This window comes from Bradyrhizobium sp. CCBAU 11386 (genome assembly GCF_028128955.1).
Taxonomy (GTDB): domain Bacteria; phylum Pseudomonadota; class Alphaproteobacteria; order Rhizobiales; family Xanthobacteraceae; genus Bradyrhizobium.
The window spans coordinates 1-43,111 of sequence record NZ_LBKA01000212.1; the positions used below are offsets into that span (position 1 = coordinate 1).

41 protein-coding genes, 1 tRNA gene and 1 pseudogene are annotated in these 43,111 nt (G+C 65.0%); 20 read left to right on the forward strand and 23 right to left on the reverse strand.

The window, feature by feature from the left end:
- Positions 1 to 75: 75 nt before the first annotated feature.
- Complete coding sequence (locus XI09_RS16885) at positions 76 to 1,206, reverse strand: M20/M25/M40 family metallo-hydrolase (protein ID WP_271567822.1); 1,131 nt, start codon at positions 1,204 to 1,206, stop codon at positions 76 to 78.
- 270 nt (positions 1,207 to 1,476) lie between these two features.
- Between XI09_RS16885 and XI09_RS16890 the strand changes: the two genes are divergently transcribed.
- Positions 1,477 to 3,084: an ABC transporter substrate-binding protein gene (locus XI09_RS16890; protein ID WP_271567823.1), complete on the forward strand. Its 1,608-nt coding sequence runs from the start codon at positions 1,477 to 1,479 to the stop codon at positions 3,082 to 3,084.
- A 230-nt stretch (positions 3,085 to 3,314) separates the two neighbouring features.
- Complete coding sequence (locus XI09_RS16895) at positions 3,315 to 4,910, forward strand: glycosyltransferase family 39 protein (RefSeq protein ID WP_333939102.1); 1,596 nt, start codon at positions 3,315 to 3,317, stop codon at positions 4,908 to 4,910.
- 201 nt (positions 4,911 to 5,111) lie between these two features.
- On the opposite strand, the gene XI09_RS16900 is transcribed toward XI09_RS16895, so the two are convergent.
- On the reverse strand, positions 5,112 to 6,362 hold the full coding sequence (locus XI09_RS16900) for a multidrug effflux MFS transporter (RefSeq protein WP_271567825.1): 1,251 nt from the start codon (positions 6,360 to 6,362) through the stop codon (positions 5,112 to 5,114).
- A 277-nt stretch (positions 6,363 to 6,639) separates the two neighbouring features.
- Here XI09_RS16900 and XI09_RS16905 point away from each other — a divergent pair, with 277 nt between their 5' ends.
- Positions 6,640 to 7,596 (forward strand): hypothetical protein, encoded by a 957-nt coding sequence (locus tag XI09_RS16905; protein WP_271567826.1) that lies wholly within the window; start codon positions 6,640 to 6,642, stop codon positions 7,594 to 7,596.
- A gap of 85 nt (positions 7,597 to 7,681) precedes the next feature.
- On the opposite strand, the gene XI09_RS16910 is transcribed toward XI09_RS16905, so the two are convergent.
- Positions 7,682 to 7,770 (reverse strand) — tRNA-Leu (locus tag XI09_RS16910).
- Positions 7,771 to 7,943: 173 nt separating this feature from the next.
- Between XI09_RS16910 and XI09_RS16915 the strand changes: the two genes are divergently transcribed.
- Positions 7,944 to 8,387: a twin-arginine translocation pathway signal gene (locus XI09_RS16915; RefSeq protein ID WP_271567827.1), complete on the forward strand. Its 444-nt coding sequence runs from the start codon at positions 7,944 to 7,946 to the stop codon at positions 8,385 to 8,387.
- 10 nt (positions 8,388 to 8,397) lie between these two features.
- On the opposite strand, the gene XI09_RS16920 is transcribed toward XI09_RS16915, so the two are convergent.
- Together XI09_RS16920 and XI09_RS16925 are read right to left on the reverse strand one after the other, a co-directional pair.
- Complete coding sequence (locus XI09_RS16920) at positions 8,398 to 9,600, reverse strand: FAD-dependent monooxygenase (RefSeq protein ID WP_271567828.1); 1,203 nt, start codon at positions 9,598 to 9,600, stop codon at positions 8,398 to 8,400.
- A 19-nt stretch (positions 9,601 to 9,619) separates the two neighbouring features.
- Positions 9,620 to 9,865 (reverse strand): zinc-finger domain-containing protein, encoded by a 246-nt coding sequence (locus XI09_RS16925; protein WP_007602543.1) that lies wholly within the window; start codon positions 9,863 to 9,865, stop codon positions 9,620 to 9,622.
- Positions 9,866 to 10,197: 332 nt separating this feature from the next.
- Here XI09_RS16925 and XI09_RS16930 point away from each other — a divergent pair, with 332 nt between their 5' ends.
- Together XI09_RS16930 and XI09_RS16935 are read left to right on the forward strand one after the other, a co-directional pair.
- Complete coding sequence (locus tag XI09_RS16930; RefSeq protein ID WP_271567829.1) at positions 10,198 to 11,334, forward strand: hypothetical protein; 1,137 nt, start codon at positions 10,198 to 10,200, stop codon at positions 11,332 to 11,334.
- A gap of 35 nt (positions 11,335 to 11,369) precedes the next feature.
- Positions 11,370 to 12,125 (forward strand): alpha/beta fold hydrolase, encoded by a 756-nt coding sequence (locus tag XI09_RS16935; protein ID WP_271567830.1) that lies wholly within the window; start codon positions 11,370 to 11,372, stop codon positions 12,123 to 12,125.
- Here XI09_RS16935 and XI09_RS16940 read toward each other — a convergent pair.
- Positions 12,111 to 13,481 (reverse strand): hypothetical protein, encoded by a 1,371-nt coding sequence (locus XI09_RS16940; RefSeq protein WP_271567831.1) that lies wholly within the window; start codon positions 13,479 to 13,481, stop codon positions 12,111 to 12,113. The two genes, XI09_RS16935 and XI09_RS16940, sit on opposite strands and share 15 nt — an antisense overlap.
- Before the next feature lie 273 nt (positions 13,482 to 13,754).
- Here XI09_RS16940 and cysE point away from each other — a divergent pair, with 273 nt between their 5' ends.
- Entirely contained in the window at positions 13,755 to 14,579 is an 825-nt protein-coding gene (gene cysE / locus XI09_RS16945; RefSeq protein ID WP_271567832.1) for a serine O-acetyltransferase, read from the forward strand.
- Positions 14,580 to 14,704: 125 nt separating this feature from the next.
- Positions 14,705 to 14,923 carry a DUF3126 family protein gene (locus tag XI09_RS16950; protein WP_007602550.1) on the forward strand — a complete coding sequence of 73 codons (219 nt, stop codon included), beginning with the start codon at positions 14,705 to 14,707 and terminating at the stop codon, positions 14,921 to 14,923.
- Positions 14,924 to 14,973: 50 nt separating this feature from the next.
- On the opposite strand, the gene XI09_RS16955 is transcribed toward XI09_RS16950, so the two are convergent.
- The 3 genes from XI09_RS16955 to XI09_RS16965 form a co-directional block, all read right to left on the reverse strand.
- Positions 14,974 to 15,372: a PaaI family thioesterase gene (locus XI09_RS16955; RefSeq protein WP_271567833.1), complete on the reverse strand. Its 399-nt coding sequence runs from the start codon at positions 15,370 to 15,372 to the stop codon at positions 14,974 to 14,976.
- Between the two features lie 305 nt (positions 15,373 to 15,677).
- Positions 15,678 to 17,507 carry a caspase family protein gene (locus XI09_RS16960; RefSeq protein WP_271567834.1) on the reverse strand — a complete coding sequence of 610 codons (1,830 nt, stop codon included), beginning with the start codon at positions 17,505 to 17,507 and terminating at the stop codon, positions 15,678 to 15,680.
- A gap of 320 nt (positions 17,508 to 17,827) precedes the next feature.
- A complete protein-coding gene (locus XI09_RS16965; protein WP_271567835.1) occupies positions 17,828 to 18,535 on the reverse strand; it encodes a hypothetical protein in 708 nt (235 codons plus the stop codon).
- 222 nt (positions 18,536 to 18,757) lie between these two features.
- Here XI09_RS16965 and XI09_RS16970 point away from each other — a divergent pair, with 222 nt between their 5' ends.
- From XI09_RS16970 to XI09_RS16980, 3 genes are all read left to right on the forward strand, one after another.
- Positions 18,758 to 19,087 (forward strand): DUF6949 family protein, encoded by a 330-nt coding sequence (locus tag XI09_RS16970; protein ID WP_092191516.1) that lies wholly within the window; start codon positions 18,758 to 18,760, stop codon positions 19,085 to 19,087.
- Positions 19,088 to 19,177: 90 nt separating this feature from the next.
- On the forward strand, positions 19,178 to 19,708 hold the full coding sequence (locus XI09_RS16975; protein ID WP_194467521.1) for a gamma carbonic anhydrase family protein: 531 nt from the start codon (positions 19,178 to 19,180) through the stop codon (positions 19,706 to 19,708).
- Between the two features lie 119 nt (positions 19,709 to 19,827).
- A complete protein-coding gene (locus tag XI09_RS16980; RefSeq protein WP_271567836.1) occupies positions 19,828 to 21,522 on the forward strand; it encodes a PAS-domain containing protein in 1,695 nt (564 codons plus the stop codon).
- A 29-nt stretch (positions 21,523 to 21,551) separates the two neighbouring features.
- Here the strand turns inward: XI09_RS16980 and XI09_RS16985 are convergent, their stop codons facing one another.
- Together XI09_RS16985 and XI09_RS16990 are read right to left on the reverse strand one after the other, a co-directional pair.
- The gene (locus tag XI09_RS16985) at positions 21,552 to 21,716 is read right to left on the reverse strand and encodes a hypothetical protein (RefSeq protein ID WP_271567837.1); all 165 of its coding nucleotides are present in this window, start codon (positions 21,714 to 21,716) and stop codon (positions 21,552 to 21,554) included.
- The gene (locus tag XI09_RS16990) at positions 21,713 to 21,943 is read right to left on the reverse strand and encodes a hypothetical protein (RefSeq protein ID WP_271567838.1); all 231 of its coding nucleotides are present in this window, start codon (positions 21,941 to 21,943) and stop codon (positions 21,713 to 21,715) included. The genes XI09_RS16985 and XI09_RS16990 overlap by 4 nt, the downstream gene beginning before the upstream one ends.
- A gap of 83 nt (positions 21,944 to 22,026) precedes the next feature.
- Here XI09_RS16990 and XI09_RS16995 point away from each other — a divergent pair.
- Together XI09_RS16995 and XI09_RS17000 are read left to right on the forward strand one after the other, a co-directional pair.
- A pseudogene (locus XI09_RS16995) lies at positions 22,027 to 22,313 on the forward strand (hypothetical protein).
- Positions 22,314 to 22,417: 104 nt separating this feature from the next.
- Positions 22,418 to 22,777, forward strand: coding sequence for a hypothetical protein (locus tag XI09_RS17000; RefSeq protein WP_271567839.1), 360 nt, complete (start codon positions 22,418 to 22,420; stop codon positions 22,775 to 22,777).
- Between the two features lie 193 nt (positions 22,778 to 22,970).
- Here the strand turns inward: XI09_RS17000 and XI09_RS17005 are convergent, their stop codons facing one another.
- From XI09_RS17005 to XI09_RS17030, 6 genes are all read right to left on the reverse strand, one after another.
- Positions 22,971 to 23,465, reverse strand: a complete 495-nt coding sequence (locus tag XI09_RS17005) for a hypothetical protein (RefSeq protein ID WP_271567840.1) — start codon at positions 23,463 to 23,465, stop codon at positions 22,971 to 22,973.
- A 176-nt stretch (positions 23,466 to 23,641) separates the two neighbouring features.
- Positions 23,642 to 24,373 carry an aspartate/glutamate racemase family protein gene (locus XI09_RS17010; protein ID WP_271567853.1) on the reverse strand — a complete coding sequence of 244 codons (732 nt, stop codon included), beginning with the start codon at positions 24,371 to 24,373 and terminating at the stop codon, positions 23,642 to 23,644.
- A gap of 20 nt (positions 24,374 to 24,393) precedes the next feature.
- Positions 24,394 to 25,272: an ABC transporter permease gene (locus tag XI09_RS17015; protein WP_271567841.1), complete on the reverse strand. Its 879-nt coding sequence runs from the start codon at positions 25,270 to 25,272 to the stop codon at positions 24,394 to 24,396.
- A gap of 3 nt (positions 25,273 to 25,275) precedes the next feature.
- A complete protein-coding gene (locus tag XI09_RS17020) occupies positions 25,276 to 26,235 on the reverse strand; it encodes an ABC transporter permease (RefSeq protein WP_271567842.1) in 960 nt (319 codons plus the stop codon).
- Positions 26,236 to 26,239: 4 nt separating this feature from the next.
- Positions 26,240 to 27,529 carry an ABC transporter substrate-binding protein gene (locus tag XI09_RS17025; RefSeq protein WP_271567843.1) on the reverse strand — a complete coding sequence of 430 codons (1,290 nt, stop codon included), beginning with the start codon at positions 27,527 to 27,529 and terminating at the stop codon, positions 26,240 to 26,242.
- A 42-nt stretch (positions 27,530 to 27,571) separates the two neighbouring features.
- On the reverse strand, positions 27,572 to 28,558 hold the full coding sequence (locus XI09_RS17030) for an ABC transporter ATP-binding protein (RefSeq protein WP_271567844.1): 987 nt from the start codon (positions 28,556 to 28,558) through the stop codon (positions 27,572 to 27,574).
- Between the two features lie 270 nt (positions 28,559 to 28,828).
- Here XI09_RS17030 and XI09_RS17035 point away from each other — a divergent pair, with 270 nt between their 5' ends.
- The 3 genes from XI09_RS17035 to XI09_RS17045 all read left to right on the forward strand — a co-directional run bounded on the left by XI09_RS17035 (position 28,829) and on the right by XI09_RS17045 (position 33,325).
- On the forward strand, positions 28,829 to 29,536 hold the full coding sequence (locus XI09_RS17035) for a GntR family transcriptional regulator (protein ID WP_271567845.1): 708 nt from the start codon (positions 28,829 to 28,831) through the stop codon (positions 29,534 to 29,536).
- 233 nt (positions 29,537 to 29,769) lie between these two features.
- A complete protein-coding gene (locus tag XI09_RS17040) occupies positions 29,770 to 31,110 on the forward strand; it encodes a metal-dependent hydrolase family protein (protein WP_271567846.1) in 1,341 nt (446 codons plus the stop codon).
- Positions 31,111 to 31,558: 448 nt separating this feature from the next.
- The gene (locus XI09_RS17045) at positions 31,559 to 33,325 is read left to right on the forward strand and encodes a CYTH and CHAD domain-containing protein (protein WP_271567847.1); all 1,767 of its coding nucleotides are present in this window, start codon (positions 31,559 to 31,561) and stop codon (positions 33,323 to 33,325) included.
- A gap of 121 nt (positions 33,326 to 33,446) precedes the next feature.
- On the opposite strand, the gene XI09_RS17050 is transcribed toward XI09_RS17045, so the two are convergent.
- The 3 genes from XI09_RS17050 to XI09_RS17060 form a co-directional block, all read right to left on the reverse strand.
- A complete protein-coding gene (locus XI09_RS17050) occupies positions 33,447 to 34,070 on the reverse strand; it encodes a transglutaminase-like cysteine peptidase (RefSeq protein ID WP_271567848.1) in 624 nt (207 codons plus the stop codon).
- A 330-nt stretch (positions 34,071 to 34,400) separates the two neighbouring features.
- Positions 34,401 to 35,012 (reverse strand): PilZ domain-containing protein, encoded by a 612-nt coding sequence (locus tag XI09_RS17055; protein ID WP_063682600.1) that lies wholly within the window; start codon positions 35,010 to 35,012, stop codon positions 34,401 to 34,403.
- A 176-nt stretch (positions 35,013 to 35,188) separates the two neighbouring features.
- Entirely contained in the window at positions 35,189 to 36,406 is a 1,218-nt protein-coding gene (locus XI09_RS17060) for an MFS transporter (RefSeq protein WP_271567854.1), read from the reverse strand.
- 438 nt (positions 36,407 to 36,844) lie between these two features.
- Between XI09_RS17060 and XI09_RS17065 the strand changes: the two genes are divergently transcribed.
- Positions 36,845 to 37,996 (forward strand): zinc-binding dehydrogenase, encoded by a 1,152-nt coding sequence (locus tag XI09_RS17065; protein WP_271567849.1) that lies wholly within the window; start codon positions 36,845 to 36,847, stop codon positions 37,994 to 37,996.
- Positions 37,997 to 38,233: 237 nt separating this feature from the next.
- Positions 38,234 to 38,662, forward strand: a complete 429-nt coding sequence (locus XI09_RS17070) for a VOC family protein (RefSeq protein ID WP_271567850.1) — start codon at positions 38,234 to 38,236, stop codon at positions 38,660 to 38,662.
- Position 38,663: 1 nt separating this feature from the next.
- Here XI09_RS17070 and XI09_RS17075 read toward each other — a convergent pair whose 3' ends face one another.
- The gene (locus XI09_RS17075; protein WP_092191478.1) at positions 38,664 to 39,017 is read right to left on the reverse strand and encodes a cupin domain-containing protein; all 354 of its coding nucleotides are present in this window, start codon (positions 39,015 to 39,017) and stop codon (positions 38,664 to 38,666) included.
- A 115-nt stretch (positions 39,018 to 39,132) separates the two neighbouring features.
- A complete protein-coding gene (locus XI09_RS17080) occupies positions 39,133 to 39,663 on the reverse strand; it encodes a hypothetical protein (RefSeq protein ID WP_271567851.1) in 531 nt (176 codons plus the stop codon).
- Positions 39,664 to 39,989: 326 nt separating this feature from the next.
- On the opposite strand from XI09_RS17080, the gene XI09_RS17085 reads away from it, so the two are divergent.
- The gene (locus tag XI09_RS17085; RefSeq protein WP_271567855.1) at positions 39,990 to 41,927 is read left to right on the forward strand and encodes a DEAD/DEAH box helicase; all 1,938 of its coding nucleotides are present in this window, start codon (positions 39,990 to 39,992) and stop codon (positions 41,925 to 41,927) included.
- Between the two features lie 11 nt (positions 41,928 to 41,938).
- Here the strand turns inward: XI09_RS17085 and XI09_RS17090 are convergent, their stop codons facing one another.
- Positions 41,939 to 42,445: a GNAT family N-acetyltransferase gene (locus XI09_RS17090; RefSeq protein ID WP_271567856.1), complete on the reverse strand. Its 507-nt coding sequence runs from the start codon at positions 42,443 to 42,445 to the stop codon at positions 41,939 to 41,941.
- Between the two features lie 145 nt (positions 42,446 to 42,590).
- Between XI09_RS17090 and XI09_RS17095 the strand changes: the two genes are divergently transcribed.
- Positions 42,591 to 42,980 carry a COG4315 family predicted lipoprotein gene (locus XI09_RS17095; RefSeq protein WP_271567852.1) on the forward strand — a complete coding sequence of 130 codons (390 nt, stop codon included), beginning with the start codon at positions 42,591 to 42,593 and terminating at the stop codon, positions 42,978 to 42,980.
- The last annotated feature ends 131 nt before the right edge of the window (positions 42,981 to 43,111 follow it).

Genomic DNA, 43,111 nt, shown 5'->3' on the forward strand with positions numbered 1-43,111 from the left:
GTCGAAGACGCGAACCCGGAATCTCGAGATTCCGGGTTCGCGTCTTCGACGCGCCCCGGAATGACGAGCCCAAAATCATTCCAGCGTCGCCAGCAGTCCTGCCATCAGGCGGCCGCGTTCGACCAGGCTCTCGACTTCGATATACTCTTCCAGCGTGTGGCCATTGCCGCCACGCACGCCCAGGCCGTCGAGCGTCGGGATGCCCATCGCGCCGGTAAAGTTGCCGTCTGAGCCGCCGCCCGAACTCGCATGCGGCAGCTCCGCGCCGAGCGACCTGGCGATGTCGCGCGCCTTCTCGTACAGCGCCATGGTGCCGGCATCGGGTTCCCACACGGGCCGGGTGACGCCACGCGTCACCTTGAACGCAACATCATTGGTTGTGCCTGACAGAGCCAGCATCCTCTCGACGCCGCGATCGAGATCGGCCTGGCGCTTGGCCATCGAAAGCGCTTCGCCGGTGGCGGTCGTGGCAACGCAATTGACCCATTGTCCGCCATGCACGACGCCGACCGAGAAGGTGCAGTCCTCCGTCGTCATCGCGTCGATGGCGAGGATCTGCCGCGCCATCTCGCGGATCGCCGAGCGACCCGCCGACAGCGTCGCGCCGGCGTGGCTCGGCCGGCCGGTTGCCTCGAGATTGAAGCGCGCGATGGCGTAACGTCCGGTGGTGACGCCGTTGTCGGCACGGCCGGGCTCGGGCACCAGCACGTATTTGTTGCGCGCAGCCTCTGCCTCGATGATGTCGCGTGTCGAGGGCGTGCCGACCTCCTCGTCCGGCGTGAACAGCACGGTGATCGGCAGCGGCGTGGTGAAGGCGGCGCGCGCCAGCTGCCGGATCGCTTCCAGCGAGAGATAGTTGCCGCCCTTCATGTCGTAGATGCCGGGGCCGTAGCACTTGTTGCCCTCGCGGCGCCATTTCAGCTTCTCGATGGTGCCGACCGGGTGGACGGTATCCATGTGTCCGGCGATCAGGATGCCGGGCTCGCCCTGCTTCGGATGAGGAAAGCGCGCGCGGATCACACCGCCAAAGCCCTGGCGGCCGGCGATGCGTTCGATCGTCGCACCCATGATCGCCATATCCCGCGCTGCGATATCGAGCATGCGGTTCACGGCGCTCGCGTCCCAGGTCGGGCTTTCGCATTCCACCCATCCGCGCAGGCCCTCGAGCATCGCCTCGGAATCGAAGGGAAGATTGGCTGGATTCATCTTGATGTCTCTCAAGCTTCGAAAGATGGAACGCGCATTGCATCGGCGCGGGGCAGGACAAGCGGAGAGCGTTGTAGAGCCAAACCGATCTTTGGGGAGCCCGTGCGCGCGCCGCCTGGGCCTGCAGCGAAACCGGATTGACGCGCTCTGCACTGTCTGCAAGTCTCGAAAAGATAAAGGCATTGCATGAGGTTAGTTCGCCCAAAGAACGAACCGAATGCCCAACCAATAACCTGCCTTTGAACAGTTTCACGTCAGGAGAGACTTTTTATGTTCCACTTCATGCGCCGGGCGCCTCGCGCGTTCGTCTCCAAACTTGCGCTGTCGGTCGTCGCGCTCTCGACCGCGCTGGCCTCGCCAGTGCTTGCAGCCGGCAAGACCCTCACCGCGGTGATGCATTCCGATCTGCGCATCATCGATCCGATCTTCACCACGGCCTACATCACGCGTGACCACGGCTACATGGTCTACGACACGCTGGTGGCCACCGATTCGAACTTCAAGATCCAGCCGCAGATGGCGGACTGGAAGATCTCCGACGACAAGCTCACCTACACCTTCACGCTGCGCGACGGCCTGAAGTGGCATGACGGTGCGCCGGTGACCGCGGAGGACTGCGTTGCCTCGCTGAAGCGCTGGGCCGCGGTCGACGGCATGGGCCAGAAGCTCCTGGATTTCACCGCGAGCATCGAGGCGACCGACGCCAAGACCATCACGTTGAAGCTGAAAGAGCCCTACGGCCTCGTGCTCGACTCCATCGGCAAGCCGTCCTCGCGCGTCGCCTTCATGATGCCGAAGCGCCTCGCCGAGACGCCGCCGGACAAGCAGATCCCCGAGCAGATCGGCTCGGGCCCGTTCAAGTTCGTGCAGTCGGAATTCCAGCCCGGCGTGAAGGCCGTCTACGTCAAGAACACCGATTACGTGCCGCGCAAGGAGCCGGCGAGCTGGACCTCCGGCGGCAAGGTGGTGAAGGTCGACCGCGTCGAGTGGATCACGATGCCGGACTCGCAGACCGCGGTGAACGCGCTGCAGTCGGGCGATATCGACTTCATGGAAAACCTGCCGTACGACATGCTGCCGGTCCTGGAAGCGAACAAGGAGATCACGCTCGAGGTCTCGAACAAGTTCGGCTTTCAGACGCTCGGCCGGATGAACTTCCTTCATCCGCCGTTCGACAACGTGAAAGTGCGCCGTGCTGCCTTTCTGGCGATGAACCAGAAGGACGTTCTCGATGCGCTCGTCGGCAACGCCAAATATCAGAAGATCTGCGGCGCCTTCTTCGTGTGCGATACGCCGCTCGCGACCGATGTCGGCGCCGAGACCCTGGTGAAGGGCAATGGCATGGCGGAAGCCAAGAAGGCGCTCGCCGAGTCCGGCTATGACGGCACCCCGATCGTCGTCATGGCACCCGGCGACGTCACGACGCTCAAGGCGCAGCCGATCGTGGCGGCCCAGTTGCTGCGCGAGGCCGGCTTCAAGGTCGACCTGCAGGCGACCGATTGGCAGACGGTGGTGAGCCGCCGCGCCAGCCAGAAGCCGCCGAAGGAGGGCGGCTGGAACATGTTCTTCACCAACTGGGTTGCGGCCGACGTCTCCAACCCGATCGCCAATCTCTCGATCGGCGGCCAGGGCAAGAAGGGCTGGTTCGGCTGGGCGGAAGACGCCAAGATCGAGCAGCTCAAGGATGCTTTCGTCCGCGCGCCGTCGATCGACGAGCAGAAGAAGATCGCCGCTGACATCCAGAAGGAAGCCTATGAGCAGGTGATCTACATCCCGCTCGGGCAGTATCTGCTGCCGAGCGGCTGGCGCAAATCGCTGACTGGCGTGCTCGATGGCCCCGCAACGCCCCTGTTCTGGAACGTCGACAAGTCGGAGTAGGCGGGCGCGACCTTCCGCCTTTCATCCGGATGATCACGCGGCGCCGCTGTCATCAGCGGCGCCGTTGTCGTTTCAGCTCGGCGTCACCTTGAGGAGACCGTGGAACTTTTAGCGCTTCCAACTCTCAATCATTGCTATTTGTTTCCAACCTGAAATAGATGTGTCGTCCTCGCGCATCACTTTCCTTGTCCCATTTGATTCCTGTGCCGCTCGATTTTGCATTCCAGGCGATGGCCGAACGGTCCGATCGCGCGCCGGCGCGATGGCGCCGGCCTTTCCTGCGCTGGCTCGACGGCGTCGAGGCGGGCTGGGCCGTGCCGCTTCTCATCGCCTGCTTCGTTGCGATCTGGACGCTCTATCTGGCCATCGCCTATGCCGGCAGCGGCCTGCACCCTGATACGCTCGAGGCCTGGACGCTGGGGCGGAATTTCGCCTTCGGCTATCACAAGCATCCGCCGTTGATGGGGTGGGTTACGGCGGCATGGACCTTCGTTTTTCCACTCAGCGACTGGTCGCTGCAACTGATGGCGATGGCCAATGCCGGGCTTGCGCTGGTCTTCGTCGATCTGATCTCGCGGCAGTTCGTGACCGGGCACAAGCGCATCCTGGTGCTGCTGCTATTGATGCTGACGCCGGCCTATCAATTCCACGCCCAGCGCTTCAACGCCAATGCGGTGCTGCTCGCGACCTGGCCGCTGGCGACCTGGTGCTTCCTGCGCGCATTCGAGACGCGCGGCCCGTTGTGGGCGGTCGCGGTGGGATGCACCACGGCGCTCGCGATGGTCGGCAAATATTATTCGATCTTTCTCGTCGCGAGCTTCGCCTTTGCCGCGCTGGCGCATCCGGCGCGGCGCGCCTATTTCACCTCCGCTTCGCCCTGGATCTCGGTCGCCGTCGGGTTCGCGGCGCTGTCGCCGCACCTCTACTGGCTTGCGACGACGGGCGCGTCGACCTTCACCTATGCGCTGGCTCACGCCAACGGCAGCGCTGTGAGCTCGCTCGGCGAGGCGAAGAATTTCCTGCTGGGGCTGGCTGCGGCCATGAGCGTGTCGGCCGTGCTCTGGATGCTCATCGCCGGCACGCGGCTGAAGCAGTTTCCGGCCGACTACGCGGCAATGAGTCCGGGCCTGCGACTTCTCTTTCATGTTGCGATCGGCACGATCGTGCTGCCGGTCCTGACGTCGCTTGTAATGGGGACGGATCTGCCGTCGCTGTGGGCGTTGCAGGGGCTGTTCCTGTTCGTCGTTCTCGTGGTCTGTGGCACGCGCTATCCGATCGAGCGGTTCCACACCGTCAACGTCACGGTGATCGTGGCCGGCGTCGCGCTCGCCGCCGTCCTGGTCGCGGCCCCGATCCATGCCGTCTATCGCAACAATCACGGCTACGAAGAGGGCCGGAACTTCTACGCGCAGGCGGCCGGCGAATTGACGCGCCAGTGGCGCGAACTGACCGGCGAGCCGCTGAGCGCCGTGAGTGGCGATGATGCGCTGGCTTTTGCGACGGCGTTCTACAGCCCCGACCATCCGCGTTATGCACGGCCGTTCGCGTATCAATACACTTGGGGCTTGCCGCGCAAGATGACGCTGGACCGCGGCTGGGCCGCGCTCTGTTTCCGCGGCCAGGACCATTGCAACCGGTGGATGGAGTGGGTGTCCGCCGGCGCCGGGCAGTTCGTCAGGCGTGAGTTCACCGTGCAGGCCATGCTGTGGGGCCGGCCCGGTGTCACGCGGGAGGTTATTGTGCTGATGGTGCCACCGCGCGGAAGCCGCGCCGCGCCCGAGAGCGACGCAGACGATTTCAGCGCCAGCCGGCGTCCGGCGGAATAGGCTGCGCGCTCAGCAATGGCTGTCGCGCACCCGCTCGAGGCCTTCGCTTGCGAAAGGCGCGTTGAACGCAGCCTGCTCGGCGTTTGGCTCGGAACGTCCCGTATCAGGCCGATCTGAGGTGGGCTCTTCGCGGTGTTCCGGTTCCATGGCAGTGGCCTCTCGAATTGCTGCACTACAACATCGAGGCCGCCCGCAAGTTCCTTAGCCGACGGGGCGATGATGCGGCTTGAACAGCCGGCCCTTCTCCACCACCAGCACGATCGCGAGCGCAGCCAGCGTCGACAGGAAGAAGCCGACCGAGAACGGCAGCAGCGTGCCGTCAAAGCTCTGCCCGATCGCCATGCCGACCACGATGCCGATCAGCGTCGTGATCGAGCCGTAGAGCGAGGAGGCGGTGCCGGCGATGTGGCCCTGCGGCTCCATGGCGAGCGCGGTGAAGTTGGCGACCATCATGCCGAACGAGAACATCATGAGCGCCGACAGCGCCATGAACAGAGCAAGCGGCAGCACGTTCAGGATTTCGGTGACCAGCATGACGCTGGCGACCACGGCATAGAGCGTCAGGGCGCCGTGCGAGATCACGCGCATGCCGAGCCGCCCGACCAGCCTCGCATTGAGGAAGCCGGCAATGGCGGTGCCGGCCGCGATCGCAGCGAAGGCGAGCGGGAAGTAGTGGCCGAGGTGATAGACGCCGGTGAAGACCTGCTGGGCCGAGAAGACATAGGCGAACAGTGCGCCGATGACGCTGCCGGCGGCCGTCGCATAGCCGATGGTCTGGCGATTGGTCACGGTCTGCCGGAAGGCCGAGAGCACGTCGGCGGGCGCCAGCGACCTGCGTTCTGACGCAGGGAGGGTTTCGGGCAGCCGCAGCACCGACCATGCGAGCGCGAGCAGTCCATAGAGCATCAGCACGACGAAGATGCCGCGCCATTGGGTGACGAGCAGCACCGCCTGTCCGAACGACGGCGCGATCACTGGCACCGCGATGAACACCATCATGGCAAGCGACATCACGCTCGCCATGCGGCGGCCGACATAGCAGTCTCGCACGATCGCGGTCGCGATCACACGCGTTGCCGAGGTGCCGAGCCCCTGCAGCGCGCGCGCCAGCAGCAGCGTCTCGAACGAGGGCGCGGCAACCGCCAGCACGCTCGCCACCGCATAGACCGCCATGCCACCGAGCAGCACCGGGCGACGGCCGAAGCGGTCCGACAACGGACCCATGATAAACTGGCCCACGCCGAAGCCGATCAGGAAGGTCGACAGCACGAGCTGGAGATGGTTGGCGTTCGGAATCTTGAAGGCGGACCCGATATTGGGCAGCGCCGGCAGCATCATGTCCATCGCAAGCGGATTCAGCGCCATGATGGACGCGATCACGATGACGAATTCGGGAAAACCCATGGGCCGGTGTCCCGAGGACACCCAACTGTCGGCATTGACGTCGGACAAGAAACTCACCTCTGATTGAGAGGCTTTGTCTATCGTCCATGCTGCGATGCACAACCCTTGTTTTGGGATGGCTGTCAGGCGGAGCCGGAGCGGACAAGACTTGGTGAGGTCGCCGTCACTCCGGGACAGGTCAGTTAGGGCGCGAGCGCCGTTGCACCGGCCACGCCGCCTGGAAGGCGCTCGGGCAACAGTCTGTCGAAGCGGCGCGGAGATACCACCCAAGGTGGCAGGATTCTTGCTACTGTAGTCGTCGCCGGAATGGCTGCGGAGAACCGTGATGCTCTCTACGCAACGCTCGCTCGCGACGGCCCAACTCGGCCGCAACAGCTTCGAGGAGATCTTCGAGTCCCGAACGCCGTTGCGCGAGGCCGCCCTGGAGTCATTTCGTCGCAGGAACGCGGTTCTCGACGGTGTCTTCTACGACATCGGCGAGGTGACCCAGGAGGAGGCTCGCGAAACGGCGCCCTGGCTGGCACGCGAGGGCGCAATCCTGATCGTCCCGCCATCCGGCGCCGGATCGCTCAAGCTCTGCAACACCGTGGAAGACTTCGCCAATGCCGGCGGCGCAGACGTCCGTATCCTGGCAGTGGCCGGCGTCGGCAGTTCGGCGCTGGGGGCGGCGGCCTTCGCACGGAATGTCGCTGACGCGTTCGGCGTGTCGGCTGCTGCCGTGGTGTCGGGCTACGGGCTTGCCGATCTCCTGACCGAGGCGCTCGGCGGCTGGTTCTGGTTCGGCACGCTCAATCGCCTGCGCCATCAGTTCGAGGAGCTGGACGACGTCAGCCGGGCGCTGAACCGGCCCGAGACCCTCAGTCCGCCGACATCACCGCTCGAACTCGGCCGCGTCAGCCTGGATACAAGGACGGTCATGGCTTTGCTGGGCGATGATCGCTTCAGCTTTTCGCTGGTGACCGGACACTCCAAGGGCAACCTCGTGATCTCGGAAGCGCTGTACGAGCTCAAGGAGCAGCCGGCGATCGAACAGACCATTCCCGACGACAAGTTCTGGATCGTCACAGTGTCTGCGGCGGTAGCGATGCCGCCCCGATACAAGAAGATCATCGACGTGATGGGCACGATCGATGGCTTCGGCGCGCTCAACTCGACGCCGGGAATCTCGATCGAGAAGACGTGCCCGTTCTGCTGGCACCACACCAACACGGATCTGCCGTTTCACCTGCCGGTCACGAAGGTCTTCAGCGAGCTCAGGGTCGAGCGGACGATCGCCATCTGAGCCACGTCAGGAATCGCAATGACGTCGGTGAACCGGGACGAAAGCGATAAGATTGCAGACGCCGTTCTCGCGCCGTCAGCTCTCGTGGTGCGGGCAGCCGGGGTCGAACCGGCACAGCGCTTGCGCACCGAGGGATTTTAAGTCCCTTGCGTCTACCAATTCCGCCATGCCCGCTTGATCCAACGAGATCAAACACTTAAGTCCACCTCCGGCCGTCTGGAATCGGCGCTTTGCGGGCCGGGTGGGTGGTTCTTCCTTAAGCGAGCCGGCCGCACAAGGCAAAGCCTCAATCCGGACATCTGTTGCTGCTTTAGGCATTCTCAATCCACGGGGACTATTCATCCGGCATGCCTGTCTCGTTCCTCTCCCGCTGCCGCCCCGTGCGCGCGCTGCTTCCGCTGTCCGCGCTCTGCGCGGCGCTCGCCGGCTGTGCGGGCGTCAGCGACACCATCAGCCCGGCCTTCGTCGATCCGGCCCGCTATGACCTCTGGGATTGCAAGCAACTCGCATCCGAGCGCAAGAACGTCGCCAAGCGCATCGAGGACCTCGAGCGGCTGATGGCGAAGGCCGAGACCGGAACGGGCGGCGTCGTGGTCGCAGAGCTCGCCTATCGCAACGACTACCTCGCCGCGCGGGGACAGCAGAAGCTGATTGAAGAGACCTGGCGGAGGAACAGGTGCCGTGAGAGCGACATGGAGGCGGCGGCACCTCCCGCTCAACCGACCGCCGCGCCCGCACCGGCGAGCCCCGCCAGGCCGTCCAGGCCGAAGTCGGGCGGCGCCGTCAACTGACGACCACGCGCTAGGGCCGCCAGCCGTAGATCCAGTCCTGCCGCGCCAGCATGCGTTCCGGGCCGAGCGCCCGGATCGCAAGATCGCGCCCGATCGCGAGCGGTCCGCTGAAATGATAGATGCGGCCCTGCTGCCGTGCGGTCCGCTGCACCCGCCGCACGCGCGCCTGGCGCGCGCGGCCATATTGCTTCAGCGCTGCGATGATGCCGTCGGTGCTCTCGGCAATCTCGGGGCTCAGATGCTGTGCCAGCACGGCGGCATCCTCGATCGCCATGCCGGCGCCTTGCGCGGCGAACGGCAGCATCGCGTGCACGGCATCGCCGAGCAGCGCGACCGGGCCTTTGCTCCAGGGGCAGCCGTCGGGCACGCCGAACAGCGCCCATTTGCGCCAGCTATCGACTGCGGCGAGCATCATCCGCGCCTGCGACGGCCAGCGCGGCGCGGCGAAAGCCTCCATCACCTCGAGCGGATCGCCGGGCGTGCTCCAGCCCGGCCTGTTCCAGGTGCCGGGCAGTACCGCGACCACGTTGATCTGGCGTCCGCCCGCGATCGGATAGGCGACGAGATGGGCGTTCGGGCCCATCCAGAGCTGGACCCGGCGCGCGGTGTAGTCCTTCGGCAGCTGCGTGGCATCGAGTGTACCGCGCCAGGCGATCAGCCCGGAGAAGCGCGGCTGGATCTCGGGAAACAGATGCTGGCGTACCGTCGACCAGATGCCGTCGGCGCCGATCAGCGCGCTGGCGAGATCGCTGCGGCGGATCGTGCCGCTGCGATGGACGATGGTCAGGCCCTTGGCGTGAGGCGCGACGTCTTCGAAGGTCGCACCCAACTTCAGGTCGATGTCGGGATGGTCGGAGACTGCGCCGGCGAGCGCAGATTGCAGGTCGGCACGGTGCACCACCCAATAGGGGGCGCCGGCGCGCACGGATGCCGCTTCGCCCAGCGGCATGCGCAGGAGTTCGCCGCCGGCCCGCGCACTCATGATCGAGACCGCCTCCGGGACGACGGCGCGCAGCTTGAGCCGTTCGGTCAGGCCGAGCTCGACCAGCACGCGGCTCGCATTGGGGGAGAGTTGCAGGCCCGCACCGACTTCCTCGAGCCGCTCGGCTTTTTCCAGCACGACGATACGGAAGCCGCGGGACGCCAGCGCAAGCGCGGCCGTCAGGCCACCGATTCCGGCACCGGCGATGACAATCGTTCGGGAGAGCGCCACCCCTGACCGGTGGAAGCGGTCAGGCCACCTTGTCCTTCAGGACGCATTCCGGCGGACGGGCTTCGCCGGCCTTCAGGTCGGCCGCGAAGCGGTACAGCGTCGAGCAGTAGGGGCAGATGATCTCGTTGTCGTTGCCGAGGTCGAGGAAGACGTGCGGATGATCGAACGGAGGGTTGGCGCCCACGCACATGAACTCTTGCGAGCCGATCTCGATGACGGGAACACCGGCATCGTTATGGAAGTGCGGGACGACATGGTCGGACATCGTAACTCATCCTGGAGTGGCAGTGGCGGCAGATACAATCACAACTGACGCGGCATCTTTGAGGCGCCGCGGACCATACTGGCGGGTGCAGATGATTGCTAGTCCAGCGGAACCGAAAGGTTCGCAACTGCCCCATGCTCATTTGCTCATGCAAATTCGACACAATCTTGCGGCCTGAGAGAAGCCCTTCTTTCGTCGGGGACGTTGTGTCGCAATTTTGGCATACTATGTCTGTGGACGAGTGCAATTGCGGCAAAAGACGAACCATCAGGCGCAAACGACCTAGGCAAACGATCCAGGCAAACGATCTAAGGAACGTCCGGGCTCTTGGCATGAAGTGGCTGCGAATCAGCACAGCGTTGACCGGCATCGCGGCATGCAGCTTCATGCTCGCGCAGGTCGCGCCGCAGGCCCGCGAGGCCGGCGCGATTTTCGCCGCCCAGGACGATCCGGCCGCGCTGTCCGAACTGAAGCTCGACGCCGTGCTGCGGCAGAACGACCGCCTGGTTCAGGACCATATCGAGGCCGCGCTCGCCGCAGGCGATGCCGATCTCGCCGACAGTTTCGTTGCGCTGGCGCGTGACCGCAACATCGCGCTGCCCGACGACCTCCTGAGCCGCGTGAGCGATGCGGTCAAGGCCGAAAACTCCACCTCGCATTTCGCCAAGCGCTTCGCCACCGGGCTCGTCACCGGCAGCGCCGACGATGTCGCGAGCCTGTCCGGAACGGTGGCGGGCGATCTCTTCGTGATCGGCGACGTCAGGGACGTCGTGCGCGAGGGCAAGCATCTCGCCATGGGCGAGGACACCGATCGCCTGGTGCTGGGCCTTGCAGCCGCGGGCCTTGCGGTGACGGCGGCCACCTATGTGTCCATCGGCGGCGCCGCGCCCGTGCGCGCCGGCCTGACGCTGGTGAAGGATGCGCGGAAAGTCGGGCGGCTCGGCGAGGGCCTCGCGGCCTGGGCCGGCCGGTCCGCGCGCGAGGTTGTCGACACGCCGATGCTCCAGAACGCGGTGGCGTCCGGCTCTGTGCTGCGGCCGGGCCAGACCGTGAGCGCGATCAAGGCCGCGTTCCGGGCCGAGAAGGCCGGTGCGCTGGTCCGGCTCGGCAAGGACGTCACGCGCGTTGCCGAGAAGACCGGCACGCGCGGCGCCATGGACAGCTTGCGCATCGCCGAAGGCCCCAAGGACGTCGCCCGCGCGGCGCGGCTTGCGGAAGCGCAGGGCAGCAAGACCCGCGCGATCATGAAGCTCCTCGGCCGCGGCGCGCTGCTGCTCGTCGCCGGCGCGTTCGATCTTGCGCTCTGGCTGTTCGGTGCGGCGCTGACGCTGTTCGGCCTGTTGTCTTCGATCAAGGCCACCACCGAGCGCCTGACGCAAGCCTGGTGCGATCGCAGACGGGCACGGCGGCTTCGCCGGGCGCAGGTCGCCGCCGAAGCCGCTCTGGCAAGCGCGGCCGGTACGGCCTAAAATCAACCCTTCCCCTCAAGACCGCGGAATATCTGATGCCGAGCTTTCACAACGGCGCCGTTGAAATTGCCTATCTCGACGAAGGCGAGGGCGATCCGATCATCCTGGTGCACGGCTTTGCCTCCAGCAAGAACGTGAACTGGGTCTATCCGACCTGGGTTTCGGAGCTGCGCAGGAACGGCCGCCGTGTCATCGCGCTCGACAATCGCGGCCACGGCGAAAGCGCAAAGCTCTACGAGCCCACGCAATACTCGATCCCGACCATGGCCGGCGACGTGCTCGCGCTGATGGACCATCTCGCCATCCCGCAGGCCGACATCATGGGCTATTCGATGGGTGGGCGGATGACGGCGTGGCTCGGGCTCAACGAGCCGCAGCGGCTGCGCTCGGCGATCCTTGGCGGCATCGGCATCGGCGGCCTGATCGAGGGCACCGGGCCCGGCGAGAACGTCGCGAAGGCGCTGGAAGCGCCCGCGCTCGACGACGTCTCCGATCCCGTCGGGCGCACGTTTCGCGCGTTTGCCGATCAGACCCGTTCCGACCGCCGTGCGCTCGCCGCCTGCCTGCGCGGCACGCGCGACCTCATGACCAGGGGCGAAGCTGCACGCATCGACGTGCCCGTGCTGATCGCGGTCGGCTCTACCGACGACGTCGCGGGCTCGGCCAGCGCGCTCGGCGCCATCATTCCGGGCTCGGAAGTGCTCGACATTCCGGGCCGCGATCACATGCGCGCGGTCGGCGACAAGGCCTACAAGACCGGCGTGCTCGATTTTCTCTCACGCCGCGGCTGAGCCTTTAGGTTCCTCGTCGCCGAACGCGCGCGCCAGCGCCATCAGCACCACGAAGGTCGCAACCCACACCATGCGCGCGCCGTAGCGGTCGTGCGGACCGGAGATGACGGCGCAGATGAAGGCGTTGCCGAGCAGCGCGAGCGTCACCGTCGCCGCCAGCAACGTCAGATCGTCGAGCCGGCGGCGCGCCAGCGCATGCGCGAGCAACCCGACCAGCGCCAGCATCGAGGCCAGCGCGACGGGAACATGCAGCCAGTTGACGTAGTCGAAATTGACGTCCCATTGCTGTTGCCGCGCCGCGCGCATCGGCGCGATCTGTGCGGGGATGTAGCGCTCGATGATGCCGTAGGTGTGCGGGATCCAGCCGCTGGTGCCTTCGCCGGTCGCCACGTGCAGCAATTGCTGGCCCACCGCCCGCAGTGCCGCGCCGGCCTGCCAGGCCGGGTAGTCGGCGAGCGAGTGCACGACGATATAGCTCATCTCGTCGTTCATGCCCTCAAACCGGCCGAGCGTGTTGAACATGCTCTTGCCCCACAGGAACTCGTCGGCGGTCGCCGGCAATTCGTTGCGGTAGGGACAGAGCTTGAAGTTCTCGCGCGGGCAGTGGTCATTGAGATAGCGCGCGACGATGCCGTCCTGCATCATGCGGCCGAAGGCGACGCCGAAGCCGCCGGGCGTCCAGGCCCATTTGCCCGACAGCGCATGGTTCGCCGAGACCAGCATCAGGCCGCCCGCGACGATGGTCATGCTCGCCTGCGCCAGTCCTGCGAGCGGAAGCCTGCGCCGCGCGAACGGCCGCGCCATCCAGCCGGCGACGCAGAGGCCGAGCAGCACGCCGAGCGTGGCGCTGTGGGTTGCGGCGGCAAAGGCGGTGAAGACGAACAGCGCGATTTTTTCGAGCGGCGACGTGCGCTGCGCTCCGACGACCAGAAGGAACAGCGACAGCACCGACAATCCCGCGAAGATGTCCGTGAGCAGCATGCTGGCGAGCCAGGGCAGCGCGGTCGACAGGGTCAGGACCAGGCTGATCGCGACGAAGCGGAACGTCTGCATCAGGCCGAGGACGCGCAGGCTGAGCTGCAACAGCCACAGCGTCGCCAGCGACTGGATCGCGAGGTTGATCCAGAAGCCGAAGCTTTCGCCGTAGTGGAGGTAGAGGCCGAACACGGTGGAGCGGCTGGGGACGAGATAGCCCTCGTACCAGCGCGCCAGATAGCCGCCGGTATCCCATTGCAACAGCGGATAGCCGTTCCAGAACGCCGGCGCGATCATCAGGAGGGGCAGGGCCAGGGCGGCGAGCCGCAGCCAGAACGAGCCCGCGGCGCGCGCGCGCAAATGATCGGTGGTGGTGGTCAAATCCGCTCCGTCGTCCGGACCATGCCCGCAATAAGGGTTGGGAGAGAATTCACCAATAGTTTGACGCTGCCCGGCTTGAATTTGGCGAAACCCTGACCACTTTTAACCGACCTTGCCGCCTGGGGGCGTCAGAAGATATCGTTGTGTTTCAACGCGTTGGCAGGCGTTCGCAGGGCAAGGTGCTGTTCACTCTCAGGCAAGCCCGTCAGGACTTTGTCGCCTAGACTGTGCTATAGAGCCAACAAAACGAGCCCATTCGAAAGAGCAGATCCCATGGCAGTGCATCAGGTCAATCCGGGAGGAAAGCTCGCATCCCTCGATCCGATCTGGGAACGGATCCGGAGCGAAGCGGAGGACATCGTCCATCGCGAGCCGGAGCTTGCGACCTTCATCTATTCGACGGTGCTACATCACAGCCGTCTTGAGGATTCGGTGATCCATCGCCTCGCCGACCGGCTCGATCATTCCGCGCTGTCGGGCGATCTCGTGCGCCAGACCTATGACGAGGCGCTGCGCGACGATCCCGATCTCGGCAACGCCTTCCGCGCCGATCTCGTCGCCGTCTACGATCGCGATCCCGCGACCTCGCGCTTCATCGATCCGTTGCTCTACTTCAAGGGCTTCCACGCGATCCAGACCCATCGCCTGGCGCACTGGCTCTGGCTGAAGGGCCGCAAGGACTTCGCGTATTATCTCCAGAGCCGCGCCTCGGCGGTGTTCCAGACCGACATCAATCCCGCCGCGCGCATCGGCCGCGGCATCTTCCTCGACCATGCCACCGGTTTCGTCTGCGGCGAGACGGCGGTCATCGAGGACGACGTCTCGATCCTGCACGGCGTCACGCTCGGCGGCACCGGCAAGGAGAACGAGGACCGTCATCCGAAGATTCGCCATGGCGTGCTGATCGGCGCGGGCGCGAAGATCCTCGGCAACATCGAGATCGGCCATTGCGCGCGCATTGCCGCGGGCTCGGTCGTGGTCAAGCCCGTGCCGCACAACGTCACGGTCGCGGGCGTGCCCGCCAAGATCGTCGGCGAGGCCGGCTGCGCCGAGCCGTCGCGCACCATGGATCAGATGATCAACGCGATGGGGCTTTGAGCTCGAGAAGAAGGGGCGGATTCTCCGGCTCTTCTCGTCCCCAAATTCTTTGGCAATTCATGCTGGCGGTTCGTCGCGTCTCGTCCTAAAACCCCGCCAACTCAGATTTCGATTGGAGACTTGCCGTGGACGTCAAGGAAGTAAGGAAGCTCGACGCGTATCTGAAACGCGTATTCGGCAATCCCAAGATCCGCGTCGTGCCGCGGCCGAAGAAGGACGATTCCGCCGAGGTCTATATCGGCGAGGAATTCATCGGCGTGCTGTTCGTCGACGACGAGGACGACGATCGCTCGTTCCAGTTCCAGATGGCGATCCTCGAGGACGATCTCGTCGATCAGGAATAGCGCGGCGATCGTGTCGCTCAATGGGGCCGCGCGCACCGCGACCCCTCATTCTATGTCTTTGCAAGAATGCGTAGCCGCGCCGTGGCATCAGCGACAGTGATGCCCTCGGCATCGACGAGGTCGGCTTGCACGACCAAGTCGCGCTCCGTCCGCTCGATGACCCGTGCCCGCGCCGTGATCGGTCCGACCGTTGCGGGCTTCAGGAAACGCGTGTCGAGGCTCTTCGTGACCACGGTCTGGTCAGGAGATAGCGCTGCGAGCGCGCAAATCCAGGTGGCGGAGTCCAGCATCGCTGCAAGGAATCCGCCCTGGATGGTCCCATGCCTGTTGGTGAATGCGTTCTGAGCCTGGAAGCGGATCAGCGCTCTTTGCCCGGTCTCGTCAAAGCCGAGCCATTCGCGTCCGAGCAATTGTGCGCCCGGTGGCAGGTTTGCCGTCGCGTCGCACACATCGGTCACCGCACCGGTGTTTCAACGGGAAGGGTATCAAGCAGCCGATCCCATGCAAGGCCTGGCGGCTGATGCTGCTGCGGCTCGCCTCGCAAAGCTCGGCCACCCGCGGCTATATCTCTACACTTCGGGGACCTTGCCGGCTACCTTGCCTCGCGCGGCTGGCAACCGGTCAAGGCGCTCGAAGACCCCGGTAAGCCACGCGCCGTGATGGCATTCGATTTTCACTAGCTGAGCATCGAAGCGGCCATTGGCGCGGCCTGCGTATCTGGCCCGCTAGGGAATGCTTGTGTCTCGATCATGGCTCAGTCGCACACTTCCGATTGACCTCCTCCGAGGTTTCCATTCTTCGGGTTAACAATGCGACAGCCGGACTTTACCGGCCGACAGCCTGCATTGTTACAAAGGATTTGACCGGATGCCGACGGCTTCGCGGGTGCAGCTTCGACCTGCTTCCGCTCGGTGTCTCGCTTCTTGGCATCCTCGCGGGTCGCAACTGGCTTCTTGTCCTGGACCTTCTCGCATTCATTGTCGTCATTGACGCGATAGCCGGTGCGACAGGCGATCTTCACGCAAGCGTCGCCATCGGCCTTGAAGCCGTGATCACAAACCAGCGGGCAGACCCGGCCCGGCTTGGCCTTGATGGCATCGAGCGCATCAAAGCTCGCGAGCTTGGCGTCGAACTTCGTTCCCGCATATTTGTTGAACAGCGTCAGCGAGCGTTGCGATGACGCATTCCAGTCGCCATCGGCAGCTGCCGCCAGACAGCCGACGCGGCGCAGTTCGGACTGAACCAGCTTCGCCGTCTCTTGCGGAGACAGGCTCGGCGGCGATGAGGTCGGTGCGACAGCCGCAACCTTCTGCGCGGTGTCGGGAACCTGCTGCTTCTCCGTGGTCCGCTGCTCGGCGACCTGCTTGGTGTCATTTGCCAGCCTCTCGGCGAGCGCTTTCTCGGCGGCTTGCTTGTCAGCCAGGGCCTTGGCCGCTGCGGCCTCGGCTTCCTTCCGGCGCTGCTCGGCGGCGGCTGCCTTGGCCTCCTCGATCTGCTTGGCCTTCTCCGCCACGATCCTGGCTTCTTCCGCCGCCTTGGCTGCGGCCGCCGCCTTCTCCTGCTCGGCCTTCTGGGCGCGCTCGGTGATGAGTCTTGCCTTCTCCTGCTCGGCCGCCTTCGCCTTTTGCTCGGCCGTGGCGCGTGTTTCTTCAGCGGCGATCTTGTTCAATTGCCCCTTGGCCAGATTGGCATAGAAGCCGTCGGGATATTGTCCCAGAAAGGCTTCCCAGCCGTCGCGTGTGCCGAGCTGCAGCGCGAGCTCATAATCCCTGCGAATGGCATCCTGCGGATTCGCCTGCGGACCTGTGGCAGCGGGCTTGGCCGCAACCAGCGGAACATCGTCACCGCCGAGCGAGCCGTAGACATACGGCTCCTGCTTGTAGCCGGTGGTCTTGAGCACGTCGTCGCGCACGAAGCCGAACGCCTTGCGCAGATCCAGGCCCGGCATCGGCAGACGTTCGACCAGAGCGGTGGCAAACGGGCTGTTCTTGGCATCGCCATCCGAGGCGGTCGAGCCCGCCTTGGCCGCGAAGGCAACCATGGTGTTCGGGCTGGTCGGCTCGACCTTGGCGAGGCCCCGGCCGATGGCACGCGATGCAATCGTCCGCTTCATGGTCTTGGCAAAGGGGTTATCGCGGCAGGCATCCAGAATGACGAGGCGCAGTTGCTTGGCCGGCTCGATGGCAAACAGCACCCTGTCGAGCGGGAATGCCTCGTCGAGAACGTCGGTATCGGTCTCCAGGGCAGCATCTGTCGGGATCAGATAGTTGGTGCCGTCAAGCTCGATGCCATGGCCGGCGTAGTAGATGACCGCAACGTCGGCCTCGCGCGCCTTGCCGCCGAAATCGCGCAGCGCCTTGCGCGTGTCGACCACGTTCAGGTCGAGCTTGACGTCGACCGTATCGAAGCCGGCCTTCCTGAACATGCCGCCGACCAGCGCGGCATCGTTCGCGGGGTTCGCCAGCTTCGCCACGTTCTTGTAGGCCGAGTTGCCGATGACGAGTGCGACGCGCTTCTCGGCCAGCGCAGAGCCGGTCCCAAGCCAGGTCGCAAGAATTAGTAAAACAAACAGCCGAAGCCGCATTCCAGCCCCCGAATGCAATAGCATCAGATTATCCGCACAATGGCCAAACGCAATCTGCGATCAGTGATATAAGTCACACATCCGTGCGCCCATCCCAGCAATTGGGCACCGGGCGAGTGATGCGTGACCGCATCCATTCAAACCGATCTTCACCATGATGGCATCATGCCCCTGTTTTGCCCGACGGGTCAAGTTCGGCTTCGAAAAATACGAAGTCGAGCGGGCCCTTGGCTACTGTGCATGGGGTTGTTTTCGATGTTTTTGCCGGAGGGCTCAGGCCCGTTCTGTCGGCGAACCTTGCGGTGGCAAAAGGGCCGCGCTCAGCCTTTCGGCCCGCGCAGCTGCGCCGTCAACCTCTCCATCGCCTCCGCCGCATCGCGCCATTGCGACAGCCAGCTGCGCGGAAAGCGGAAGGTGAGGTCGGCGCCGCCGACGCGGCGCTCGGAGAGGCACATGCCGGGCGTGGCCGCATCGCGGGTGCAGCGCGCGGTCAATGCGGGGCTTGCGGCAGAATAGAGGTCCTCGCTGCCGTAGGGGGTCTCAGTGCGGAACATCCGCATCGTCAGTCCGTCCTCGGGCATCGTCGCGGCCTGGTCGAGATAGCGCGGATAGATCGTGGCTGTCCGCTGCTCGGGCGAGAGCGCATCGTGATGGGCTGCGATCGACAGGAAGATGCGGTCGATCGGCTGCATCGCCGCATCCACCGTGTCGGCGGTGACGTGCTTCGGCGTGCCGGGCGGCTCCAGCGAGGGATAGAGGAAGTCGAGATCGATGCGCTCCTGCGGCCCGGAGTGGCGCTGGATCTTCATGCGGATCGCCGTCGTCGGCAGGTTGAACAGCGTGCCGCCGACGCTCACCGGCAGCTTGTCCGGGGCGTTGGCGCCGCTCGGGCCCCAGGTCGGCCACAACAGATAGGCGACGAGCGCAACTGCGCACACCGCCGCGGCGCCGCCGAGCACGATCGGGACGATATGCGCCCAGGTGCGCGTCCGGGGAGATCTAAGGGGAGCTGCCGAAAACACCGTCATGAGTTGCGCGAGGTAAGCCGGAGGTCGGCCGATGGCCGACGAATCAGCGGCGAATATGCCATGCGGCGGCGATTTCGCGGAGCGTTCCCCGGCTGCGGGGAAGGGGGAGGGCCCTGCGCCGGATGGCCGGCGGCGTTAACCTTCCCTTAAGGATAATGTAGCGTTAACCGGCACTATTTGTCACAGGAAGTCTCCGGCGTTGCGTAAGGGCGGACAGTTCCGATGACACCTGAAGCTCTCAATACCTTCTTCTCGATTGGCATCGGTTTCGCGCTCGCTGGCGCACTCGTGAACGGATACCAGGCGGTCGCGCAGCGGCCCGCCGGCTTCGGCCTGTTGCAGGACGGCGTGGCGCCGAAGACCTTCGCGGCGGTGCCGTTCCTGGTGTTCGCCGCGCCCTTCATCATCATGCGCAACACGCTCCGCGGCATGCGGGTGGAAAGCCGCCGCGTCGAATTCGTGATGATGGCGACCCTCATCGCCGGCTTCTGGAGCATGATGAGCGGCACCTTCTTCCTGATGACGCTGCGCGCGGCCGGCGTTCTGGTCTGAGACTGTCTTGCAGGGCTGCCCGGTGCGGCGGTCCTTTGCCTCTTCGCTGCCGTTTCGCTATGGCTGTGCTCGACGTGACAGGAGACCTCCATGGCGATCTACGAGCTCGACGGGCAGGCGCCCGATCTTCCCGCCGACGGCAACTATTTCATCGCTGAGACCGCAACCGTGATCGGCCGCGTGCGCCTGAAGCCGGGAGCGAGCGTCTGGTTCGGCGCGGTGCTGCGCGGCGACAATGAATGGATCGAGATCGGCGAAGGCGCCAACGTGCAGGACGGCTCGACCTGCCACACCGATCTCGGCTTTCCCCTTGTCATCGGCAAGAACTGCACCGTCGGTCACAACGTCATCCTGCACGGCTGCACGATCGAAGAGGGTGCACTGATCGGCATGGGCTCGATCGTGATGAACGGCGCGAAGATCGGCCGCAACAGTATCGTTGGCGCCGGTTCCGTCATCACCGAGGGCAAGGAGTTTCCCGAACGCTCCCTGATCATCGGCTCGCCCGCGCGCGTGATCCGCACGCTCGACGATGCCCAGGTGCAGAGGATGGGGAGTGCGGCGAAGTTTTACGTCGCCAACGGCCCGCGCTTCAAGAAAGGCCTGAAGCGGATCGGCTGACGCGCGTGCCGGTTCCGTTTTCCATGGCTCAGACCGTAAAAGTACCGGCCGGCACTTTAATCCTCCGCTAGCGCAACCGCACCTATCGTGGAGCGCATTCAACCAGGAGGAGCGGCGCCATGAACGCTGCGGCGCTGGGATCCGGGCTCGGCACCGGAACCAAATTCTTGAAGAAGCTCGTTCGGTTCGTTCGCGGCGCGGATACGCTCAGCGTCGCGGAGAAGGTCTACAGCATCGCCGGCTTCCTCGCGATCGTCACCACCTTCCTGCTCGTGATGTCGATCCAGACGGTGCGGTTGCAGACGACCTATCGTCACATGCATGCCTCTTCCGCCGAGGCTGCGATCAGCGTCGGGCGCATCAACGCGCTGATCTATGCCATCGTGATGGAATCGCGCGGCATCTACATGTCCGGCGATCGTGGCGCGATGAAGCAGTTCGCCGATGGGCTGGTGCGCCGCAACCGAGAGCTCGCCGATGCCGTGAAGAGCATGGAGCGAACGGTCAGCGACGACGACGCCGAACTATTTGCCAGTTTCCGCCAGCGCATCGCGCAGTTCATCGACTTCCGCCAGGAGCTGGTGCGACGCGGGGTCGAGATCAGCTCTGCCGCTGCGCGCGAATGGGGCGACAATGATGCCAACCGGACGCTGCGCACCAAGCTCAACAGCGATCTCGAGGCGCTAGAACGCATCTACAGGGAGCGCGCCCGCCAGGCGGACGAACTCGCCGACGAGAACCGCTACGCCGCCGCCTATCTGTTCGCGCTCGGGCTCGTGGCCCTCCTTCTGGCGGGGTTGAACGTCGTCGTGATGCGGGGCTCTGTGGTCGGGGCACTTGCCGAGATCACGCAGGCGACCGACCGGATCGCGGACGGTGACGTCAAGAGCAAGGTGCCGCATCTGGGCCGTCACGACGAGATCGGGCATCTTGCGCGCGCCGTGCAGCACTTCCGCGACGCGGTGGCGCGCATCTTCGAGCTCGAGGAGCTCGAGCTCGGCACCGCGCAGGCGCGCGACGCGGCGATGACCGAGCGCGACAAGTTCAACGACAAGTACCAGGCCAAGAAGTGGCAGCTCTCGGCAGCGATCAACAGCATGCCGCAGGGCCTGATCATGCTCGACGGCAAGGCGAACGTCGTCGCGATGAACGCCAACTACCGGCGAATCTACAATCTGCCCGAGACGATCCAGGCGGGATCGACGCTGGAGGAAATCCTCCAGCACCGGGTCAAGAGCGGTCTGTTCAGCGGCGACGTCGAAAAATATCTCGGGGCGGTTCTCGACCGGATCGCCCGTCGCGAGCCGGCGGCCAATGAGATCACCTTGAACGACGGCCGCATCATCAAGATCTACGAGCGTCCGATGGACGGCGGCGGATGGGTCTCGGTGCAGGAGGACGTCACCGAGCAGCGTCAGCGCGAGCGCATTCTGGAACGGATGGAGCGTTTCCTCGCCACCATCATCGAGAACGTGGCGGAAGGAATCATCGCCAAGGACGCGCGCGACCAGCGCTACGTCTTCGTCAACAGGGCCGCCGAGAAGATGATCGGCATGTCGCGCGGCGAGATCATCGGCAAGACTGCGCGGGAATTGTTCTCGGAGGACGCCGCCGAATTGATCGAGCGGCGCGATCGGCAGCTTCTGGCGCAGAAGCAGCAGCTCGAACCGATCATCGACACCATCGACAATCCGACGCGCGGGCGCCGTGTGATCTCGGCTCGCCGGGTCCAGATCGGCGGCGCCGGCGAGGAGTCCCACATGTTCGTGACCATGGTCGAGGACCGGACCGAGAAGATGGTCGCCGCCGCATAGCGGCCTGCCGCCCCGCCAGGGGCGATGCGTCAGCTTCCCTCGGACTCGCGCGCTTCGATCGCGCCTGCGACCTTCTCGTGGCCCGCAGCCCAGAGCGCATGTTCGGCGCTGCCATCTGAGTAGGGATTTGCCTCGGCCGGGATCTTGTCGCGCGCGGCGCGCTCGCCCTCTGCAAAAGGATCGCGATCGGTCATCGTGGTTTGGCCTTTCTGGCTTTGGGACGCGCGGTCGGCTTGTCCGGTTCGGCGCCGAGCCTGGCGCTCTTGCGCAATGCGTCCCGGAGATCGATGGGGATGCCATGCTTCTTCAGCAGGTCGGCAAAGGCTTCGTCCGCAAGCTCTTGAAACGTCGCCATCCTGTCGCGTCCCAGTTGCTTGAGCTTGTCGAACGTGTCCTCGTCGAACGCGATCAGTTTGCGCATGATCGTGGCTGCCTCCTCGTTTCAAGCTGATGTGACGGCATTTGTTCCGGAACGGGTCTTGGTCCGGTAAAGGAGCATTTCCAATGGCCATTTCGCCTGCAACCGCTTCGATGAAGACCTTGATCGTAATCCTCAGCCTCTCGGCGATGGATCGACTGGGGGTTCGTCGGGATCGACGACGGGAGGCGTCGCCAACTCGCCGGCGCCGCCTCCCGGCACCAACAGCCTGGGTACGGCTCAATCGTCCGGCCCCGGCTCCGGCTCCGGAGTCACCACCGGCACCGGCTCCGGCGCGGCCGCCGATGCCACCGTCAATACCGAGAACCGGCAGTTCGACAAGAAGATGAAGAGCATCTGCCGCGGCTGCTGATGCTCGCGCGGAAGTGAGACAGTGTGGCTGTCAGGAGTGCCCCGATAGCATTAGCTTGGTCCTGCTTTGAAGCGTGGAGCGTGTCCACGCAGAGGATCGAGTAAATGCTACGCAAGATGATCATGGCGGCGCTGGCCGTCGCAGCGGTCGGGCTCTCGGCGCCGCAGGCGGCCCAGGCGCGGGGCGGTTTTGGACATGGCGGCGGCTGGGGCCACGGTGGTGGCGGCTGGGGCCATGGCGGCCACTGGCATGGTGGCGGCTTCTGGCCCGGCCTCGCCATCGGCGCGGGCATTGCCGGCGCCGGCTACTACGGTGGCTATTATGGCTACAGCTCCCCGTATTACGGTGACCCCCACTATTATGGTACCGGCTACGACGACGGTTATGGCGGATGCTATGTCGTGCGCAAGCGCGTGATGACGCCATCGGGATGGCGATTCCGGCGCGTCGACGTCTGCGAGTGAGGCGGGAAGACCTGCCGGCCTGCTAAAAAACAAGGCCGTTGACGCAGTATACCGTCAACGACCTTGCCAGCCCCGGACATTGAAATCGGCTCACGCCATCCGGTAACGGCGAGCATCGCGCGGAATCACACGGGCGAATGTGATCCAGTTCACAAGTGGCAAAAATAAAATTATGTCCGCGTGGGTGACCGGCTCAGCCGCGCGAGCGCTTGCGCGCGCTGGCATGGACGCGGTGGCGTGCCGGTTTCCTGCGGGTAACCGACGGCGTCTCGGCCTCGGTGGCCCGGGCGCTGGCAAAGGACTGGCGCAGGCCGTCGATGGACTCGTTCAGGCTCGCCACCTGCTCCGACAGGCGCTTGGTATCGGCCTGCTGGGCCGCGAGCAGCCGCTTCACGGTCTGGAGCTGGTCCTGCACGACCTGGAGCTGGTCGATCGATTCCTGCTGGGTCGCCTCCAGCCCCTTGGTCTTCTCGACCAACTGCTCGGAGGCCTGGGCCGTGCGGGCCTGGAGCTGCCGTGACGCGGCCACCCGGTCGGCCTCCGGCGCAGCGCCGGTATAGGCGCGCCAGATCGCAATCGAGGTCACGCCGGCGATCAGCAGGAGAAGGGCGGCGGCGGTCAGCGCGATGGGCTGGGCGCCGAGGCGAAGCAGGGGGTTGGACGGTGTGTCCTCTGCGAGATCGATCATCGCTGACAAAACCCAAATTGAAACTTGGTGAGTGCGAAGACCGGCAACCCTGGGGCCGCCGGGACGTCCCGAAAACGCAACAGTTCGGCAACAAATGGGACCAAAAAGAGGCTGAAGGCGAAAAACCAGCAATCTTCCGGCCTTGAGGCCTCCAAAGGCCCGGCCGGAAGCAACGATCAGGGCTGAAACGGCGAAAACGGCCCGGAATAGGTCTTCGACCGTGGCGCAGCGTAGGGCCCCAGCCGGGACGTCTTCAGGCCGAGTCGCACCAGCGATTCCGCCAGCGTCACGGCGGCGGCGACGCCGTCGATCACGGGCAGGCCGTGCATGGCGGCGAGTTCGGCGGCGAGATCGGCCATGCCGGCGCAGCCGAGCACGATGGTCTCCGCGCGGTCGTTTCGGATCGCGGCCGTAATCTCCGCGGAGATCCTTGCGAGCGCATCGGCGTTGCGCTCTTCGAGCGCGAGCACCGGGACCTCGGCGGCGCGGACGCGGGCGCAGCGTCCGGCGAGGCCGTACTTCGTCAGATTATGCTCGATCGGCACGATGGAGACACCGAGCGTCGTCACCACGGCAAAGCGCGCCGCGATCAGGCTCGCCATGTGGAAGCCGGCTTCGCCAATGCCGATCACCGGCGCTTTCGCCGCCGCGCGTGCCGCGTCGAGGCCGGTGTCGTCGAAACAGGCGATGATGTGGGCGTCCGCGCCGTCGCGGTCGGCCTCGCGGATGCAGCCGAGCATGCCGGGGACGGCGAAGGCCTCGTCGTAAAAGCCCTCGATCGAGACCGGGCCCATCGTCGGCTGGCGCGCGTCGATCTCAGTGCCGGGCAGGGCGACGCTGCGCGCCGCAGCGGCGATCTTCGCCGTCATCGACGCGGTGGTGTTGGGATTGACGACGTGAAGTCGCATCAGATCAGACAAGCCCCTTCTCAGACAAGTCCTTTGCCGGCGTCCGAGCCCTTGGCCGCCTGCCGCTTGTTCAGCACGTGGATGGTGCCGAGCGCAAGCGTGATCACCGTGAATGAGACGGCGGAGATCACGGTGCCGAGCGCGTAGATGTCGGGGTTCGTCACGGTGGTGGTGAGGCCCTGGAGATCGAGCGGCAACGTGTTCACCGCCCCGATCGCCTGGCTGGAGCGCGCGAGCTCGTCCCAGGACAGCGTGAAGCCGAACAGCCCGATGCCGATCACGGAGGGCAGGATGATCGGCAGTACGACATGACGGAACGCCTGCCACGGCGTCGCACCGAGATCGCGCGCGGCTTCCTCGAGCCTGGGATCGAAGCGGTTGAAGATCGCGAACATGATGAGAAGCCCGAACGGCAGCGTCCAGGTCAGATGCGCGCCGAGGCCCGAGGTGAGCAGGCCCATCGAGGTCTCGAAATTCTCGTTCCAGTGTGCCTTGATCAGATCGTCGATGATGCGGAATTCAAGCGAGATGCCAAGCGAGGTGATGATCGAGGGAACGATGAGGCTCGCGATCGCCGAGTAGAACAGGATGCTTTGCGCCCTGAACTTGCGGCGGAAGGCCATGCCGGCGGCGACCGACAGCACGACGGTGACAATCATAACGATCACGCCGAGCAGCAGCGAGCGGCGGAAGGCCGCGCCGAGATCGACGATGCCGGTGCCCTGGAACAGTTTTGCCAGCCAGAAGGTCGACACCCCGTTCATCGGGAAGGTGAGGCCGCCCTGCGGCCCCTGGAACGACAGCACGTAGATCGCGATCATCGGACCGTAGAGAAACAGCACATAGGCTGCGAAGAAGATCGCGAGCACGTAGAAAGAGCGCGGGCGTCCTTCCTTCATCGCTCAGAGCTCCTTCTTGATGTCGACGATGCGCGACATCATGGTGATGATCAGGAAGGTGATCGCGAGCAGGATCACGGCGTTGGCCGCTGCTGCGGGGAATTGCAGCGCGTTCACCCGCGTCTCGATGATCTTGCCGGCCGCCGCAATCTGCTGGCCGCCCATCACGCCGATGGTGATGAAATCGCCCATCACGATCGTGATGACGAAGATCGAGCCGATCACGATGCCGGGCTTGGCGAGCGGAATGATGACGTTCACGAGTGTCTGGAAGCCGGTGGCGCCGGCGTCATAGGCGGCCTCGATCAGCGACTTGTCGATGCGCACCATCGAATTGAAGATCGGCACCACCATGAAGAAGGTGAAAAGGTGGACCAGCGCCAGCACGACGGAGAATTCGGAGAACAGCAGCCATTCCAGCGGATGGTTGATCAGTCCCGTCTTGACGAGGCCGGAATTGACGAGGCCGTTGCGGCCGAGCAGCGGAATCCACGCGATCATGCGGATCACGTTGGAGGTCCAGAACGGGATCGTGCAGAGCAGCGACAATCCCATCTGCCAGGTCTTGGACCTGACGTGGAAGGCGAGGAAGTAGGCGACCCAGAAGCCGATGAAGAGCGTGATGGCCCAGACCAGGAAGCACAGCTTCAGCGTCATCAGATAGGTCTTGCCGATCGTGCAGAGATCGGGGAGCTGCGCGATGCAGCCTTCGAACGTGTCGGTATAGCCGCGGCCGGAGAACGCCGGCAGCAACTGGTATTCGTTGTAGTCCCAGAACGAGACGATGACGACGAACACCAGCGGGATCAGGAAGAAGGCGAGAAACACCAGCATCATCGGCCCGGCCTGGAGCCAGGAGATGAGGGATGGCGACAGGCGCGTCACTTTCGCGGCGCGCGCTGTGCCCGACCCCGGGATCAATCCCGGGGTCGCCTGTTGCAGGATGTCTTCCGACGTGTCCATCAAATTACGCCGCGATGAACTCGTTCCACTTGCGGACCATGTAGTCGTTCTCGTCCATCACCGCGTTCCAGCAGGCGACGCCGCCCATGCGGTCCTCGTAGGAGCCGCCGTCGCGCACCGCGCCGGCCTTCTCCAGCAGCGAGCCGTCGGGCGCCTTGATGTCCTTCTCGGCGGGCTTGCCTTCCATCCAGTAGGCCCACTCGTAGGGCTCCATATGCGCCTTCGCGGTGGAGAGCACGGCCGAGTAGTAGCCCTGGCGGTTGAGATAGGCGCCGGCATAGCCGGACAGGAACCAGTTGACGAACTCGTAGGCCCATTCGAGCTTGGCGCCCGACACGCCCTTGGAGACGCAGAAGCCCGAGGCCCAGGAGCGATAACCCTCCTTGAGCGGCTGGAAGGTGCAGGGAATGCCCATCGAGCGCACCTTCGTCACTGCCGGCGACCACATTGATTGGATCACGGTCTCGCCCGAGGCCATCAGGTTGACGCTCTCGTTGAAGTCCTTCCAGAACGCGCGGAACTGGCCGGCCTTCTTGGCCTCGGTCATCACCTTCATGGTGAGATCGATCTCTTCCTTGGTCATGTTGCCCTTGTCGGCATATTTGTACTTGCCGGTGGCTTCCACGACCATGGCGGCATCCATGATGCCGATCGAGGGGATGTTGAGGATCGACGCCTTGCCCTTGAATTCGGGATTGAGCAGTTCGGCCCACGTGTTGATCGGGCGCTTGATCAGGTCAGGACGGATGCCGAGCGTGTCGGCGTTGTAGACGGTCGGAATCAGCGTGACGAACTCGGTCGCCGACGTCGCGAACTTCTTCGAGTCCTTGCCTTCGAGATAGAGCACCTTCCAGGGCGCGGTGCCCTGGTTGCCGATCTTCTTGCCGCCGGGCGTCTCGCCCTTGGTGAAGACGGGCGTGATGTTGTCGAATTCCTTGATCTTCCTGGCGTCGAGGGCAAGGATGTTGCCCGACGGCACCAGCTTCTTCAGCGAGAAATATTCGGTGTCCAGCACGTCGAAGGAGTTCGGCTGGGTCATCACGCGCTTGGTGACGTCGTCGGTGGTCGCGGTGATGTATTCGATCTTGATGCCGGTGTCCTTCAGACACTGCTTGGAGATGTCGTCGCCCTCGTTCACGGCGGTGCCGAGATAGCGCAGCACTTTCGCATCGGCCGACTTCACATAGGGAAAGCCGGTGATGGCGCCGGAGCCGGCGGCAAGGCCGGCGAGACCCGCGGTGCCCTTGAGCAGCGTGCGGCGGCTGACGCCCTTTGTCCTGGTGGTCTCGGTCATATCAGTCACTCCTCTGTTGCGCATTCCAGTGATCGATCGGCGCTATTGCAGACGCTGCGCCTTGGCGGGATCCCAGGTGGCCAACACGCGATCGCCCGGTCGGAACGGGTGAACGTCGAAGGCGGCCTCGGGGAGGTGGGAGAACAGGGCGGTGCCGTCGTCGAGCGTGAGCGAGACGGCGATGTAGGAGCCCTGGTACTCGGTCTGGGTCAGCAGCGCCGGCGCGCCGTACGCACCGTCGGCGAACGGCACGATGCCGAGCTGATCGGCGCGCACGGCGATGAGTTTGCCGGCGTCGCTGAGGACGTTGTGGCCGCCGATGAAGCGCGCCACGAATTCGGTGCGGGGATGGTGGAAGATGTCGCGGGCGGTGCCCTGCTGCTCGATCTTGCCGTGGTTCATCACCACGATGTGGTCGGCCAGCGCCATCGCCTCTTCCTGGCCGTGGGTGACCTGGATGAAGCTGATGCCGAGCTCGCGCTGCAGCCGCTTCAGCTCGCCCCGCATCTTCACCCGCAGGAACGGATCGAGCGCGGAGAGCGGCTCGTCGAGCAGCAGGATCTGCGGCTCGGTGATCAGCGCGCGGGCGAGCGCGACGCGCTGCTGCTGGCCGCCGGAGAGCTGCGCCGGCAGCCGGGCCGCATAGGGGGTCATGGCCACCAGCTCGAGCAGTTCGCCGGCGCGCTTGTGCCGCGTCGTCCGGTCGATCCCGCGCATTTTCAGGGCGAATGCCACGTTGTCGAGCACGGTCAGATGCGGAAACAGCGCGTAGGACTGGAACATCATCGCGGTGCCGCGCTTGGCGGGCTCGAGATCGGTGACGTTCTGCGCACCAAGGATGATGTCGCCCTCGCTGACCGCTTCGTGGCCGGCGATCATGCGGAGGGTCGAGGTCTTGCCGCAGCCGGAGGGGCCGAGCAGGCAGCAATAGGTGCCCGCCGGGATCTTGAGGTTGACGTCGTCGACCGCCAGCGTCGTGTCGTAGCGCTTGGTGACGGCGACCAGTTCGAGAGCGGCAGGAGTGGCCATGGCGTGTCCGCTGGGAGGGCGATGCTCCGGCTTTCTCCGCAAGGTCCGTGCCAACCGCCCGGAGACTGCCGAATTCCAAAACTGTGCAGTGGAGTCAGGTCGTTAGATCGAATCCGGCGCGGCGGCGCGGCTCGCCGGGTGGGCAGTAATATGCACACAAAATGTGCTCGGATTGTATAAAGTTTCGCCTGTGATTGGATACAGCTGGTCGACTAACATTGAAGGCCGAACGTCGCCGATCGAGCCCTCAAACCCAACCCCCTCGAACTGATGGCCGCCAAAACCCGCCAGAAATCCGATGCGCCAGACGCGAGCGATCGCGTCAGCCGGATCAGGGAGGGTGTGACCGCGGCGATCCTCGAGCATCGTCTGCTGCCGGGCACGAAGCTCGGCGAGGACGAGATCGGCGAGATCTACGGCGCGAGCCGCACGCTGGTCCGCACCGCGCTCCAGCAGCTCGCGCATGAGGGCATCGTCAACATCGAGAAGAACCGCGGCGCCTTCGTCGCGCGCCCGACGCCCGGCGATGCGCGCGAAGTATTCGAGGCGCGCCGCCTGATCGAGCCCACGATCGTCGACCACGCGATCGACGCGGTCTCGCCGGCCTGGCTCGATCGCCTCGGCCAGCATCTTGCCGAAGAGCGTGAGGCGGAGCTGCGCGGCGATGCGCGCACCTCGGTCCGGCTCTCCGGCGAATTTCACAAGCTCGTCGCCGAGATGAGCGGCCACAGCATCTATCTCGGCTTCCTCAAGGAGCTGATCGCGCGCTCCTCGCTGATCATCCTGCTCTATCGCCGCCACGACACGCCGGCCTGCGGCACTGATCATCACGCCGGCATCGTCGCCGCGATCCGCAAGCGCGACAAGCAGGCCGCCCGCGCGCAGATGCTGTCGCATCTTCGCGAGATCGAGGCCGAACTGTTCCTGAAAGATACTGCCGCCGACGAATTGCGGCTCGCCGACGTGCTGGGCGCCTGAGAGCCCGCGGCCTGACGTCACGCGCGACGTCTTTGATTCACTTGCTTTGATTCAATTGCCGTCGGACGAGCAGATCCCTCATCAAATCAGATGGCGAAACTGCATATCGCCGCCATGGTTGTAAGTTGACGGCAGCTAAACGTCGGCGTCAACTGAATGCAGACGTTGCGTGCCTGCCATCACCCCTCGCGTAGCCTGAACCTGTGCGGAAGGCTGATATGTCGGGTTTGAGGATGTCGGCCAAAGTCTTCGCCATCGCTGCCTTGCTTGCCGGCATTGCAATGGTGTTCGGCAGCCTATCATCCGCACCGGCTCAGGAGACGGCGGTCCTTTTCCGGAATGTCCGGATATTCGACGGCAAGGGCAGCGTGCTCTCGGCGCCATCCAGCGTCCTCGTCAGAAACGGAGTCATCGCGAAGATTTCGACGGCGGACCTCACGATCACCGCTGAGGTCATCGACGGTGGTGGGCGGGTGTTGATGCCGGGGCTGATCGATGCGCATTGGCACGCGATGCTGGTGCGGCCGACCCCGATGGCCGTGCTCGCCGGCGATATCGGCTACAACAACCTGCTGGCCGCGAGCGAGGCGACTGCGACGCTGATGCGCGGCTTCACCACCGTGCGTGACGTGGGCGGGCCGAGCTTCGGCCTCAAGCAGGCCATCGACGAGGATCTCGTCGCCGGTCCCCGCATCTATCCATCCGGCGCCATGATCACCATCACCAGCGGTCACGGCGACTTCCGCCAGCTGTCCGATCTGCCGCGCACGATCGGCGGCATGCTGAGCCGCATGGAGCGGATCGGCGGCAGCATCGTCGCCGACAGTCCCGACGAGGTCCGCATGCGCGCCCGAGAGCAGCTGATGCAGGGCGCCTCGCAGGTCAAGCTCACGGCCGGCGGCGGCGTCGCCTCGCCATTCAGCCCGCTCGACGTCTCCACTTTCACCGAGCCGGAGCTGCGCGCGGCGGTCGAGGCCGCCGACAATTGGGGCACTTACGTTGCCACGCACGCCTATACGCCGGTGGCAGTCCAGCGTTCGATCGCGGCCGGCGTGAGGTGCATCGAGCATGGTCACCTCATGGATGAGGCGAGCGCGAAACTGATCGCGGAGAAGGGCATCTGGCTCAGCACGCAACCATTCCTGGATATCTCGGGTGCCGCTGCACTCGGACCTGCGGAGCAGGACAAGATGCGGCAGGTGGTTGCCGGCAAGGATCGCGTCTATGCGCTCGCGAAGAAGTATCGCATCAAGACCGCGTTCGGCACTGACGTGCTGTTCTCGAAGGCGCTGGCGGACAAGCAGGGCTCGATGCTGGCCGCGCTGACGCGCTGGTACACGCCGGCCGAAGCGCTGGCCATGGCGACGTCGGCGAACGCGGAGTTGCTGAGCCTGTCGGGCCTGCGCAATCCCTATCCCGGCAAGCTCGGCGTGGTGGAGGAGGACGCGCTGGCCGATCTCCTGCTCGTCGACGGCAATCCGCTCGACAACATCGCCCTCGTCGAAGATCCCGCGAAGAATTTCGTCGTGATCATGAAGGGCGGCAAGATCTACAAGAACAGTCTTGCGCACTGATGCGCGCATGTGCAGGCGTGACCTGCGACATTGGAGCGCATCTAGTCCCGATGATCGGGAACCGACTTTTTGCGCAGCGAACCGGTCGCGGTCTCCTGCACCGCGGGAGACCGCGCAGGGCTTGTCACAATCTCGGGCCTGTCATCGGAAGCGTGACTTCTAAGTGTCTCCAGGACCAGAAAGAATTTCTCGGCTAGCATGAGTCAAGCTCGCTGACGCGTTCATCTCGGCTTCGAGAACGACGAGATTCGCTGTCAATTCGATCACTTGCCGCGCTCGGCAGCAATCTAATTCATGACATCACGCCGGATTGTGACAGACCTTGCCGGGTTGTTGCCTCTGACGCGTCGTGTGGACGATTAGGCGCGACGACGTGACGTTACTATTCCTCGCGGGGCACACCGGCTATATGCTGACGCACTGTCATCCAACTGTCATGTTGCCCCAAATGTTAAAGTCAGACGCAACACCGGCTCGCAAGACTCCGGGCGCGCCGGATGGGAATCCTGTCCCGAAGCACAACCAGAGAACGCAATACGCCGCCGGCTTCCTCAGGCAAGTTGAGCCGGCCGAGACCGGCGCGAAACCTGCGATCGAGGGCGCCGTGATTGACCAGACGCCGTTGCAGGACACGACGCCTGCACCGGGGCCGGCCCAGTCGAACGCTGGCGCGCGTCCCGCTGGAGAAATCGAGCTCAAGCTTCTCGTCGATGCCGATCGCATGGCGCATTTTAACGCCGCCCCGGTCATTGCGACCAACGCGCGCAACAAGGGCACGCGCAAGCATCTCAAATCCGTCTATTACGACACGGCCGAGCGTGCGCTCCAGCGCAGCGGCCTGAGCTTGCGCGTACGCCAGAGCGGCGCGCGCTTCGTGCAGACCGTGAAGACCGACGCTGAGGACGATCCGCTGCGCCGTGGCGAATGGGAGGCGAGCGTACCGTCGCTGGCGCCGGATGTCGCTCTGGCGATGCCGTTCATTCCGGAGAAGCTTCGCTCCCACCTCGAAGCACAGCCGCTCGAAGCCGTCTTCACCGCCGACGTCCATCGGCATGCGAGGATCGTCGATCTGCCGTCCGGGACGGTCGAGATCGCCTTCGACCAGGGCGTGCTGACGGCCGGCGACCGGTCGATCCCCGTGAGCGAGATCGAGCTGGAACTCAAGAGCGGCAGCGCGAGCACGATCTACGAGGTCGCGCTGCGGCTTGCGGAGCAGGGGGCGGTGAAGCCGTCCATCCGTGCCAAGTCGGCGCGCGGCTTCGACCTTGCCGCGGGCGCGCCGCCCTCGGCACGCAGGCCTCGCAAGCTTCGCCTCGATCCGTCGATCACGCTCGACGATGCCTTCGCGACGATTCTGCGCTCCTGCTTCCTTCATCTGCTTCAGTCGTTGCCGGCGGCCGAGGACGGGCGCAATCCGGAAGGCGTGCATCAGCTGCGCGTCTCGCTGCGCCGGCTGCGAGCGGCGCTGGACCTGATGCGATCGGTCGGCGCACTCAGCAATCTCGACGCGCTGCGGTCGGAAGCAAGATGGCTGGCGCAGGACCTGTCCGCCGCGCGTGACTGGGACGTGTTCCAGCTCGAGACCTTGCCGACGATCGCGAAAGCCTGTGCTTCGGTTACCGGCTTCGATGCCTTGGGCCGGGCTGCGGCCGAGTGCCAGTCGGACGCCTATCGCAAGGCGCATCAGGCGCTCGACGATCGCCGCTGCGCGGTTTTCCTGATCGGCCTCGGTCACTGGATCGAGACGCGGGGCTGGCGCAACGACGTTGCCGCCGAAGATCTCGGTCAGCTCGCCGAGCCCGCCGTCAATTTCGCGCAGCGCATTTTGTCGGAGCAATATGCCAAGGTGCTCAAGCGTGGCCGCCGCTTCAAGTCGCTGTCCACCGACGAGTTGCACCGGGTGCGGCTCGCGACCAAACGGCTGCGCTATCTCAGCGAGTTCCTGCTGCCCCTGTTCGCCGATCGCAAGTCCGTGCGACGGTTCTCGCGCCGGCTCGCCGGTCTGCAGGAGGAGCTCGGCGCCTTCAACGACATGGCGGTCACGGCCTCATTGCTCGATGGACTTGATGCGGAGCCCGACAGCGCCATCGCCGCGGCGGCGATCGCCGGCTGGCAGGCGCGTGCATCGATCGGCGTGCAGCCGTCGTTGCAGGGCGCGTGGCGGGATTTCACCGCCGCGCGGGTGCCGTGGTCTCGCCAGGCCTCACAGGACTGATCGTGCATCCCCAAAAAAGTTGCGGCCAGCCATTGGGGGATGGCTGGCCGCGCGCGAACCGGTCTGGGACGGGGAGGGGTGGGGATGTGACCGGGTCGCGTAACTCGTTTGTTCCTGACTGCTAGTCCCTGGCGCTGGCGGTGGAGACCGCCGGCCTGGTATCGCCCAGCGAGACCCAGACATTGGGATCGCCCTGCGACTGGCGCTTGACGAAGCGGTAGCCGGTCTCCGTCCAGGCAACGACGTTCTCGTTCTGATTGTCGAGAACGAACTCGCCCTTGTCGGTCTTCACCGTCAGGACCGCGTGTCCTTCGCCCTTCTTGTCGCGCACGACGGTGATGAGCAGGGCCTCGCGAGGCCAGCCGGCATCCATCAGCATCTTGCGCTTCAACAGCACGTAGTCTTCACAGTCGCCGTAGCCGTCCGACGGCAGCGACCACCTCTCGACCACGCCCCAGTGCTCCTGGTCGGTCAAAGGCTTGACGGTCTCGTTGACCCAGCGATTGACCTTGACGAGGTCGCGCCATGCGGCCTGCGACATCACGATGTCGCGGGGCTGCGTCGGCCCGCCCTGGCACTGAGCGGCATTGTCCGCACAGAACTCGACCCAGCCGATCGGGGCACGGGTGGTGTCGCCGAGGCTCGCGTAGAGCAGGCGGTTCTCACCGGCCTGCACTGTCGCGCTGATCCCGAAGAGCATGGCGGCGATCGCCAGCCCCTTCCCCTGTCCCTTGAAATCAAACATTGCGGCCCCCGTTTCTTGTTGGGACCACATTTCGCACGGAGCTTTTGAGTTGCCGCTAAGTCAGCCAAGTCAAGTCGAGACGAATACAAGTAAAACGCGCGGCGAATTCGATCTATACTTGAATCGAATTCGAATAAAATTCGAGATGACTGTAATTGATTCAAATTCTATCGATTAACGCGGAAACGCTGGCGGAACTGCTGTTCCGGGGCGCAAACAGGTCCCGCGTTAACCCGCACAGACCCGTCACCGCGCACGAAAAAGGCGGCGTCCGCATCGCGGAGGCCGCCTTCAGGGCTGGAAAGACAGTGGTTTTGGCGCGCTTTCGCTTTACCGCGCGGTAACGCTCTCTTCGAGTGTCTCGACCGGCTGCTCGTGCATGAACTCCAGCGCGAAGCCGTCTTCGAGGTTTCGGACCACGCGGCCCTGGACCCGGCCCAGCAGCACGATCGATTTCAGCGGCGGGCGGTTCTCGGCGGCGATGGCCGCGCCCGACAGCGACAGGTCGATGATGCGGCAGGTCATCTTGGTGCCGTCCTCGAGGGTCAGCACCGCGATCGGGTTGCGCGGCACGATACGGTCGTGGCGGCGGTCCTCCGGCAGGTTGAGGATGTCGCGGTTGGCGAGCCAGGTGAGCTGGGCGGCGAGCTTGTCGCGCTTCCTGGGCGTCGCCCCGATCGTCATGGCGAAGCCATTGTCGATGATGCGGGTGATCTTGCCCTCGACGCGGCCGATATGGTCGAGATAGGCGACCACGCGGTCGCCGACATTGCCGATGCCGGGGGCGAGCAGGGCAAGGCCACCCGGCGACATGTTGATCACCTGGCAGGGGAATTCCCGGCGGTCCGGCAGCATGTAGCGGCCGAGCAGGTGCACCTTGACCCGCTGGAAACGCCGACGCTCCTCGGCGGCCGGAAGAAATTTTTTGTTCGCCAACGCCATTTTCAACACCCGACCCCCCGCCCGGGCGGAGTCCGGCACGACCCTAAGGTGCATAGGGTTAATGCCGCGTTAGGATCGGGCGCGTCAGTCACGGACGGACACAATGCGCTCGGAAAGCCACATAAGCGGCGGGCAGGCCGGCCACCGTGAGCGCGCCCGGGGTCAAGGGCGACCGGTCAGGCCTGTCTTGTCCCCTGCCGATACAACCACAGCAGCAGCGCCAGCAGCACCGCGGCCGAAAGCCCGAGCGACCAGTGAATGCCGATCGCCGCGCCTGATAGCCCGACGGTGATGCCGCTGAAGGCCCGCATCCCGAGCCCGGCCATATTGTAAAGGCCGACGACGCGGCCGCGGATGTCGGACGGCGCGTTCAGCTGCACCAGCGCCTGCGCCATGGTGTTGAACGACAGTTCGAAGAAGCCCGCGAAGAACAGCAGCACGATCGCGACGGGATAGATCCGCACCGCGGCGAAGCCGAGCAGCGCGGCGCTCCACAGCATCGCCAGCAGGATCGCGGTGCGCGGCGTGCCCTTCAGCCGCCCCCAGGATTCCAGCGCAATGCCGGCGAGCAGCGCACCGGCGGCGTCGGCCGCGAGCAGCACGCTGTAGGACACGCCGGGGTCGCCGTGGCCGAGATCGCCGGCAAAGCCCGGCATCTGGGCGTGATAGGCGTTCCCGATCATGAAGGAGGTGAGGCCGGCGAGCCACGTCATCGCGGATAGTACCGGCTGGGTGCCGATGGCGCGGATGGTCAGCGCGATGTCGGCAAGGCCGCGCACGGCGAAGCGCCGCACGGCAATGCTCTTGTCGCGCATCGGCGCCCAGAACAGCCAGAGCAGCATGGGGAGGTAGAACAGGGTGTTGAAGATGATGCCGTGCGAGGGGCCGAGCGTCAGCATGATGACGCCGCCGACGGCAGGCCCGACCAGGATGCCGAGATAGCGCGCCATCGCGTTCAGCCGCACTGCGCTCGGAAGATCGGCCGGGCCGACGAGGTCGTAGAGCAGCAGCTGGTTCGGCGTCTGCCACAACACGCCGGCGCAGCCGTGGATCACCAGCAGCAGCATCGCGTGCCACATCTGGATGCTGTCGGTGATGAAGAAGAAGCCCCAGCCGCTCGAGGCCACGATGAACAGCAGCATGCCGCACTGGATGATGCGGCGCGGATCGAACCGGTCGGCGAGCCCGCCGACGGCGACGGAGAACAACAGAAACGGCAGCCAGTGCGACAGCACGGCAAATCCCGCCAGCGCCGGCGAATGGAATTTCTGGAACACCACCCAGTAGCTGATCACGTGCTCGATATTGTCGGCCATCATCGCCAGCACATAGGCCACGAACTGGAGGCGGTAGGGCACGGACTTCATGGCCGCGAACGAGCCGGACGCGGCCATGGGATTTTGGGGAAGGGGGTTCAAGCGATCACCTGGGTGGGACTTGGGCCGTGCCTACACGTTCGCCGGTGGGCGCTCAAGACACTTGGGTGTGCTTGGAGATCAGCCATGCAACGCTGCCACAAGCACCACCGTCATCCTGAGGTGCGAGCCTTGCGATGCATTCGCATCGCAAGGTGAAGCCTCGAAGGATGGGCCACGCGCGCCTGCAGCCCATCCTTCGAGGCGCGCAAGGCTCGCACCTCAGGATGACGGTTGAGCTTGTGGCAGGCGCTGTAGCCCGGATGAGCGAAGCGATATCCGGGGGCCGCTGCTCCCGCATATCGCTTTGCTCATGCGGGCTACGAGCCTGCACCTTGGCACGACCGCGCATCTCACATACGCTTCGCCCCACGCCCGCACCAATCAATCATAACAGACGGGCAGCGAGGACACATCATGGAGCACATCCGCGTCTGCACCCACGCAGGACCGGGCTCGGAGCCTGTCATCCGCACCGTGCCGTGGCCGAAGGTCGGCCGGAAGGCCGCGCTGATCAAGATCGGCGCCTGCGGGGTTTGCGGCACCGACCTGCACATCCTCAAAGGCCACTGGCCGAAGCCGCTGCCCTGGCCGTTCACGCTGGGCCACGAGCTCGGCGGCATCATCGTCGAATGCGGCGAGGAGTTTTCCGAGGACTTCATGAGCAAGCCGCTGACCGTCGGCTCGAAGGTGATGATCCCGCCGCTGATGCCGTGCGGCCGCTGTTACTACTGCATCCATTATCCGCAGACCGCCAACAAGTGCCTGACGCCGGTCTATTACGGCCGCTATCTCGGCTTCGACAAGGCGCCTCACATGTGGGGCGGCTGGGCCGAATATGTCTATGTCGATCTCGACATGCTGCCGGGCACCAAGATCTACAAGCTGCCCGACGACATGTCGTTGCGGCTGGGCGCGCTGTCGGAGCCGCTGACCTCCTGCATCCGCGCCTTCAACCGCGCGACCCGCGCCGGCGGTTTCAGCTGGGGCGACACGGTGGTGATCCAGGGCTCCGGCCCGATCGGCATTCTGGCGGTCGCGGCCGCGCAGGAGATGGGGGCAGGGCGCGTCATCTGCGTCGGCGCGCCGGAGGAGCCGCGGCTCAAGCTGGCGCGCGCGTTCGGCGCGGAGGCGACGGTGAACATCGACGAGCTCAAATCGCCCGAGGCGCGTATCGCGCGCGTGCGCGAGATCGTCGGTGGCTTCGGCGCCGATCTCGTGATGGATTGCTCCGGGCATCCGACCGCCGGCCCGGAAGGCATCGAGATGCTGCGCGATGGCGGCACCTATGTCGAGATGGGCCAGTTCACCGACGCCGGCTCGATCGACACGTCGTGGCACCGCATCTGCACCAAGGACCTCAACGTGCTCGGCTCCTGGGGCTTTACCGCCAACGATCTGCCGCTCGGCGTCGACATGCTCTACCGTACCCGCGACAAATATCCGTGGCTGAGGATGCAGACGATCTATCCATTCACTGAAGAGGGCGTCGCGCAGGCGGTGAGGGATGCGATGGCGATGAAGACGGTGAAGTCCACGATCGTGCCGTGGCCGGAGCTGGTGGAATAGCCGATGTCGTCCGTCCCCCACGATCTCGCGGCGTTTCTGGTCGAAGCCAAGCGAGGCCGAAGGGGCGCTCGATTGCTTCCACGGCATCGAGATGATCGCACGGCATGATGGCACACTGTTGTACGAGCTACCGTAGCCCGGATGAGCGCAGCGACATCCGGGACTTTTTTGACGAGGCTTTCCCGCATATCGCTTCGCTCATGCGGGCTACGAGTCGGAGTTTGGAATGAAGACGAGATGACAAACGAACAGACACCCGCACCCAACCGGCACACCCGCTCCCCCTTCCATGCCATTCGCGCGATCGACTACACCGTCATCTTCGTGCGCGACATGACCGCGATGCGCCGCTTCTACGAGGTCGTGCTCGCATTTCCTCTGCTGCGCGAGCTCTCGCCGAACTGGATCGAGTACGGCTTGGGCAGCAATACGCTCGCTTTGGCAAGACCGAGCCGAACCGCTGCGGATGCGTCGGTCCCGCCCGGCGCTGCATCGCTGCAACTGGCCTTCAGGGTATCCGCGACCGAGGTCGACCAGTGCGCCGACGAGCTGGTTCGGCAGGGCGTTGAGCTGGTGTCGCCGCCGACGAACCAGGCCTTTGGACATCGGACGCTGTTCTTCCGCGACCCCGACGGCAATTTATTGGAGGTCTACGCGGAGATCTGATCTATGCCAGCTTGCGCGCCGCGGCGGTTGCCTCGTTGCCCGTGTTCGGCGTGCCGGTCGGCTCGATGAGCAGGAGATGAACCTCCTCGCGTGCCACCGGGCGATGTTCGACACCTTTGGGCACGACGTAGAGTTCGCCCGGACCGAGTGTCACCGTGCGGTCCCGCAATTCGATGTCCAGATTGCCTTTCAGGACCAGAAAGAAATCGTCGGTGTCGTCGTGCTTGTGCCAGGTGAATTCGCCCTTCACCTTCACCACCATCACGTCGCAATCGTTGAAGGTCGTGATCGTGCGCGGCGACCAATGGTCCTGAAAGGTCGCGAGCTTGTCGGCAAGTGATATCCCGTCGGCCATGGGCCCTCCTGTGCTATTTTTCCGTGAATCCCGATTTGGGATCGAGTGGCGGGCGCGACAAGACTTGTATCCGGTTGATTGCGTGATCCTGTCTGCCGGGATCCAAGGGCGCCGGCTAGGTCGGCGGCGCGACGCTCCCTGTATCGATCTCGCTCTCCTTCACCACCGCCGCCCCCACCACCTTCGTGCCCTCCAGCTCCCGCACGATGCGATCATCCGGCCCCACGACACCGAGATCGAATTCGCGATCCGGCGTGACGAGGACCACGCGCTGGCCGACGATCACGACCACCGTCATGTCGCTGGTCTCGCCTTCGACGGCCCATGCGCGGATGTCGTCGGCGAAGGGCTGCTTGCGCCAGGCGTCGGGAAAGCCCGGGTCGCATCGGACTTCGATGCCATCCTCCGACGTGGTCAGGACCAGCTTCGACCGGCTCGGCTTCCAGCGCTCGTCGAGGAGATCGTTGACCAGCCACAAGCAGGCGAAGGTCTCACATTCGGCCGGCCGCTCGGCGTAGATCGCGCAGCCGCGGCCGGGCTTGCAATGCCGGCACCAGGCATTCGCGGGCTTGGCCAGCGCCTCGATGGCCATCACCTTGCAGCAGAGCGGGCAATCGCCGCAGGTGCGTTTGACGGAAGAGGTCATGCGCGCATTCCCGGCACGTCCAACGCGCGCAATTTAAGCGAGGCGGCCGCGAAAATCAGCTGCTTTGGGGCAAAAGTTCACTATATGCAGCAAAACGGCCCGGAAACGCTGCATGTAGTGGGTCGGGCGGCCAGTAAGCTTATTCGCGATGTCGCCAACGCCATGCGTCATAGGCATGGTGATTTGCCCGCGCTTGGCGTAAAGAGCGTCCAAATCAAATCACAACGCGTGCGGCCGGACCATTTGCCGAGCACGCAGCTTCAGGTCGCGCGGCTCGACGTTCCGCGCCTGGACCAACCAAGGTTTATCCCGTGTCATTCCCGACCATGAGTCCGCCGCTCGCCCGAGCTTTGGCCGAGCGCAATTACGACCGTCCGACCCCCGTTCAGCTCGCCGTGCTCACGGATGAGGCCGCGGGCCGCGACCTCCTGGTTTCGGCCCAGACCGGCTCCGGCAAGACCCTCGCTTACGGACTGGCCCTGGCCAAGGATCTGCTTGACGGCATCGAGCGGTTCGAGCGGGCGGGCGCGCCGCTCGCCCTGATCGTGGCGCCGACCCGCGAGCTGGCCTTGCAGGTTCAGCGCGAACTGGCCTGGCTGTACGAGCACGCAGACGGGCGCGTCGTCTCCTGTGTCGGCGGCATGGATCCGCGGCGCGAGCAGCGCGAGCTTGCCGCCGGCGCGCACATCGTCGTCGGCACGCCCGGCCGGCTGTGCGATCATTTGCGCCGCGGCCGCCTCGACATCTCCGAATTGAAGGCCGTCGTCCTCGACGAGGCCGACGAGATGCTCAATCTCGGCTTTCGCGAGGACATGGAGTTCATCCTCGAGACCACGCCGGAGACGCGCCGCACCCTGTTGTTCTCGGCGACCTTTCCGCGCGGCATCGTCGCGCTGGCCAAGCAGTATCAGCAGCAGGCGTTCCGGATCGAGGTCGCCGGCGACGAAGGCGGTCACGCCGATATCGAGTATCGCGCCATCCGGATCGCCCCCGCCGATGTCGAGCACGCAGTCGTCAACGTGCTGCGCTTCTTCGAGGCGCCGAGCGCCCTGGTGTTCTGCAGCACGCGCGATGCCGTCCGGCATTTGCAGGCGGCGCTGCTGGAGCGCGGCTTCTCCGTCGTCGCGCTATCAGGCGAATTGACGCAGAACGAGCGCACCCTGGCGCTCCAGTCGCTGCGCGACGGGCGTGCCCGCGTCTGCGTGGCGACCGACGTCGCCGCCCGCGGCATCGACCTGCCGAGCCTCGACCTCGTCATTCAGGCCGACCTGCCCAACGACGCCGAAGTCATGCAGCATCGCTCGGGCCGTACCGGACGTGCGGGCCGAAAGGGGACGAGCGTCCTGCTGGTGCCGCCCGCACGGCGGCGGCGCGCGGAGCTGCTGCTCAATCTCTCAGGCATCGATGCGGTCTGGGGAACGGCGCCTCAGGCGGACGAGATCCGCAAGCTCGATCATGAGCGCATGAAGGACGTGCTGTTCACCGAGGAGACGACCGCCGACGATCTGGTGCTGGCGCAGGCGTTGTTGGCCGAGCGCTCGGCCGAGGATATTGCCGCCGCGCTCGCGCGGCTCTATCGCGCGCGGCTGCCGTCGCCCGAGGACATCATCGATCCCGGCGAGCGAACTGGCCGGCCGCGCGACGATCGCGGTCGCGACAATGTCCGGGCACCTGGCGGCGATGACCGCCCCGAAAGGGTCCGGCCCAAATCGGGGAAATCGTCGTCGAAACACGGCATGGCGGAGGGCAGCGTCTGGTTCCGCGCCAATATCGGACGAAGAAAGAACGCGGAAGCGCGCTGGCTCTTGCCGATGATTTGCCGTCGTGGCGGCATCGACAAGGGCGACATCGGCGCCATCAAGATCATGGACACCACCACCGAGTTCGAGATCTCCGAGCGGGTCGCGGACTCCTTCGCGGCCAAGATCAAGCGCCCGGACAAGGAAGACAATATCCGCCTCGAACCGATGGCGGATGCGCCGCAGCGGCAAGCGCCTTCGGAAGAGCGGTCAAAGCCGCCTCGGCGCGAGAGCGGCGACAGCGATCATCGTGAACGTCGCGACGATCGCCCGCGCGAGGCGGGATTCAAGCCGCGCAGCAAGGCTTTCGGCGAGCGCGGGCCGAAATTCGACGATGCTCCTGCTTTCGGGAAGAAAAAGAAGCATAAGAACAAGCCCGGCCACGCCGGACAGCCGCCTGCGGTCACTGCGTGGCCTGTGAAGGGCGCGCCCGGAAAGAAGACAAAGAAGAAGCATCGGGGCTGAGCCGAGGCGCGTCACGTCGTGGCGAGATCGCGGAGCATGTAGGTCGCGCTTTCGCCGTAGCCTGCGAGCTTTGCGCGCAGCTCCGCATCCGCCGTGACGGGCCGAAAGCCGAAACGTTCCCACAGCGGCCGCGTGGCGTAGACCGAGACCAGCGCGAGAGCCGCGATGCCCGACGCGCGCGCAAGTTCCTCCATCTTCGCGACATAAGCGCGCGCTGCGCCGCCACGATGATCCGGCAGCACGGCGACGTCGTGCACGTAGAGGCAGTCCGCATCATCGGGCAGTCGTTCCAGGAATCCATCGAGCGGTGGAATCCGGTGCCGCCGCCAGGGATGCGAAAGTCCGTAGCCGGCGATCTCGTCGTCCGCAACGAGCACACGGCAGCCATCGGGATAGAGCCGCATCTTTTCCGCGAACACCTCGGGGCTTTCAGGCAGATCAGGATGGATGCGCGCTGCGATCGCGCCGACCGCGGGCAGGTCGGAGGTGCGCGCGGGACGCCAATGCGGCTTGCTCATGTCGGTCCGTCGTTCCGTCTCACTCATCCCAGTTTATTCCGGCACGATGATGCGTGCAGCGAAAAATTTCTTTGCCGCGCGCAGAGGAATACGACGGCTCGCGCGGCGTCCTATCCATGCAAGCCATTGCATGACAGGAGAGACCATGACGACATCCCCGATCCGCCTCGCGCTCACGCTCGCCGTGTCGCTCGCAATCATTCCCGCCGCGTTCGCCGCGCCGCCGACGAAAACCGGCAAGACCGACAAGGGCAACGTGCTCACCGATGCCAAGGGCATGACGCTCTACACCTTCGACAAGGACGCGGACGGCAAGTCGGCCTGCAACGGTCCATGCGCGACGAACTGGCCGGTGCTGAAGGCCGAGGCCAGCGATGCCGCCGGCGACGGCTACACCATCATCACGCGCGACGACGGCTCCAGGCAATGGGCCTACAAGGGCAAGCCGCTCTACACTTTCGCCAAGGACACCAAGCCCGGCGACATCACCGGCGACGGTTTTCTGAACGGCGCCTGGCATCTGGTGATGCCGTGAGCTGACCAGCGAGCTCGTGCCCCGGACGCAGCACAGCACGTCTTCAGTGATGCGCTGCAGAGCCGGGACACGAGCTCTGCCAGCCATCGGCCCGCGCATGATTTGCCGCCCGCGACGGCGCGGACACGACT

What these genes read in the sequence shown, in the direction of transcription:
- XI09_RS16885 (WP_271567822.1), bottom strand. Translation starts at nt 1,206, where the DNA reads ATGAATCCAGCCAATCTTCCCTTCGATTCCGAGGCGATGCTCGAGGGC.
- XI09_RS16890 (WP_271567823.1), top strand. Translation starts at nt 1,477, where the DNA reads ATGTTCCACTTCATGCGCCGGGCGCCTCGCGCGTTCGTCTCCAAACTT.
- XI09_RS16895 (WP_333939102.1), top strand. Translation starts at nt 3,315, where the DNA reads ATGGCCGAACGGTCCGATCGCGCGCCGGCGCGATGGCGCCGGCCTTTC.
- XI09_RS16905 (WP_271567826.1), top strand. Translation starts at nt 6,640, where the DNA reads ATGCTCTCTACGCAACGCTCGCTCGCGACGGCCCAACTCGGCCGCAAC.
- XI09_RS16915 (WP_271567827.1), top strand. Translation starts at nt 7,944, where the DNA reads ATGCCTGTCTCGTTCCTCTCCCGCTGCCGCCCCGTGCGCGCGCTGCTT.
- XI09_RS16925 (WP_007602543.1), bottom strand. Translation starts at nt 9,865, where the DNA reads ATGTCCGACCATGTCGTCCCGCACTTCCATAACGATGCCGGTGTTCCC.
- XI09_RS16930 (WP_271567829.1), top strand. Translation starts at nt 10,198, where the DNA reads ATGAAGTGGCTGCGAATCAGCACAGCGTTGACCGGCATCGCGGCATGC.
- XI09_RS16935 (WP_271567830.1), top strand. Translation starts at nt 11,370, where the DNA reads ATGCCGAGCTTTCACAACGGCGCCGTTGAAATTGCCTATCTCGACGAA.
- cysE (WP_271567832.1), top strand. Translation starts at nt 13,755, where the DNA reads ATGGCAGTGCATCAGGTCAATCCGGGAGGAAAGCTCGCATCCCTCGAT.
- XI09_RS16960 (WP_271567834.1), bottom strand. Translation starts at nt 17,507, where the DNA reads ATGCGGCTTCGGCTGTTTGTTTTACTAATTCTTGCGACCTGGCTTGGG.
- XI09_RS16965 (WP_271567835.1), bottom strand. Translation starts at nt 18,535, where the DNA reads ATGACGGTGTTTTCGGCAGCTCCCCTTAGATCTCCCCGGACGCGCACC.
- XI09_RS16970 (WP_092191516.1), top strand. Translation starts at nt 18,758, where the DNA reads ATGACACCTGAAGCTCTCAATACCTTCTTCTCGATTGGCATCGGTTTC.
- XI09_RS16975 (WP_194467521.1), top strand. Translation starts at nt 19,178, where the DNA reads ATGGCGATCTACGAGCTCGACGGGCAGGCGCCCGATCTTCCCGCCGAC.
- XI09_RS16980 (WP_271567836.1), top strand. Translation starts at nt 19,828, where the DNA reads ATGAACGCTGCGGCGCTGGGATCCGGGCTCGGCACCGGAACCAAATTC.
- XI09_RS16985 (WP_271567837.1), bottom strand. Translation starts at nt 21,716, where the DNA reads ATGACCGATCGCGATCCTTTTGCAGAGGGCGAGCGCGCCGCGCGCGAC.
- XI09_RS16990 (WP_271567838.1), bottom strand. Translation starts at nt 21,943, where the DNA reads ATGCGCAAACTGATCGCGTTCGACGAGGACACGTTCGACAAGCTCAAG.
- XI09_RS17000 (WP_271567839.1), top strand. Translation starts at nt 22,418, where the DNA reads ATGCTACGCAAGATGATCATGGCGGCGCTGGCCGTCGCAGCGGTCGGG.
- XI09_RS17005 (WP_271567840.1), bottom strand. Translation starts at nt 23,465, where the DNA reads ATGATCGATCTCGCAGAGGACACACCGTCCAACCCCCTGCTTCGCCTC.
- XI09_RS17010 (WP_271567853.1), bottom strand. Translation starts at nt 24,373, where the DNA reads ATGCGACTTCACGTCGTCAATCCCAACACCACCGCGTCGATGACGGCG.
- XI09_RS17015 (WP_271567841.1), bottom strand. Translation starts at nt 25,272, where the DNA reads ATGAAGGAAGGACGCCCGCGCTCTTTCTACGTGCTCGCGATCTTCTTC.
- XI09_RS17020 (WP_271567842.1), bottom strand. Translation starts at nt 26,235, where the DNA reads ATGGACACGTCGGAAGACATCCTGCAACAGGCGACCCCGGGATTGATC.
- XI09_RS17025 (WP_271567843.1), bottom strand. Translation starts at nt 27,529, where the DNA reads ATGACCGAGACCACCAGGACAAAGGGCGTCAGCCGCCGCACGCTGCTC.
- XI09_RS17030 (WP_271567844.1), bottom strand. Translation starts at nt 28,558, where the DNA reads ATGGCCACTCCTGCCGCTCTCGAACTGGTCGCCGTCACCAAGCGCTAC.
- XI09_RS17035 (WP_271567845.1), top strand. Translation starts at nt 28,829, where the DNA reads ATGGCCGCCAAAACCCGCCAGAAATCCGATGCGCCAGACGCGAGCGAT.
- XI09_RS17040 (WP_271567846.1), top strand. Translation starts at nt 29,770, where the DNA reads ATGTCGGCCAAAGTCTTCGCCATCGCTGCCTTGCTTGCCGGCATTGCA.
- XI09_RS17045 (WP_271567847.1), top strand. Translation starts at nt 31,559, where the DNA reads ATGTTAAAGTCAGACGCAACACCGGCTCGCAAGACTCCGGGCGCGCCG.
- XI09_RS17050 (WP_271567848.1), bottom strand. Translation starts at nt 34,070, where the DNA reads ATGTTTGATTTCAAGGGACAGGGGAAGGGGCTGGCGATCGCCGCCATG.
- XI09_RS17055 (WP_063682600.1), bottom strand. Translation starts at nt 35,012, where the DNA reads ATGGCGTTGGCGAACAAAAAATTTCTTCCGGCCGCCGAGGAGCGTCGG.
- XI09_RS17060 (WP_271567854.1), bottom strand. Translation starts at nt 36,406, where the DNA reads ATGGCCGCGTCCGGCTCGTTCGCGGCCATGAAGTCCGTGCCCTACCGC.
- XI09_RS17065 (WP_271567849.1), top strand. Translation starts at nt 36,845, where the DNA reads ATGGAGCACATCCGCGTCTGCACCCACGCAGGACCGGGCTCGGAGCCT.
- XI09_RS17070 (WP_271567850.1), top strand. Translation starts at nt 38,234, where the DNA reads ATGACAAACGAACAGACACCCGCACCCAACCGGCACACCCGCTCCCCC.
- XI09_RS17075 (WP_092191478.1), bottom strand. Translation starts at nt 39,017, where the DNA reads ATGGCCGACGGGATATCACTTGCCGACAAGCTCGCGACCTTTCAGGAC.
- XI09_RS17080 (WP_271567851.1), bottom strand. Translation starts at nt 39,663, where the DNA reads ATGACCTCTTCCGTCAAACGCACCTGCGGCGATTGCCCGCTCTGCTGC.
- XI09_RS17085 (WP_271567855.1), top strand. Translation starts at nt 39,990, where the DNA reads ATGAGTCCGCCGCTCGCCCGAGCTTTGGCCGAGCGCAATTACGACCGT.
- XI09_RS17090 (WP_271567856.1), bottom strand. Translation starts at nt 42,445, where the DNA reads ATGAGCAAGCCGCATTGGCGTCCCGCGCGCACCTCCGACCTGCCCGCG.
- XI09_RS17095 (WP_271567852.1), top strand. Translation starts at nt 42,591, where the DNA reads ATGACGACATCCCCGATCCGCCTCGCGCTCACGCTCGCCGTGTCGCTC.